The sequence below is a fragment of the Aquabacterium parvum genome, assembly GCF_001447195.1.
GTDB classification, from domain to species: Bacteria; Pseudomonadota; Gammaproteobacteria; order Burkholderiales; family Burkholderiaceae_C; genus Aquabacterium; species Aquabacterium parvum.
On sequence record NZ_LFRI01000516.1, the window covers coordinates 173,014 to 213,718 of the forward strand.

General features: G+C 66.1%; 31 protein-coding genes (1 of these 31 cut by a window edge). 22 read left to right on the forward strand and 9 right to left on the reverse strand.

Going from position 1 to position 40,705, the window contains the following annotated elements:
* On the reverse strand, positions 1-1,260 hold the 5' portion of the coding sequence (gene ffh / locus ABG80_RS19260; RefSeq protein ID WP_058089169.1) for a signal recognition particle protein. It extends 120 nt beyond the left edge of the window; the window shows 1,260 of its 1,380 coding nt (coding positions 1-1,260); its start codon is at positions 1,258-1,260; its stop codon lies off the left edge, out of view.
* A 32-nt stretch (positions 1,261-1,292) separates the two neighbouring features.
* Between ffh and ABG80_RS19265 the strand changes: the two genes are divergently transcribed.
* The 17 genes from ABG80_RS19265 to ABG80_RS22180 all read left to right on the forward strand — a co-directional run bounded on the left by ABG80_RS19265 (position 1,293) and on the right by ABG80_RS22180 (position 24,801).
* Positions 1,293-2,141: a cytochrome C assembly family protein gene (locus tag ABG80_RS19265; protein WP_058089170.1), complete on the forward strand. Its 849-nt coding sequence runs from the start codon at positions 1,293-1,295 to the stop codon at positions 2,139-2,141.
* Between the two features lie 9 nt (positions 2,142-2,150).
* On the forward strand, positions 2,151-2,417 hold the full coding sequence (locus tag ABG80_RS19270; protein ID WP_058089171.1) for a PP0621 family protein: 267 nt from the start codon (positions 2,151-2,153) through the stop codon (positions 2,415-2,417).
* Positions 2,418-2,423: 6 nt separating this feature from the next.
* The gene (locus ABG80_RS19275; protein WP_058089172.1) at positions 2,424-4,286 is read left to right on the forward strand and encodes a two-component system sensor histidine kinase NtrB; all 1,863 of its coding nucleotides are present in this window, start codon (positions 2,424-2,426) and stop codon (positions 4,284-4,286) included.
* The gene (locus tag ABG80_RS19280; protein WP_058089173.1) at positions 4,283-5,818 is read left to right on the forward strand and encodes a sigma-54-dependent transcriptional regulator; all 1,536 of its coding nucleotides are present in this window, start codon (positions 4,283-4,285) and stop codon (positions 5,816-5,818) included. Before ABG80_RS19275 ends, ABG80_RS19280 begins: the two co-directional genes overlap by 4 nt.
* Complete coding sequence (gene ampD / locus ABG80_RS19285) at positions 5,808-6,446, forward strand: 1,6-anhydro-N-acetylmuramyl-L-alanine amidase AmpD (RefSeq protein WP_058089174.1); 639 nt, start codon at positions 5,808-5,810, stop codon at positions 6,444-6,446. Before ABG80_RS19280 ends, ampD begins: the two co-directional genes overlap by 11 nt.
* A gap of 218 nt (positions 6,447-6,664) precedes the next feature.
* Positions 6,665-9,577, forward strand: coding sequence for a ribonucleoside-diphosphate reductase subunit alpha (locus ABG80_RS19290; RefSeq protein ID WP_058089216.1), 2,913 nt, complete (start codon positions 6,665-6,667; stop codon positions 9,575-9,577).
* A 216-nt stretch (positions 9,578-9,793) separates the two neighbouring features.
* Positions 9,794-10,957 (forward strand): ribonucleotide-diphosphate reductase subunit beta, encoded by a 1,164-nt coding sequence (locus ABG80_RS19295; protein WP_058089175.1) that lies wholly within the window; start codon positions 9,794-9,796, stop codon positions 10,955-10,957.
* Positions 10,958-11,119: 162 nt separating this feature from the next.
* On the forward strand, positions 11,120-11,602 hold the full coding sequence (locus ABG80_RS19300; protein ID WP_058089176.1) for a hypothetical protein: 483 nt from the start codon (positions 11,120-11,122) through the stop codon (positions 11,600-11,602).
* A 109-nt stretch (positions 11,603-11,711) separates the two neighbouring features.
* The gene (locus tag ABG80_RS19305; protein ID WP_083506288.1) at positions 11,712-12,056 is read left to right on the forward strand and encodes a DUF167 domain-containing protein; all 345 of its coding nucleotides are present in this window, start codon (positions 11,712-11,714) and stop codon (positions 12,054-12,056) included.
* 116 nt (positions 12,057-12,172) lie between these two features.
* On the forward strand, positions 12,173-12,364 hold the full coding sequence (locus tag ABG80_RS19310; protein WP_058089177.1) for a hypothetical protein: 192 nt from the start codon (positions 12,173-12,175) through the stop codon (positions 12,362-12,364).
* Between the two features lie 168 nt (positions 12,365-12,532).
* Positions 12,533-14,197, forward strand: a complete 1,665-nt coding sequence (ettA, locus tag ABG80_RS19315) for an energy-dependent translational throttle protein EttA (protein WP_058089178.1) — start codon at positions 12,533-12,535, stop codon at positions 14,195-14,197.
* A 264-nt stretch (positions 14,198-14,461) separates the two neighbouring features.
* Positions 14,462-15,487: a hypothetical protein gene (locus ABG80_RS19320; RefSeq protein WP_058089179.1), complete on the forward strand. Its 1,026-nt coding sequence runs from the start codon at positions 14,462-14,464 to the stop codon at positions 15,485-15,487.
* A 204-nt stretch (positions 15,488-15,691) separates the two neighbouring features.
* Positions 15,692-16,744: a putative solute-binding protein gene (locus ABG80_RS19325; protein WP_083506290.1), complete on the forward strand. Its 1,053-nt coding sequence runs from the start codon at positions 15,692-15,694 to the stop codon at positions 16,742-16,744.
* A 126-nt stretch (positions 16,745-16,870) separates the two neighbouring features.
* Positions 16,871-19,018 carry a TRAP transporter large permease subunit gene (locus ABG80_RS19330; protein ID WP_083506291.1) on the forward strand — a complete coding sequence of 716 codons (2,148 nt, stop codon included), beginning with the start codon at positions 16,871-16,873 and terminating at the stop codon, positions 19,016-19,018.
* A gap of 109 nt (positions 19,019-19,127) precedes the next feature.
* The gene (locus ABG80_RS19335; protein WP_058089182.1) at positions 19,128-21,872 is read left to right on the forward strand and encodes a zinc-dependent metalloprotease; all 2,745 of its coding nucleotides are present in this window, start codon (positions 19,128-19,130) and stop codon (positions 21,870-21,872) included.
* 158 nt (positions 21,873-22,030) lie between these two features.
* Positions 22,031-24,148: an ATP-dependent DNA helicase gene (locus ABG80_RS19340; protein ID WP_058089183.1), complete on the forward strand. Its 2,118-nt coding sequence runs from the start codon at positions 22,031-22,033 to the stop codon at positions 24,146-24,148.
* The gene (locus ABG80_RS22180) at positions 24,145-24,801 is read left to right on the forward strand and encodes a Crp/Fnr family transcriptional regulator (protein ID WP_152987753.1); all 657 of its coding nucleotides are present in this window, start codon (positions 24,145-24,147) and stop codon (positions 24,799-24,801) included. The genes ABG80_RS19340 and ABG80_RS22180 overlap by 4 nt, the downstream gene beginning before the upstream one ends.
* Here ABG80_RS22180 and ABG80_RS19345 read toward each other — a convergent pair.
* The 3 genes from ABG80_RS19345 to panB form a co-directional block, all read right to left on the reverse strand.
* The gene (locus ABG80_RS19345; RefSeq protein ID WP_058089184.1) at positions 24,707-25,486 is read right to left on the reverse strand and encodes a hypothetical protein; all 780 of its coding nucleotides are present in this window, start codon (positions 25,484-25,486) and stop codon (positions 24,707-24,709) included. The two genes, ABG80_RS22180 and ABG80_RS19345, sit on opposite strands and share 95 nt — an antisense overlap.
* A 137-nt stretch (positions 25,487-25,623) precedes the next feature.
* A complete protein-coding gene (gene panC / locus ABG80_RS19350; protein ID WP_058089185.1) occupies positions 25,624-26,499 on the reverse strand; it encodes a pantoate--beta-alanine ligase in 876 nt (291 codons plus the stop codon).
* A 15-nt stretch (positions 26,500-26,514) separates the two neighbouring features.
* Positions 26,515-27,339 (reverse strand): 3-methyl-2-oxobutanoate hydroxymethyltransferase, encoded by an 825-nt coding sequence (panB, locus tag ABG80_RS19355; RefSeq protein WP_058089186.1) that lies wholly within the window; start codon positions 27,337-27,339, stop codon positions 26,515-26,517.
* A 185-nt stretch (positions 27,340-27,524) separates the two neighbouring features.
* On the opposite strand from panB, the gene ABG80_RS19360 reads away from it, so the two are divergent.
* Complete coding sequence (locus ABG80_RS19360) at positions 27,525-28,724, forward strand: PQQ-dependent sugar dehydrogenase (RefSeq protein ID WP_083506293.1); 1,200 nt, start codon at positions 27,525-27,527, stop codon at positions 28,722-28,724.
* A 21-nt stretch (positions 28,725-28,745) separates the two neighbouring features.
* Here ABG80_RS19360 and ABG80_RS19365 read toward each other — a convergent pair whose 3' ends face one another.
* Both ABG80_RS19365 and ABG80_RS19370 read right to left on the reverse strand, forming a co-directional pair.
* Complete coding sequence (locus tag ABG80_RS19365) at positions 28,746-29,612, reverse strand: segregation and condensation protein A (protein WP_058089187.1); 867 nt, start codon at positions 29,610-29,612, stop codon at positions 28,746-28,748.
* Positions 29,613-29,618: 6 nt separating this feature from the next.
* Positions 29,619-29,819, reverse strand: a complete 201-nt coding sequence (locus tag ABG80_RS19370; RefSeq protein WP_058089219.1) for a DUF3460 family protein — start codon at positions 29,817-29,819, stop codon at positions 29,619-29,621.
* Positions 29,820-29,907: 88 nt separating this feature from the next.
* Here ABG80_RS19370 and ABG80_RS19375 point away from each other — a divergent pair, with 88 nt between their 5' ends.
* Positions 29,908-31,461, forward strand: coding sequence for a CYTH domain-containing protein (locus ABG80_RS19375; protein ID WP_160322609.1), 1,554 nt, complete (start codon positions 29,908-29,910; stop codon positions 31,459-31,461).
* Positions 31,462-31,479: 18 nt separating this feature from the next.
* Here the strand turns inward: ABG80_RS19375 and ABG80_RS19380 are convergent, their stop codons facing one another.
* Together ABG80_RS19380 and metG are read right to left on the reverse strand one after the other, a co-directional pair.
* A complete protein-coding gene (locus tag ABG80_RS19380) occupies positions 31,480-33,288 on the reverse strand; it encodes a SulP family inorganic anion transporter (protein ID WP_083506295.1) in 1,809 nt (602 codons plus the stop codon).
* Between the two features lie 49 nt (positions 33,289-33,337).
* Entirely contained in the window at positions 33,338-35,482 is a 2,145-nt protein-coding gene (gene metG / locus ABG80_RS19385) for a methionine--tRNA ligase (RefSeq protein ID WP_058089189.1), read from the reverse strand.
* 172 nt (positions 35,483-35,654) lie between these two features.
* Between metG and apbC the strand changes: the two genes are divergently transcribed.
* The 3 genes from apbC to ABG80_RS19400 all read left to right on the forward strand — a co-directional run bounded on the left by apbC (position 35,655) and on the right by ABG80_RS19400 (position 40,242).
* Positions 35,655-36,794, forward strand: coding sequence for an iron-sulfur cluster carrier protein ApbC (apbC, locus tag ABG80_RS19390; RefSeq protein ID WP_058089190.1), 1,140 nt, complete (start codon positions 35,655-35,657; stop codon positions 36,792-36,794).
* 75 nt (positions 36,795-36,869) lie between these two features.
* Positions 36,870-39,515 carry a PAS domain-containing sensor histidine kinase gene (locus ABG80_RS19395; RefSeq protein ID WP_083506296.1) on the forward strand — a complete coding sequence of 882 codons (2,646 nt, stop codon included), beginning with the start codon at positions 36,870-36,872 and terminating at the stop codon, positions 39,513-39,515.
* 91 nt (positions 39,516-39,606) lie between these two features.
* Complete coding sequence (locus tag ABG80_RS19400; protein WP_058089221.1) at positions 39,607-40,242, forward strand: response regulator; 636 nt, start codon at positions 39,607-39,609, stop codon at positions 40,240-40,242.
* Positions 40,243-40,245: 3 nt separating this feature from the next.
* Here the strand turns inward: ABG80_RS19400 and ABG80_RS19405 are convergent, their stop codons facing one another.
* Positions 40,246-40,572 (reverse strand): sensor histidine kinase, encoded by a 327-nt coding sequence (locus ABG80_RS19405; protein WP_200964350.1) that lies wholly within the window; start codon positions 40,570-40,572, stop codon positions 40,246-40,248.
* Between the last annotated feature and the right edge of the window lie 133 nt (positions 40,573-40,705).

Sequence of the window (40,705 nt, forward strand, 5' to 3'; positions counted from 1 at the left end):
GTTGACGTCCTGGATCTGCACGCCGGCGCCCGTGGCGATGCGGCGCTTGCGGCTGGCCTTGCTCTTGCCATCCATCAGCAAAGAGGGCTGGGCGCGCTCCTTGGCAGTCATCGCGTTGATGATGCCTTCCATGCGGCGCATGTCGCGCTCGGCCTTGCCCATGTCGGCCTGTCCGGCCTTGGCGGCGATCTCGGTGGGCAGCTTGTCGATCAGGCCGGAGAGACCGCCCATCTTCTTCATCTGGCTGAGCTGCGAGAGGAAGTCATTGAAGTCGAAATCAGCGCCGGACTTGACCTTCTCGGCCAGTTTTTGCGCGGCCTCGATGTCGACGCCCTTTTGCACCTCTTCGACCAGGGCCACGATGTCGCCCATGCCGAGCACGCGACCGGCGTGGCGTTCGGCGTCGAACACCTCCAGGCCGTCGATCTTTTCGGACACACCGGCGAACTTGATCGGCACGCCGGTGACCTGGCGCACAGACAGCGCCGCGCCACCGCGCGAGTCGCCATCGAGCTTGGTGAGCACGACGCCGGTCAACGGCAGGGTGTCCTTGAAAGCCTTGGCGGTGTTGACGGCGTCCTGCCCCTGCATGGCATCGACCACGAACAGGGTTTCGACCGGGTTGAGCTGGGCGTGCAGGGCCTTGATCTCGGCCATGAGCGCTTCGTCGATGGCCAGGCGGCCGGCGGTGTCGACCAGCAGCACGTCGAAGTAATGACGACGGGCATGGTCCACAGCGGCTGCGGCGATGTCGGCTGGCTTCTGGTCGGGCGTGGAGGGGAACCACTCGGCGCCGGCCTGCGCCGTCACGGTCTTGAGCTGCTCGATGGCGGCAGGGCGATAAACGTCGGCAGAGACCGTCAGCACCTTCTTCTTGCGCTTTTCGATCAGGTGCTTGGCGAGCTTGGCTGTGGTGGTCGTCTTGCCAGCGCCCTGCAGGCCGGCCATCAGGATGATGGCGGGCGGCTGGATCGCCAGGTTGATGTCGGCGATGCCCTCGCCCATCGTCGCGGCGAGCTCTTTCTGAACGATGCTGACGAGCACCTGGCCCGGCGTGAGCGAGGCGATGACCTCTTGCCCAAGGGCCTTGTCCTTGACACGGGCGACGAAATCTCGCACCACCGGCAGCGCGACGTCGGCTTCCAGCAGGGCCATGCGAACCTCGCGCAGCATGTCCTGCACGTTGGATTCGGTGATGCGGGCCTGCCCGCGCATGGTTTTGACCAGGCGACTGAGGCGTTCGGTGAGGTTGGAAGCCATGAAGAAGCGCTTTGCTCTCGTAAACTGATCACATGATTTTATCGCCCACCTTCTGGCCCAGCGTGTTGGCCGTCATCGGCTACGCCGTGGCCATCGGCTGGCCGCAGCGCGCCGAACAGACTGGACACCGCGTGCCCACCGTGCTGGCGGCTTTCTGCCTGCTCGCCTGGCTGTCGCAGGCGGTGGCCATCGGGGTGGACGTTCTGGCGCTCGATGCCCCCCAGGCGGGCGCCCGCTTTGGCTTCGCGCCGGCGCTGTCGGTCACATCGTGGCTGGTGCTGGGCGTCTACGCCCTGGAAAGCCGCCGCCTGGGCCTGCCTGCCGTGCGCCAGACCTTGGCCCTGCTGGCCGCCGTGAGCGTGGTGCTGGCCTGGGTCTTCCCCGGACGGACCCATGCGGCCGGCCAGATCGATGCCTGGGCCCCCTTGCACTGGGTCACAGGGTTTGCCTCCTACGGCCTGATCGGCGCTGCACTGCTGCACGCGGTCTTGCTGACGCACGCCGAGCGGCGACTGCGCTCCGGCACAGCGGGATCAGGCCAGATCCCCTCGCCCCACCGGCCCGCTGGACAAGCGCTGGGCATGCCGCTGCTGCGGCTGGAATCCTTGACCCTGAAGTTCGTGGCTGCGGGCTTCGCGATGCTGAGCCTGACCCTGTTGCTGGGTGCCGCCTTCACTTCGCCCTGGAAGTGGGATCACAAAACCATCTTCTCGGTCCTGTCATGGTGCGTCTTTGCCGTCTTGCTCGTTGGCCGCGCCCGTTTCGGCTGGCGCGGCAGGCAGGCCATTCGCTGGCTGATCGCGGGCTCGCTGCTGCTGTTGCTGGCCTACGTTGGGTCGCGCTTCGTGCTCGAGATCCTGCTTCACCGTTCTGCTGCCTGAAGGGCCCTCATGCTGAAGTTCCTCCTGCTGGCTGCCTTGGTGCTGTGGCTGCTGTATTCGCCTGGCGTGCGCAAGCTGCTGCGCGGCGTTCGATCCCGTGAGCCTGCGCAGCCGCCGCGCCAGAACCAGGCCAAGCCCGAACCAGCCCCAACGACTGCGATGGTCCCCTGCGCGCACTGCGGCGTTCACCTGCCGGCCAGCGAGGCCCTCGTCAACGGGCAAGGCCAGCCCTTTTGCAGCGAAGCGCACCTCCAGGCGGCCCGCCGCCCCGGCTGACCCGACATGCCCGTCTCGCCATCAAAAGCCCACGCCGGCGCCGCGCAGGCGAACTCCTGGTTTGGCCCCCCGGACGGCGTCGACAGCACCCTCATCCAGGAAGCGTTTGGTGGCCGTGGATGGAGCGGAATTGGCAGCGGCCCGCCCTCTCAACCCACATCCGAAGCAGCGGGTGCGCCCTACTTTTTCCGGGTCTACCGTGCCTTCCTCAACGCCCGAGCCGTCCTGGCACTCACCCTGCTGGGGCTCATCGGTGTGCTCCATGCCGCCGGCACCGAAACACCCGGCTGGATGAAATGGATGACGCTGGGCTATGCCGGGCTGGCTTGGCTGGTGTGGTGGTGGCCCAGTCAACGGCGACCTGCACCGGCTCAGCAATCGACACTGCGTCCACGTCAGGTGCTGGGCAGCGTTGGCGTGGACCTGGCCTTCTTTTCCGGGTTGCATTACCTGACCGGCTCTTCGGTCAACTCGCAGGCCCTGCTGGTGCTGCCCGTGTTGATGGCGGGCGTGCTGATGTCGCGCATCATGGCCCTGGGCACGGCCGCCGTGGCGACCCTGAACCTGCTGGGATCCGCTGCGCTGCAACTGGTCCAGGGGCAAACCCAGATCACGCAGCTCATGACCCAGGCCGGGCTGACCGGCATCGGCCTGTTCGCCATCGCGATCCTGGCCAACGAGCTGGCCACTCGCCTGGCCCGGGAAGAACGCAGCGCCCGAGGCAGCCTGGAGCTGGCGCGTCAGCAGGCCGAACTCAATCGCCTGGTGCTCGACGAAATGACAGAGGGCGTGATGGTGGTCGACCGGCGAGGTCGCGTGCGCACCGCCAACCCGGCGGCGCGTCGCCTGCTGTCGGCCCACCGCATCGCCTCGAACGCCCCTTTCCAGCTGCGTGGCGTGCCTGCCTGGCACCCCCTGGTCGAGGCCGTCGAACGCGCCATCAACCACCCGCTGCAGGCAGAGGGCGGACAGGAAATCCGCCTGCGCTTTGACGACCAGTCGCAGCGTGAGTTGCGACTGCGGGTGCGCTTCACCCGAAGCCCGGCACCGCCCCAGCAAGACGCTCGCCGAGAAGACATGTGCGTGATGTTGCTGGAGGACCTTCGCACCGTGCGCGCCCGCCAACGCCAGGACAAGCTCGCCTCCATGGGCCGGATGTCGGCCGGCATCGCCCACGAAATCCGCAACCCCCTGGCCGCCATCGCACAGGCCAATGCCCTGCTGGCCGAGGACGCCCTCCATCCCAGCCAGCAAAAGCTCACCCAGATGATCGGCTCCAACGTCGATCGACTCAAACACATCGTTGACGACATCCTCACCGTGGCCCCAGGCGTGCGCCCGCCAGCGCCCGCCATCGACCCTGTCGAAACGGTGATGGCCATTTGCAACGAATGGCGCAGCACCCATCGCATCGACAGCGGCGCTGACAGCCTGTTCGAGATCGATGTCAGTGGGTGCCACCCTGGCCCCAAACAGGTCCCGTTGCGGGTTCGCTTCGAGCCTGAGCACCTGCAGCGTGTGCTGGTCAACCTGCTCGACAACGCCCTGCGCTACAACAGCGGCGAGCCCGGCGCCATCCTGCTGAGCCTGCGCTGGCTGGCCTCGGTCACGCCGGAGGGTTTGCTGATGCTGTCGGTGGGCAACGATGGTGAGCCCATCCAGCCCGACACCGAGCGCGCCCTGTTCGAGCCCTTCTTCTCGACCAGCAGCCGAGGCACTGGACTGGGCCTGTACATTTCCCGAGAATTGTGTGAGAGGCACGGTGCGAGCATCGACTACCGCCAACACCCTCCCTCCATTCGACACCGCAACGAGTTCTTCATCACGATGCCCGTCGACTCCCCGGCTGACAGCCCGTTCACCGCATGAACGCACCCTCCCGCCACCGCCTGCTGGTCGTCGACGACGAGCCTGATCTGCGCACGCTGTACGAACTGACACTGCTGCGCGAGGGCTACCACATTGAAACCGCTGGCTGCGTCGAAGACGCCTGGCAGCTGCTCAGCGAGCAAGCGTTCAGCGCCATCATCACGGACATGCGCCTGCCCGATGGCGAAGGGCTGGACCTGATCCGCCGCCTCGACGCCGCAGGCCGGCCCGAAAAGAGCATCGTCATCACCGCCTACGGATCGGCCGAAAACGCCGTCAGCGCGCTCAAGGCAGGCGCCTACGACTACCTCACCAAGCCGGTGGACCTCAAACAGTTCCGCAGTGTGGTGGCGTCGGCGCTGCAAGCCCGCGAAGACTCGGCCACCGCCGCGCCAACACCGCCTCAGCCCGAACAGCGCACCCGCCCCCGCGCGGGGAGCGAACCACCAGGCTTGGCACGACTGGCAGGTCACAGCCCCGCCATGCAGCAGGTGCGGGTGCTCATCGACAAGGTCGCTCGCAGCATGGCGCCCGTGTTGTTGTGGGGCGAGTCGGGCACCGGCAAGGAGCTGGTGGCCCGGGCCATCCACGACTGCAGCAGCCGTGGCGCAGCCCCGTTCATCGCGGTCAACTGCGGCGCCATCCCGGAGCAACTGCTTGAAGCCGAGTTCTTCGGCTTCCGCAAAGGCGCCTTCACCGGCGCCACCGAAGACCGCGCCGGCTTTTTCCAGGCCGCGCATGGTGGCACGCTCTTCCTCGATGAAATCGGCGACCTGCCACTGGCCATGCAATCGAAGCTGCTGCGAGCCATCCAGGAGCGGGCCGTGCGCCCCGTCGGCGCCACACAGGAAGTGCCCGTGGACGTGCGCCTCATCAGCGCTTCGCACAAAGACCTGGCCCACGAGGTGCAGGCGCAACGCTTTCGGCAAGACCTCTTCTACCGCCTCAATGTCATCCGCATCGCACTGCCCCCCTTGCGCGAGCGGATCGAGGACCTGCCCCTGCTTTGCCAACGCATCCTTGACCGCATCGGCCAGGAGTCAGGCCTCACCTCCCCACCACAACTGAGCACCGACGCGCTGGCAGCGCTGCTGGCCCACCCCTTCCCCGGCAACGTGCGCGAGCTGGAGAACATGCTGCACCGTGCGGTGGCGCTGAGCAACGCCACCACGTTGGAGGCAGACGACCTGGGTCTGCCGTCCGCACCCGCCAACACCTCGCAGTCCCCTCTTGCGTCCCCCGAGCCAGCCGAGGCCGGCTCGATGCCCTCGACCACCCCGCCCATCCACGCTCAGCCCCACGCTGAGACCATGCCCATGCCGCGCGACCTGGTCGCCCACCTGGACCAGGTCGAGCGCGAAATCCTCATCCAGGCCCTGGAAAAGCACCGACTCAATCGCACAGCCGCTGGTGCCAGCCTGGGCCTTTCCCTGCGCCAAATGCGCTATCGCATGGCCCGCCTGGGCGTGCAGGTGAGCGACCAAGGCGTGCTGCTGGGCGAGCGATTCGACCCTGAAACCGATGGCGACTGAGCCCGATCCCGGCACCCTTCTCGCCCAGGCACCGGATGCCTCGTCGAGCGCCTGGCAGGCAGGCTGGCACCTGGGCGCACGCCACGTGCCCTCCCCCAACTTCGGCCCACGCCCCCTTGGCGCGGCCGTAGACCTGGCCATCGTTCACTCGATCAGCCTGCCGCCTGGCGTCTACGGCGGCGACGAAGTCGAGCGACTCTTCACCAACACGCTCGACTGGGACGCGCACCCCTACTTCGACCAGATTCGCGGCGCGGAGGTGTCGTCTCACTTTTTCATCCGGCGGGATGGCGAGCTGGTTCAGTTCGTCAGCGTCAACGAGCGTGCCTGGCACGCGGGCAAATCCTCGTGGCAAGGTCGCGACAATTGCAACGACCACAGCGTGGGAATCGAGCTCGAAGGCCTGGAACATCACCCCTTCGAAGACGCCCAGTACCAGGCCCTCGCCAGCCTGCTCTCGGACCTGAGCCAGACCTGGCCCATCCACCAGACAGTGGGCCATGAACACGTGGCTCCCGGGCGAAAACAAGACCCCGGCAAGGCCTTCGAATGGGCTCGCCTCGCTGAGCTGACAGGCTGGAAAAACGACCGATTGCCCCCCCTCGCCATGCCATCGCTGCAGGCCTGAATCAGCGCTTTCCCGAGTTTTTGCAACAGCCTGATGCACGCCCCAAAAAAGGCGCTATAGTCGCCACCGAACACTACAGGTAGCGTCCAAAAACAAATCGGACACCATATCTAGTGCTCCAGCAGTCGGCGCCCGGCCACCCCGCGGCGCCTCCCATCTTCAGGCCCGAGAGCCCCATCACAAGGGACTTCGGCCCTGTGCCCACCGAAGGGAACCCCATGCAAACGTCCACGCCCAGCACCCAGTCGTCCACCCCGTCTGCCTTCTCCGGCGCCGCCGCCGAAGCCGGCCAGCAGCCCCGTCAGTCGGCCTACGCCGCCTACCAGATCATCCGACGCAATGGTGCGGTCGTCTCGTTTGAACCCAGCAAGATCGCCGTCGCCCTGATGAAGGCCTTCCTGGCCGTTCACGGCACGCAAGGCGCCGCCTCCGCATCGGTGCGCGAGACCGTCGACGGCCTGACCGAAGCCGTGGTGCGCGGCCTGCTGCGCTCGCGTCCGAGCGGCGGCACCTTCCACATCGAAGACATCCAGGACCAGGTCGAGCTCGGCCTGATGCGCGGCGGCCACCACGAGATCGCCCGCGCCTACGTGCTGTATCGCGAGCGCCGCGCACAAGAGCGCGCCAAGCAAGCCACCGAACAGCAAGTCGCTGCCCCCACGCTGCACGTCATCGACCGCGGCCAGCGCGTGCCCCTGGACACCGCCGCCCTCAAGGCCCTGATCGAGACCTCTTGTGCTGGCCTGGGTGAAGACGTCAAGGCCGGCCCCATCTTCGCCGAGACCCAGCGCAACCTGTACGACGGCGTCTCCATCGACGAGGTCTACAAGGCCGCCATCCTGGCCGCGCGCACCCGCATCGAACACGACCCGGCCTACACCCGCGCCACCTCGCGCCTGCTGATGCACACCATCCGCCGCGAGATCCTGGGCGAAGAAGTCACGCACGCCGAAATGGCCACGCGTTACGCCGACTACTTCCCCGGCTTCATCAAGAAGGGCATCGAGGCCGAGCTGCTGGACGAAAAGCTCGGTCAGTTCGACCTGGCCCGCCTGGGCGCCGCGCTGAAGTACGAGCGCGACCTCAACTTCGACTACCTCGGCCTGCAGACCCTGTACGACCGCTACTTCCTGCACACCGAAGGCAAGCGCATCGAGATGCCGCAGGCTTTCTTCATGCGCGTCGCCATGGGCCTGGCCCTCAATGAAATCGACCGCGAAGCCCGCGCCATCGAGTTCTACGAGCTGCTGTCGTCCTTCGACTTCATGTCGTCCACCCCGACGCTGTTCAACGCCGGTACCCGCCGCTCGCAGCTGTCGTCGTGCTACCTGACCACCGTCCCCGACGACCTCGACGGCATCTACGAAGCCATCAAGGAAAACGCCCTGCTCTCCAAGTTCGCGGGCGGCCTGGGCAACGACTGGACCCCGGTGCGCGCCCTGGGCTCGCACATCAAGGGCACCAACGGCAAGTCGCAAGGCGTGGTCCCCTTCCTGAAGGTGGTCAACGACACGGCCGTGGCCGTCAACCAGGGCGGCAAGCGCAAGGGCGCCGTCTGCGCCTACCTGGAATCGTGGCACCTGGACGTCGAGGAGTTCCTGGAGCTGCGTAAGAACACCGGTGACGACCGCCGTCGCACCCACGACATGAACACGGCCAACTGGATCCCCGACCTGTTCATGAAGCGCGTGATGGAAGGTGGCGAGTGGACGCTGTTCTCGCCCTCGTCCTGCCCCGACCTGCACGACAAGTTCGGCCTTGCCTTCGAGGAGGCCTACACCGCCTACGAAGCCCGCGCCGACCGTGGCGAGATCAAGCCCTTCAAGCGCGTGAAAGCCACCGACCTGTGGCGTCGCATGCTGTCGATGCTGTTCGAAACCGGCCACCCCTGGATCACCTTCAAGGACGCCTGCAACGTGCGCTCGCCCCAGCAGCACGTCGGCGTGGTGCACTCGTCCAACCTGTGCACCGAGATCACCCTGAACACCAACGGCGGCGAAATCGCGGTGTGCAACCTGGGCTCGGTCAACCTGGCCCAGCACATCAAGGACGGCGGCATCGACCACGACAAGCTCAAGAAGACCGTGCGCACCGCCATGCGCATGCTCGACAACGTCATCGACATCAACTACTACGCCGTCAAGAAGGCGCGTGACTCGAACCTGCGCCACCGCCCCGTCGGCCTGGGCATCATGGGCTTCCAGGACGCGCTGTACCAACTGCGCACGCCTTACGCCAGCCAGGCTGCGGTCGAGTTCGCCGACCGCTCGATGGAAGCCGTCTGCTACCAGGCTTACTGGGCCTCGACCGAGCTGGCCGAAGAACGTGGCCGCTACAGCAGCTACCGTGGCTCGCTGTGGGACCGCGGCATCCTGCCGATCGACTCGCTCAAGCTGCTGCTGGAGCAACGCGGTGGCTACGTCGACGTCGACAGCACCACCACGCTGGACTGGGACGCGCTGCGCGGCCGCATCGCCCAGCACGGCATGCGCAACTCCAACTGCGTGGCCATCGCCCCGACCGCGACCATCTCCAACATCATCGGCGTGGACGCTTCCATCGAGCCCTGCTTCGGCAACCTCTCGGTGAAGTCCAACCTCTCGGGCGAGTTCACCGTCATCAACGAGTACCTCGTGCGTGACCTGAAAAAGCTGGGCCTGTGGGACGACGTGATGGTCATGGACCTCAAGCACTTCGACGGCTCGCTGCGTCGCATCGACCGCGTGCCCGAAGACCTCAAGGCCCTGTACGCCACGGCCTTCGAAGTCGAGCCCGTGTGGCTGGTCGAGGCCGCTTCGCGTCGCCAGAAGTGGATCGACCAGGCCCAGTCGCTCAACATCTACATGGCAGGCGCATCGGGCAAGAAGCTCGATGAAACCTACAAACTGGCATGGGTGCGCGGCCTCAAGACCACGTACTACCTGCGCACCGTGGGCGCCACCCACGCAGAGAAGTCGACGGTCTCGCGCGGTCAACTCAATGCGGTGTCGAGCAACGCTGGTGGCGGCTTGAATGCAGCACCCGAAGTGGCAGCGCCCGTGCAAGCAAGCGCTGCACAAGACGACATGACGCCTGCCACCGACATCAAGTTCTGCTCGATCGACAACCCCGACTGCGAAGCTTGTCAGTGATGCAGTCATGAAAGAGGCATGGGGCCGCAAAGCCCCATGTCATCGGCCCTTCAAGGCGATGACATGCGGGAAGCCCCTTGCCTCCGACATCGCGCCACGGCCCTCATTCGATGCGATCCCGCAACAAACATGAGGTCACTTGGCTCGTCGATGTCAAGAAGTGCTTGGTGTTTTTCACAACACCCTTCCATAATCCGATCCCATAGGAAGTCAACCATGCTGGTCTGGGAAGACGATTCGTCCAACTCCTCATCCAAGTCTCCTGCTTCCGTGTCGAACGCCTCCGGCGCAACACGGGACACGGCCTCGTCGCCTCTCGCTTCGTCGATGAACAACGCGACCCAGGCCACCAGCGCATCCACCCGTCGCGTCAACGTTGCCGACAAGCGCATCATCAACGGCCAGACCGACGTCAATCAGTTGGTGCCGTTCAAGTACAAGTGGGCTTGGGAAAAGTACCTCGCCACCTGCGCCAACCACTGGATGCCGCAAGAGGTCAACATGTCGCGAGACATCGCGCTGTGGAAAGACCCGAACGGTCTGAGCGAAGACGAGCGCCGCATCATCAAGCGCAACCTCGGCTTCTTCGTCACCGCCGACTCGCTGGCCGCCAACAACATCGTGCTGGGCACCTACCGCCACATCACGGCGCCCGAGTGCCGCCAGTTCCTGCTGCGCCAGGCTTTTGAAGAAGCCATCCACACCCACGCTTACCAATACATCGTTGAAAGCCTGGGCCTGGATGAGTCCGAAATCTTCAACGCCTACAACGAAGTTCAGTCCATCCGCGACAAGGATGAGTTCCTGATCCCCTTCATCGAAGCGATCATGAACCCCGACTTCAAGACGGGCACGACCGAGAACGACCAGACGCTGCTGAAGTCGCTGATCGTCTTCGCCTGCCTGATGGAAGGCCTGTTCTTCTACGTCGGCTTCACGCAGATCCTGGCCCTGGGCCGCCAGAACAAGATGACGGGCGCTGCCGAGCAGTACCAATACATCCTGCGCGACGAGTCGATGCACTGCAACTTCGGCATCGACCTCATCAACCAGCTCAAGCTTGAAAACCCGCACCTCTGGACTGCGCAATTCAAGGCCGAAATCAAGGCGCTGTTCATCAAAGCAGTCGAACTCGAATACCGATACGCTGAAGACACCATGCCCCGTGGTGTGCTGGGACTCAACGCATCGATGTTCAAGGGCTACCTGCGCTACATCGCCAACCGCCGCGCCACCCAGATCGGGCTGGAGGAACTCTTCCCCAATGAAGAGAACCCCTTCCCCTGGATGAGCGAAATGATCGACCTGAAGAAGGAACGCAACTTCTTCGAAACCCGAGTCATCGAATACCAGTCGGGCGGAGCCCTGTCCTGGGACTGATCCGCGATCTGCCGCAAAGAGCAGACGCAAGTCCCGAGGGCGCCGACCTGGCGTACCCCGTTCATCACACCGCGTCCAGATCCTAGGGGGCGTCGGGTGATGGATGCCTGAGCCGCACTCCTGCGGCCCAGTGCTCTTTGCAACTTGATCAAGGAGATACGTATGGCAACTGCGAAAAAAGTGGCAACCAAGAAGGCTGCTGCACCCAAGAAGGCCGCTGTGAAGAAGGCCCCCGCCAAGAAGGCTGCTGTCAAGAAGCCTGCCGCCAAGAAGGTTGCAGTGAAGAAGGCCGCGCCCGCCAAGAAGGTCGCGGTCAAGAAGGCTGCAGTGAAGAAGGCCGCAGTCAAGAAGGCTGCCGTCAAGAAGCCCGCAGCCAAGAAGGTTGCAGTGAAGAAGGCCGCCGCCCCCAAGAAGGCTGCTGCCCCGAAGAAGGCTGCTGCGCCCAAGAAGGCCGCAGTGAAGAAGGCCGCTGCCCCCAAGAAGGCTGCAGCCAAGCCCGCCGCGAAGCCGGCCGCCAAGAAGGCTGCTGCGAAGAAGCCTGCTGCCAAGCCTGCCCCTGCGAAAAAGGCTGCTGCTGCCCCTGCTGCCAAGACCACGCTGAGCCCTCAGGCTGCTTGGCCTTTCCCCACCGGCAACAAGCCCTGATGACGGGTGGCGCCCTGAGCGATCGGGACGCCTTGTCCGATGAGCCCGGCTTCGGCCGGGCTTTTTCTTTGTGCGCACCCTGGGTGTCCGCCCATGCGCCTCCACGAACATGAGCCAGCCCCATCCATGGCCCTGCCTGCGTGTCGAAACATCGGGCAAAGGCAAACAAATCTGCACGCGCGTCATCCTCGACATCAGCGTCTCACCGAATGCCCCGCGCACAGAGGTGACAGGCTGGCACGACGGCGCCCTGCGACTGAGGCTGTCGGCCCCACCTGTGGACGGCGCAGCCAACGATGCCATCCGCAAATGGCTCGCCCAGCAACTCGGCGTCACCCAATCCCAGGTCGAGCTGCTGAGGGGGCAGACTTCGCGTCGAAAGCAATGGGCGATCGACATCGACGAAGCCAGCACCTGCCGCTGGCTGGCATCCATGCCCACATTGCAAAACTGAGCGCCGCATGCCGCAAGCGCCCGGCAGAACCCCTCAATCAGGCGCTACCCCCTCCACGCCAGCCTCTCCAGAATCATGCTGTGGTCGCCCAATGGCCACTTCACAGGAGAAGCACCATGTCGAGCGAACGCCACTTCGAGCCCAGTCCCGCCCAGGTGGCCGAGATGCAAGATGCGCTCTTCAGCCTGCGTGACGGCCTGATGCGCCTGAAGATGTCCCTGCTGGAGCTCGCCGAGATGACAGACGAAGGCGGTCAGCGCGCTGCAGCGGCCGAAACGCAAGCCCTGCTCCAGCGCCTGCGCGCCTGATCAACGCCGAACGCGGCGCCAACCATCTCAGGCTTGCCGCGCCCCGACGCACCGAACTGAGCCCCTCACATGAACGCGCCTCCAGGGGCGCGTTCTGCCTCGTGAAATCCTGCGGATGCCTTAAGCTACGCGGTTTGACGAAAGACACTCGCTTTTCGCGAGCCTGCCATGGCCCAGTACGTTTTCACCATGAACCGCGTCGGGAAGATCGTTCCCCCGAAGCGGCAGATCCTCAAAGACATCACCCTGAGCTTCTTCCCCGGCGCCAAGATCGGCGTCTTGGGCGTGAACGGCTCGGGCAAGTCCACCTTCCTGAAAATCATGGCGGGCGTGGACAAGGACATCGAGGGCGAAGCCGTCCCGATGCCCGGTATCAAGATCGGCTACCTGCCGCAAGAGCCGCAGATGAACCCCGAGCAGACGGTGCGCGAGGCCGTTGAAGAGGGCATCGGCGGCGTGCTGGCCGCCAAGAAGCGCCTCGACGAGGTGTACGCGGCCTATGCCGACGAAAACGCCGACTTCGATGCCCTGGCCGCCGAGCAAGGCGAGCTGGAAGCCATCATCGCCGCCGGCGGCTCCGAGAACACCGACCTGCAACTGGAGCTGGCCGCGGACGCCCTGCGCCTGCCCGCCTGGGACGCCATCATCGGCAACCTCTCCGGCGGTGAAAAGCGCCGCGTGGCCCTGTGCCGCCTGCTGCTGTCCAAGCCCGACATGCTGCTGCTCGACGAGCCCACCAACCACTTGGACGCCGAGTCCGTGGACTGGCTGGAGCAGTTCCTCAGCCGCTTCTCCGGCACCGTGGTGGCCATCACCCACGATCGCTACTTCCTGGACAACGCCGCCGAGTGGATCCTCGAACTCGACCGCGGCGCCGGCCACCCCTACAAGGGCAACTACTCCGACTGGCTCGACGCCAAGGGCAAGCGCCTGGAGCAGGAGCAAAAGACCGAAGACGCCCGCGCCAAGGCCTTGAAGGTCGAGCTGGAATGGGTGCGCAAGAACGCCAAGGGCCGCCAAGCCAAGAGCAAGGCCCGCCTGGCCCGATTCGAAGAGCTGAGCGACGTCGAATACCAAAAGCGCAACGAAACGAACGAAATCTTCATCCCCGTGGCCGAGCGCCTGGGCAACGAAGTCATCGAGTTCAAGAACGTCACCAAGTCCTTTGGTGACCGCATGCTGATCGACAACCTGAGCTTCAAGGTGCCGGCTGGCGCCATCGTCGGCATCATCGGCCCCAACGGCGCCGGCAAATCGACGCTGTTCCGCATGATCCAGGGTGTCGAGACCCCGGACAGCGGCGAAGTGGTCATCGGCAAGACCGCTCAACTGGCCTTCGTCGACCAGAGCCGCGAAGGCCTGGATGGCAGCAAGACCGTGTGGGAAGACGTCTCGGGTGGCCTGGACAACATCGTCGTGGGCAAGTTCGTGATGCCCTCGCGCGCCTACATCGGCCGCTTTAACTTCAAGGGCAACGACCAGCAAAAGCTGGTGGGCAACCTCTCGGGCGGTGAGCGCGGTCGCCTGCACCTGGCCAAGACCCTGGCCCAGGGCGGCAACGTGCTGATGCTCGACGAACCGTCGAACGACCTGGACGTTGAAACCCTGCGCGCCCTGGAAGACGCCCTGCTGGAGTTCGCCGGCAGCGCCATGATCATCTCCCACGACCGCTGGTTCCTCGACCGCATCTGCACGCACATCCTGGCGTGCGAAGGCGACTCGCAGTGGTTCTTCTTCGACGGCAACTACCAGGAATACGAAGCCGACAAGAAGAAGCGCCTGGGCGAAGAAGGCGCGCGCCCCAAGCGCGTGCGCTTCAAACCCATCCGCTGACATGCCACGCGCCAACCACAGCCCCGCACAAGCCCGCGCTCGACGCGGGCTTTTTTGTGCCTGAGTGAAACGGAGATGGGGCACACCATGAGGGGGATCGGGGGCTTTCCCTGATGCGACAAAGCCGGCCGCACAGAGATGCACAGATAGAATTTCCAGGACTTATTTGGCACCTGCCGCCAACCCGCGAGATCACGGAAATGCGCCCGCGCACCACCCTCGAACGCGGGCAGCCAACACGACGAATCTTGCTGGAGACCCTTGATGACCGCACGGATCACACGCCTGCTGACCACCACCGCCTTGGCCATCTCGGCCCTCACCATGGGCGGTTGTGCCCTGATCGAATCGAATGTCAGCAGCACCACGCTGTCCATCATCGAAGACGGCTTCACGCCGCCGACGCTGAAGATGGGCGACGTTGAAATGGCCTGCAACTTCTCGGTGGTCAACACCCCGCTGGTGGGTGCCGCACGCAATTTCTACGGCGACCCCTCCCTGATCGAAACGGTGATGCTGTCTTCGGCCGGCGTGTGCTCCGAGAACCAGGCCATGACCGACGAGATGCGCTACCTGCGCGCCTCGCGTGACAAGCGCGCCGACGAGGCCCTGGACGCCCGCATCGCCCAGAAGCGTCACCTGACGACCGCTGCCCATCGCCAGTACGCTGCCTTCACACGCATGCGCGACAAGCTGGAGCAAAAGTACTTCTTCAAGTACGGCAGCAACTGCCCTGCTTTCAAGCGCGACTTCGATGAGCTGGTGTACCTGCTGGGCTCGGTCGCCGGCCTGCAAGCCATGCAGAACGACATCGCCGCGCAGCAAGCCGTTGGCGTGCCCACCGACACCGCGCCCATCGTCGAGCGCGCCCTGGGCTGCCTGGACAACAACAAGTGGTGGGGTGCCCCTCAAGCCGCCCGCGCCACGGTCTGGAGCATCATCCCCGGCGGTGGCGAAGGCAAGGACATCAAGGGCACTTTCGAAGCCAGCATGAAGCTGGGCGAAGCCAAGGGTGTGCGCCTGGCTCACGTGATGGCCGCCGTCGCCGCCCAATCGACCGATGACAACGCCCGCCTGCGTGAACTCATCAAGCGCTTCTCGTCGGCTCCGGGCTTCACCCCGAACAAGGACTACCGCCTGATCGACGCCATCGCCGAATCCCAGATCCAGAACATCTCGGACCGCATGTGGACGCAAAACGCCGGCACCCGCACGCCCATCGCATCGCTGGGCAAGTTCTGGGACGACAAGGCCGGCGGCGACATCGACGCCGACAGCTTCCTGAAGTGATCTGACAGGCTGACGCCTCAGATGCGGGTAATCCCTTCCCTCGCTCAGGCGGGGAAGGGTTTACCTCGGGAAACGATCTGCCCGATATAGTTACAAAACAAGATGTCAGATCGCGACAGCGGTCATGACACCGCCTGATGCGCAGGCACACAGCCGAGGGCCCTCAGAGATGAGGCCCTCTGTTTTTTGCACCGAGGAGACTTCATGAAATTGGTCAATACGACGAGCAAGATGGGCATGGCTGCGCTGATGGCGTGCGCCATGGCTGCCCCGGCCCAGGCGGGTCAGAAAATTTGTGTTTACGACCTGCTGGGCACCTCTGGCGACCTGTTCAACATGGCCAAGGATTACGCCGTGGCCATGCAAAAGCACGGCGCGGCCCTCGAGCTCAAGGGCTACACCGACGAGCGCGTGGCCTCCGAGGACTACCGCACCGGTCAGTGCGATGCTTTCATCGCCACAGCCTTCCGCACACGCCAGTTCAACGCCGTGGCCGGCGCGGTTGACACCCTGGGCGCCACCACCATCGTTCGCGACGGCAAGATCAACATCGCCGACAGCTACGAAGTCGTGCGCAAGGTCATCCAGACTTACAGCGCGCCGCAAGCCAGCAAGCTGATGGTTGACGGCATCCACGAAGTCGGCGGCATCCTGCCCCTGGGCGCGGCCTACCCGGTGGTCAACGACCGCAAGATCAACACCGTCGAAGCCCTGGCTGGCAAGCGCATCGCCTCGTTCGACTACGACAAGGCCCAGGCCGTGATGATCCAGCGCATCGGCGCGCAGCCGGTGTCGGCCGACATCACCAACTTCTCGACCAAGTTCAACAATGGCTCGGTGGACATGATTGCCGCACCGACGCTGGCTTACAAGCCGCTGGAGCTGCACAAGGGCATCGGCAAGAACGGCGCCATCGCCCGCTTCCCGATCCTGATCCTCACCTACCAGGTCATCCTCAACAAGACCAAGTTCCCCGAAGGCTTTGGCCTGCATTCGCGTCAGTACTGGCTGGGCCAGTTCGACCGCGCGCTGCAACTCATCAAGCAGGCCGATGCCGGCATCCCGCCCGGCACCTGGATGGACCTCACCCCAGAGAACTCCTACAAGTACACGCTGATGCTGCGTGAGTCCCGCATCGACATCGCCGAAAAGGGCCTGTACGACAAGCGGGGCCTGAAGGTGATCAAGAAGATCCGCTGCAACGTGAACCCGGGAGACCCGGAGTGCGCCACCAAGTCCGAAGAAGACTGGAAGTGAGCAATTGACCCACAGGGGCCCCGTGCTTTGACACCGGGCCCCTGACGCCATCCTGCACCCTGACCGAGGGCGCCAAGCCTGACGCCCTCACCGCTGCGCGACCTTCGCAGCCTGCCCCAGCTCCCCATGAACACTCCTGCATCTCGTTCTCTCCTGGGCCGCAGCCCCATGGAGTGGCTCTCCAGCCTGCCCGTCTTCATCCTGCTGCTCCTGACCCTGATCATCGGCACCGGTGAAATGGTGCACGGCCAGCTGCTGCGCCTGGGCGAATCCATGTTTGGCGACCCCTCGGCCCAGGTCCAGTACTTCATGCTGCGCGCCGAGCCGACCAAGCCCGAGTGCGACGCCAACGTCGACATCGACGCCGAGCTGGCTCGCCAGTCCGCAGCCCCGTCGGGTGGCGGTGACGACATCGACGACCTGTTCGGTGACAAGCCCGCGGCCGACCCGGCCATGATGCGCAAGTCCATCGAGCAGGCGCGCGAGATCTGCCGCCTCAAGCACGAGCTCTACACCAAAGTCGCCGAGCGTCAGACGCCGCAGGTCAAGATCTATCGCACGATCGAAACCAGCTTCTTCGGTCTGTTCCAGATCGGCACCGAGAACCGCCCGCTGATCCTGCTGCTGATGGTGGCCATCTCGGCCATCACCACCACGCTGGGCTTTCACCACATCGGCATCCGCACCGGTCACTACACGCGGGACTACATCGCCCAGACCTGGTCCCAGGTCGCCGCCTGCGGTCTGCTGCTGCTGTCTTGCGTTCGCTACTACCAGATCCTGCAAGCCAGCGGGGGCGCCATCGAGGGCGAGATCCTGCACTTCGTCTGGATCGGGCTGTTCAGCGTCCTGCTGCTGATCAACCTGTGGCGCGTGGTGCGCATGCCCAAGTCGCCCAATGGCGAGGGTGACTGGGGCACGGCCCTGCTGTCGGTGCCGCTGTACGCCAACATGGCCATCATCGCTGGCGTGTACTTCCTGATCGAAGGTCACGAAGCCGGTCTGGCGATCTACATCAGCCAGATGATGGCCCTGCCCAGCATCTTCATGAACCTGGCGCTGTTCATCTGGGCGGGCATGCTGCTCAAGCAAAGCCGCATCGTCGACCTGGTGCTGGACGTCATCCGTCCCTGGAACCTGTCGCCACAGCTGCTGACCTACCTCATCCTGATCGGCGCCTCGTACGGCACGGCCTACACCGGTGCTTCGGGCATCTTCGTGATCGCAGCCGGCGGCGTGATCTACCACGAGATCCGTGCATCCGGCGGCACCAAACAGTTCGCCCTGGCGGCCACCGCCATGTCGGGCTCGCTGGGCGTGGTGCTGCGCCCTTGCCTGCTCATCGTGCTGATCGCGGCGCTCAACAAGCAGGTGACCACCAACGGCCTTTACCACTGGGGCTTCTACGTCTTCCTGTCCACCTCGACGCTGTTCTTCATCGTCTCGCAACTGCTGCGCACCGAGCGCGCCGCCATCGAGTCGCCACGCGTGGCCATCCCGGCCATGTTCGCCAAGATGGTGCCCGTGCTGCCCTACGCAGCCGTGGCCGTGGTCATCGTGTTCATCTACGAGTTCGGTCTGGACACCAAGCTCAACGAGATCACGGCCCCGACCATCGTGCCGGTGATGCTGATGCTGATCCTCGTCTTCGACAAGGTGCTCAACAAGGGCAAGAGCGAGCTCACGCCCGACTATGCCAGCCACCGCCAGGAAGGTGTCGAGAAGTCGGTGCGCTACGCCACCACCGAGACCATCAGCCACGTGGGTGCACTGCTCAGCTTGATGATGCTGTCGCTGGCCATCGGTGGTGTCATCGAGCGTTCGGACGTCATGCACCTGTTCCCACAGGTCTTCGACAGCCACTGGACGGCGATGGTGTTCCTGGTGCTGGTGATGGTGTTCCTGGGCATGGTGATGGACCCCTTCGGCGCGGCCGTGCTGGTGTCCGGCACGCTGGCGCCGGTGGCCTACGCCAACGGCATCGACCCGCTGCACTTCTGGATGATGGTGCTGGTGGCTTTCGAGCTGGGTTACCTGACACCGCCCGTGGCGCTGAACCAGCTCCTGACCCGCCAGGTCATCGGCGAAGACGAGGTCTCGAGCGCCGATGCCGAGGTGCGTCACCTGGGCTTCTTCCGTCGCTACGAGCGCTGGATCCTGCCGCTCATCGTGATGAGCGTCGGCCTGAGCCTGGTCGCCTTCGGCCCGTTGGCGGTGCAAGACTTCCCGGTCCTGGCTCCGCTGGTGGATTGGCTGCCTCACCCGCCCCAATGAGCTCGGCCGTGATGGCCTGAGTCCCCCTGAAAGGCCGGCGCTGTCCAACGACACGCCGGCCTTTCTGTTGGCGCCAATCCACTTACCCGCCCGGTGTTATGGTTTGAAGATGAGCCATCGCAGCCCCGACATCGCGCCCTTGAACCCACGTCGCGCCCAGCCCTGGTGGCTGCCCAGCCTGATTGCGCTGCTGGCCCTGAGCGCCTGCGCCACATCGCCTCAGCCTTCGGGCAACGCGACACCAGCCCCAACCCCAACCCCAGCTGCAGCGGCCGCCACGCCCCCGTCGCCGTCGGGTGCGCCTGCGAGCTTCGAATCCCTGACCCGAGGTGCCACGCGCAGCCCTGGCCTGCTGCCCATCTGGCGCAAGCAGGACAAGGTGTGGGTCGAGATCCCGGCCAAGCTGATCGGTCAGCCCTTGTTCCTGTCGCCCAAAATCGCCAGCGGCATTGGCGAGGGTGGCGTGCTCGGCGGCCTGATGCAAAGCCGCTGGGCCCAGGTCGGTCGGCCGCAGTGGGTGACGTTTCGGCGCGTGCAGCAGCAAGTGCAATTGCTTGCCGTGAACGCCAGCTACACCGCCGCGGCCGGCACGCCACAGGCCCGTGCGGTGGAGGCCGCCTTCTCTCCCAGCCTCATCGTCGCAGCGCCCCTGGCCAGCGCCGCCGACCCGGCCACCGGTGCCGTGCTCGTTGATGCGTCGGCCCTGTGGCTCAACGACTGGCTGGGCATCGGCGCGCACCTGCAGCGCCAGTACCGACAGGGTCACGCTTTCGACGCGCGCCAGTCTCAGGTCGTCCAGGCCCGGCAGGTGGACGGCACAACGGTGTTCGAGGTGCAACAGCATTTCGCCACCGCGTCCATCAACACCTCGCCCGGCTCCGCAGCACCCGGCATGCCGGCGCCCGCCCTGCCCCGCACCCTGCCTGACCCGCGCAGCCTGTTCGTGCAGGTTCACCACAGCCTGAGCGCCCTGCCCGAGCAGCCCATGCGCAAGCGCCCCGCCGACGCACGCGTGGGCTACTTCTCGACCACCGTGGTGGACTTCACGGACGACCTTTCGCGCACACCGCGCAAGCAGTACATCAGCCGCTGGCGCCTTCAAAAGCAGGACCCAGCCGCCGCACGCTCCAAGCCCGTCCAGCCCATTGTGTTCTGGCTCGACGCCAGCATCCCCGAGGCTTACCGCGCCACCATTCGCGAGGGTGTGCTGGCCTGGAACCTGGCGTTTGACGCCATTGGCTACCAGGACGCCATCGAAGTGCGCCAGGCCACGCCCGAGCAATCGGCCGACAACCTGGCCACCGGCCGCGCCTCCATCCGCTGGATGACCAACGCGCAAGCGCAGTTCGGCGCGATCGGCCCCAGCCACGTCGACCCACGCAGCGGCGAGATCCTCGACGCCGACATCGCCATCGAAAGCCTGACCGTGCGTGGCATGCGGCAACTGCGCAGTCAGTTCATGGCCGACGATGGCGATGACGCCTCGGCCTCGCCAGCCAGCGCGCAACACCATGCAGGCGACGCCTGCGAACACGGCTTGCACGCCGCCGAGCAGCTGGGCACCTGGCTGAGCCTGGCCGAGGCCGACCGCCCAGTCGACCCCGACAGCCCCGAGGTGCAGGCATTCGTGCACGCTTATCTCAAGGATGTCGTCATGCACGAGGTGGGACACGCCTTGGGCCTGCGGCACAACTTCCGGGCCTCGCGCTGGCGCAGCACCGCCCAACTGCTGGACAAGGCACTGACCACGCGCGAAGGCAACAGCGCCTCGGTGATGGACTACGCCGCCGTCAACCTGCCGCCGCCTGGCCAAAGTGGTGGCGCACCTTTTCAGACGACACTCGGCCCCTACGATTTCTGGGCCATCGAATACGGCTACGGCGAGCTGCCCGAGTCCAACGCAGAAGCCGAACGCCAGCTGCGCGACATCGCGCGGCGCAGCGCCGACCCTCGATGGAGCAGGGCTTTGGCCTACGGCAGCGACGAGGACGAGGCCCTGGGCATCGACCCACAGGCCCTGACCTTCGACCTCGGCGACGACCCCCTCGCCTTCGCGCGCAACCGGTTCGCGCTGGCGCAGGACCTCATCGACCGCACCGAACGACGCACTGCCACGCCCCTGGACGACGTGGACCGGCCACGCCGGGCCCTGGCGCACGCGTTGCGGGAATCGGCGCGGGGTGCGCAAGTTCTGATCCGGCAAGTGGGCGGGGTGGTGATCCGCCGCCAAGGGCCTGAGGCCAAGGCCGATGCCATCGACCCACTGCCTGCCGCGCAGCAACGCGAGGCGCTTGCCTTGTTGCTGCAGAGTTGGCTGCGTCCGCAGCCTTTGCGCGTCCCCTCTGCGTTGATGCGCCGCCTGGGCCCGGACACGCTCGACTGGGGCCCCAGCGACTTCGGCTCGATCGGCAAACCCGATGTGTCCATCGCCGATCAGCAGCTGCAGGTTCAACGCTCGGTGCTGAACCAGTTGATGGCCGATGGCCTGGCCGAGAGGCTGCTGGACAACCGAGATCGCACGCAGGACCGCGAGACGCGGCCGCTGCTGCCGCAAGAGCTGCTGCAACGCCTGCAAGACAGCGTCTGGTCGTCTGCCTCATCCCTTGAGGCCAGCGCAGCGAGCTGGCAACGCAACCTCCAGCGCGAGCACACCCTGCGCCTGGCCGCCTCGGTGTTGCGCCCGGCCAGCGCACGCGCCGACGTGCGCGCAGCCCAACGCACCGCCGCCCAAAGCCTGCTGAACCTGTTGCAACAAGCGCCAGGCCGCAGCGCAGAAGACCGTGCCCACCGGCAGGGCTGCATGGAGACGCTGCGCGCTGCGCTCTCGGCGCCTTTGGTGCAGCAAGGGCTGTGAAGGCGAAGCGAAGAGGCGCCCAGGGCACCATGTCCCGCTCCAGCTGCGCAGCATCCAGCCCCAGACACCCGCTCAGGGGCCCACTACCAGGGGAAATGCGCGTGGCGACCTTGGGAGTCGCCGCGTTGACATGACAATGTCAGGCTGAGCGCGCGACCATGGACCCCAACGAACTCCCCCACCTTTTCTCTGCCACCGGCCCCCTGGCCCGGGCGTTCGACGGCTACTGCGAACGCCGCGAACAAATCGAGATGGCTCAGGCTGTGCAAGCCGCCATCCGCGACGCCAGCACCGTCGTGCTCGAAGCGGGCACCGGCGTCGGCAAGACGGCGGCCTACCTCGTGCCAGCCCTGGTCGAAGGCGGCAAGGTCATCGTCTCGACCGGCACCAAGGCCCTGCAGGACCAGCTCTTTCACCGCGACCTGCCCGCTGTGCGCGACGCCTTGGGGCTCCCCGTCAAGGTGGCCCTGCTCAAGGGTCGCAGCAACTACCTGTGCTGGCACCACCTTGACCGCAGCAACCAGGACGCCACCCTGCTGAGCAGCAAGCAGGAAGTGCGAGACCTATCGGCCATCAACCGCTTCGCGCCGCTGAGCAGCACGGGCGACAAGGCCGAGTGCACCAGCGTGCCCGAGCACGCCCCGATCTGGGCACGGGTCACGTCCACGCGCGAGAACTGTCTGGGCAGCGACTGCCCCCGCTACGCCGACTGCTTCGTCGTCAAGGCGCGCCGCGAAGCGCAGGACGCCGACGTCGTCGTGGTCAACCACCACCTCTTCTTTGCCGACCTGATGCTGCGCGAAGAAGGCGTGCCCGAGCTGCTGCCCAACGCCCAGACCATCGTCTTCGACGAAGCCCACCAGTTGCCCGACACGGCCACGCTGTTCTTTGGCGAGACGGTGTCCACCGCGCAGGTGCTCGACCTGGTGCGCGACACGCTCGCCATCGGCCAGGCGCAGGCCCGCGACGCGGCCAAGTGGAACGACATCCTGGCGCCGGTCGAGCGCGCCGCACGCGACCTGCGCCTGTGCTTCGGCCCGCAGTTGCAACGCTTGTCACTGCCGCAACTCAGCCCGGACAACCTGCTCATGCCCACGCTGGCCGAGCTGCAGGACAAGCTGCTGGCCCTGCGCGAGGTGCTCGAGGAAGCGGCCCAGCGCGGCCCGGACCTCGCCAACCTGCACCGCCGCTGCAACGACCTGATTCAGCGCCTCAAGGCATGGGGTGCGCCTGAGCGCGCCCACGAGCCTGAGCTGTGCTGGATCGACGTGGCCAGCCATGGCGTGCAGCTTCACCGCACGCCCATCTCGGTGGCCGATGTGTTCCGCCGCCAGCGCCTCGGACTCGATGCCTCATCGCCCAACGACGAGGCCGAATTCGTCGACGCGTTCGCCAAGGCCGAGACGACGGCATCAGCGGACGAAGTCAGCGAGGACGACGATGAAGAACACGACCTGCAAGCGCTGATGTCTGGTCGAGCCGATGCCCCAGACACCGAGCAGGAAAAGCCACAAGCGCCCCCCCGCCGCGCCTGGGTTTTCACGTCGGCCACGCTCGCCGTCAAGAACGACTTCCGCCACTTCACCGAAGCGCTGGGCCTGGAAGACGCCGCCTGCGCCTCGTGGGCCAGCCCCTACGACTACCCCTCGCAGGCCATGCTGTACGTGCCCGCCGGCCTGCCACTGCCCAACGACCCCACGCACACGGATGCCGTGGTGGACGCCGCCCTGCCACTCATCCGGGCCAACCGGGGTCGTGCGTTCGTGTTGTGCACCAGCCTGCGCGCCGTGGCCCGCGCAGCCGAGCGCCTCAAGCAGGCCTTCCTGGCCGCAGGCGATCCGTTCCCAGTGCTGCAGCAAGGCGAAGCGCCCCGCCCTACCCTGCTCGACGACTTCCGACGCACCGGCAACGCGGTGCTCGTGGGCAGCCACAGCTTCTGGGAAGGCATCGACGTCAAGGGCGATGCGCTCACGCTGGTGGTCATCGACAAGCTTCCCTTTGCACCGCCCGACGACCCGGTGCTGGCCAAACGCCTGGAGATGCTCACCCAGGCCGGCGGCAACGCCTTCATGTCGCACCAGGTGCCCCAGGCCATCATCGCGCTCAAGCAAGGTGCTGGCCGCCTCATCCGCTCGGAGACCGACCGTGGCGTGCTCATGATCTGCGACACGCGCCTGATCGACAAGCCCTACGGCCGCCGAATCTGGCAAAGCCTGCCGCCCATGAAGCGAACCCGCGCCGAAGCCGATGTCGTTGCCTTCCTGGAGACGCTGTGAGCGCCGCTCCTGCCCACATCCCCGCAGCCGAGTGGCAGGCCTTCGTCACCGGCATGAACGCGCTGTCGCCCTTGAACGATGAAGACCTTGCCGACGCCGCCGCGCTTTGTCAGCGCTTGAGCCTGGACAAGGGCCAGGCCCTGTTGCGCGCAGGCGAGCAGGCCAGCCTGGTGGGCTTCGTGGTGTCAGGTGGCCTGCGTGAACACTACGTGCTGGCCGACGGGGGGGAGCGCACCAAGGGCTTCAGCCTGCCCGGCTGGTTCGCCGGCTCGCTCTCGGACCTCATCAGTGGCGATGTCTCCAAGGTGTGGATCGAGGCAGCAGCGCCCACGGTGCTGCTCACCCTGCCCTGGACCGACGTTCGCCGCTGGCAGGAGAGCCGTCCGGCCTGGACGCGCTTTGGCTGGCGCGTGGCCGAGCGGCTCTACATGATGAAGGTCGAGCGCGAATACGAACTGCTGGCAATGGACGCCGCCGCTCGCTTGCACGCCACGCTGGCGCGCTGGCCCACGCTGGAGCAGGTGTTCTCGCAGCGTGACATCGCTTCTTATGTGGGCGTCACGCCCGTGCACCTGAGTCGACTGAGGACGTCGAAATCGACGGGGCAGGCCAAGGCAGGGTTGCCAGCGCCAGGAAGCCCCCCATCACGTTGATCAGCTTGAGCCAGCCCAGCGCCTCGCCCACACCCGGTGTCGCCGCCAGGGCCAGCGCTGCGGCCCCCACCGGCAACTGCCAGGCGATCAAACTGATGCGAAACAGCCGCCAGGGCAAGGCGTCGAACCACAGCGCCACGCCCAAGAGGCAAAAGGCCACGTGGCCCACCAACCACTTCACCGAACTCAGCCATTCACGCGACACCATGGTGTCGTGGCCGATGGCCTGGCCTTGCTCGACCGCGTGCAGCAGGCTGAGCACGTGGTGGTTCTCGATGGCGTCCAGCAGGCCAACGGCCACAGCCATGCCGACGACCCATGGCCCGAGCGCGTGGATGCGCGCTGCGGCCGGCGCGCGGGCTCGCAAGCGCTGCACCAGCAGCAGCGTGGTCGCCACGTAACACGCGATGAACACGTCGTCGAACACGGTCAGCCACCGCAGGTGCTGGGCATGGGCCAGGAAAGACTCGGCCCAGAAAGACGGCGACGAAACGCGCTCGAAGTGCTGCACGTTCAGGCCCGTGGCCCACGACAAGCTCAGCATGGCCAGCAGGCAAAGGGCGCTGGCTGCGGCGAAGGCTCGCATCAGTGTGAGCGAGGGCGCGGTGGCCAAGGCATCGACCCCGGTTGAAGCCGGGGGCCTGGCACCTTCAAGGGGTGGTTGGTTGATGGCAAGGGAAGGCATGCGTGACTCCTGTTCAAAATGGGAGTCCGCAGTCTGGCCGGCTGGGCCCGCCGGCGCATTAACCCATGTTCACGCTGGCAGCGTCGTCACCACCAACGCATCGAGTGCAGCGATCACGGCGCCGACCACGGCGCCAATCACACTTCCAGGTTGTCGATCAAGCGGGTGGTACCCAGCTTGGCCGCCACCAGCGTGACCAATGGTGCGGCCACCAGCCCTTGCGCCAACTCTTGCGCCGTGGCGGGGTGCAGGTCCTTCTGGCGGCGCACCATCACGTAATCAGGTGCCCAGCCACGCGAGCGCAAGCTGTCCATGGCGGACTGTTCCCACTGCGCGAGCAACTCGGGCGTGAGCGAGGCCGCGCCTCGGGCCTGCGACTGGATGCCGCGCAGCAGGCCGATCAGCGCCAAGGCCTCGGCGCGCTCGGCGTCGCTCAGGTAGCCGTTGCGCGACGACAGCGCCAGCCCTTCGGCTGAACGCAAGGTCTCACCGCCCACGATCTCGATGGGCAGCCCCATCTGCGCCACCATGCGGCGGATCACCATCAGCTGCTGGTAGTCCTTCTTGCCGAAGACGGCCAGGCGCGGCTGCACGATGTTGAACAGCTTGTGCACCACGGTGCAAACGCCTGTGAAAAAGCCTGGCCGGAACGCGCCTTCGAGGATGTTGGCCAGCTCGTCGGGCGGCAGCACCTTGTAACCCTGGGGCTCAGGGTAGAGCTCGTCTTCCGCAGGCGCAAACAAGATGTCACAGCCCGCACCGGCCAGCAACTCCGCATCGCGAGCCAGGGTGCGCGGGTAACGGTCGAAGTCTTCGTTGGGGCCGAACTGCAGGCGGTTGACGAAGATGCTGGCCACCACGGGGCTGCCGCTGCCGGCCACGCGCTCGCGGGCCTGGCGAATCAGCGCCAGGTGTCCGTCGTGCAAATTGCCCATGGTGGGCACGAAGGCAGGGCGCGACGGGGCGCGGTCCAGCTCGGCACGCAAATCGGCGATGGTGTGAATGGTTTTCATCGGTGACTCAGGAGATCAGTAGCTGTGCACGGCTTCATCGGGGAAGCTGCCATCCTTGACGGCGGCCACGTAGCGGCGCACGGCGTCATCGGCCGTGCCACCTTCGGCGGCGAAGTTGCGCACGAAGCGCGGCAGCTTGCCACGCGTGAAATGCAGCATGTCGTGCAGCACCAGCACCTGGCCGGCCGTGGCGCTGCCCGCGCCGATGCCGATCGTCATCAAACCCGGGTTGTCGGCCTGCACCTGGGCGGCCACGGCAGAAGGCATGAGCTCGAGCACCATCATGGCGGCGCCGGCTTCAGTCAGTTCCTTGGCGTGGCGACGCATCGTGTCCGCGCCGGCCTGGTCGCGGCCCTGGATGCGGTAGCCGCCCAGCGCGTGCACGCTTTGCGGAGTCAGGCCCAGGTGGGCACACACGGGTATGCCGCGCTCGGTCAGGAAGTGCACGGTCTCGGCCGTCCAGCCACCGCCTTCGAGCTTGACCATGTGTGCGCCGGCCTGCATCAAGGCCACGCTGCTGCGCAAGGCCTGTTCGCGACTCTCTTGGTAACTGCCAAAGGGCAGGTCGCCGATGACCCATGCCGTGCGGTTGCCCCGCACCACGCAGCGCGTGTGATAGGCCATCTCGTCGATGCTCACGGGCACGGTGCTGCTGTGCCCCTGCACGAGCATGCCCAGCGAGTCGCCCACCAGGATGCAATCGACACCGGCCTCATCGACCAGGCGCGCGAAGGTGGCGTCATAAGCCGTGAGCATGGTGATCTTCTCGCCCTTGGTGTGCATCTCGCGCAGGCGGTGCAGCGTCACGGGTTTGCGGGCGGACTCGACGGCGGTGTTCATCTCATGTCTCCTCGGCGGGTGCGGCTTCGCGGGTGCGAAGGTGGGCGCCATGGTGGCTGACCTCTGCCGCAAGTGGCGCCGATTCTAAGGTGGTGAACGTCACCACGCTGACGCCAGCGTCATGTGTCCGATCCGCCTATGATTCGGACATCCCTGGCGCCACAGCTGTCCTGCATCCCTCCGCCATGATTCGACGCTTTTTCACCATCCCCATCGTTGTCACCACGGCCCTGCTCGCTGCGGCCATGGGGTGTGCACTCACCGGCAGTTGCGGCAGCGTCTCTGAGGTGCAAGCCCGTCTCCTGGATGGCCTCAAGGTGGTCACCGTTGCACGCGACCTCGACCACCCCTGGGGCCTGACCTTCCTGCCCGATGGCAAAGCGCTGATCACGGAAAAAGGCGGCCGCATGCGCCTGGTCGCGCTGACGGGGCAACAAGCGCCCCAAGTGATCGAAGGTTTGCCACCTGTTCGCGACGAAGGCCAAGGTGGCCTGCTCGACGTCGCGCTGGACCCCGATTACACGAATCAGCCCTGGGTCTACTGGAGCTACAGCGAAGCAGGCACAGGCCCGGAGGCGCGGCTCAGCGGCACGGCCGTCGCGCGCGGTCAGATCAAGGACGGCCGCATGGCTCAGGTCGAGGTGATCTACCGCCAAAGGCCCAAGGTCGAAGGCAGCGGGCACTTCGGCTCGCGCCTGGTGTTCGCACGGGACAAGACGCTGTTCATCACCCTGGGTGAGCGCCAGAAGGACCAGCCTTCGAAACCGGGGCGCGATCACGCACAGAACGTGGCCTCGGCACTTGGCAAGGTCGTGCGCATCCAGCGCGATAGCGGCATCCCCAACGACAACCCCCGCTTTGCCGGCGCTGGCGCCTTGCCGGAGCTTTGGAGCATCGGCCATCGCAACCCGCAGGGGGCCGCGCTTCACCCTGCCACGGGCGAGCTCTGGATCACGGAACATGGGCCCCAAGGTGGTGACGAGGTCAACCGCGTGCTGCCTGGTCGCAACCACGGCTGGCCGCTGGCGAGCGATGGCTGCCCCTATGGCAGCCTGCCAACGGAGTCATGCCGCGTCAACGGTGGGCGCCACGCACCCGACTTCGAGCCCCCTCTGACGACCTGGGTGCCTTGGTCGATCGCACCCAGCGGCCTGGCCTTCAACACAGGCAAGCGCTACCCAGGGTGGGAAGGTCAGCTGTTCAGTGGCTCGCTCAAGGGTGAAGCCGTCTGGCGCATGACACTGGACGGCAACCGCATCGTCGATCGGGAGCCCTTGCTCAAGGGCCGCATCGGCCGCATCCGCGATGTGCGCATGGGACCGGACGGCTGGCTTTACCTGCTGACCGATGGCGATGGCGGCAGGCTGATCCGACTGGAGCGCTGAGGCACGCGCCCACCGCTTGTTTCAAGCGGCGGCAGGCTCGTAGGCCAGGCGCACGTACACCGGCGCAAAGGCCTCGGCCTGCGTGATCTCGATGAGGCGCTCACGCGCCAGCTCGAGCATCGCAATGAAGGTCACCACCATGACAGGCGCACCGCGCGTGACGTCGAAGAGGTTTTCGAACTCGACAAAGCGCTTGCCCTGCAGTCCACGCAACACGATGCTCATGTGCTCGCGCACCGACAGCTCTTCGCGCGTGATGGTGTGGTGGGTGTGCAGCTTGGCGCGCTTGAGGATGTCCAGCCAGGCTTCGCGAAGGTCCACCAGCGTGACGTCGGGATGCCGCACGACGATGGACGGGTCGGAGTGCACCTGCACGCGCAGGAAATCCCGGCCCAGCAGGGGCAGCTGATCCAGGCGGGCGCCTGCCAGCTTCATCTGCTCGTACTCGATCAGGCGACGCACCAGCTCGGCACGCGGGTCTTCCGGCTCATCGCTGCCCTCGACCTTCTTGGGCGGCAGCAGCATGCGCGACTTGATCTCAATCAGCATCGCCGCCATCAAGAGGTACTCCGAGGCCAGCTCGAGGTTGCTCTTGCGGATCTGCTCGACGTAGGCCAGGTACTGGCGCGTGAGGTCGGCCAGCGGGATGTCGAGGATGTTGAAGTTCTGCTTGCGGATCAGGTAGAGCAGCAAGTCCAGCGGACCCTGGAAGGCTTCCAGGAAGACCTCGAGCGCATCCGGAGGGATGTAGAGGTCCGTGGGCAGGTCGAACAGGGGCTCGCCGTACAGGCGCGCCACGGCCACGTGGTCGACGACCTGGGGCTGGCCGTGCTCGTCGAGGACGGCCGAGGGCTCGGCATCGGCCTCGTCAAGCCCGGTGACCTGCATGGGGCGTCAGCCCTTGGTGTGGTAGACGTAAGCCTGCTGGGCCACGCGGGACTCGTTGAAGTCCTGCTGGGCCTGGCGGTCTTGCGGGCGGTCCCACAGCAGGTTGCGGCCTTGGCGCTGACGCTCTTCGAGCTGCGGGTCGCGCTGCTTGAGGCTGTCGATGAACTGGGTCGCGTCGGACTTGTAGGGCTTCCAGAAGAGCGGCATGGTGGGCGTCACATCGAAGGGGGAACAACCCGCCATTTTAAGGGAGGCTGACACATCCCGGCCCCAATGCGGCTCGACAATGCGCGCCATGCACGAAATCGAGCTCAAATTCCAGATCCCGGCCGAGCGCCTGGCCGCCGTGCGCGCCGAACTCGGCCGCCTGGGCGCCGACCTGGCCGCCCCGCTGATCCTGCAGGCCGCCTACTTCGACACCACCGACCGCAAGCTGGCCCAGGCCCGATCTGCCCTGCGCGTGCGCCGCGAAGGCGACGAGTGGGTGCAGACGCTCAAGGCCGCCGGCAGCCACACCATGGTGCGGGTGGAAGACAACCAGCCCGCGCAAGCCCCAGCCGATGGCCAGGCGCTGCGCCCCGACCTGGGTCGCCACAGCGAAGTCGCCCGCCAGGCCCTGGTCCACAGCCTGGGCTGGCAACCCGATGCCGACCCGCGCGGCGAGCGCTGCGCCCTCGTCGAGCTCTACCGCACCGACATGCGTCGCACCCGCGCCCGCTTGAAGGTTGCCGAAGGCACGCCCCACGCAGGCGTGGTCGAGCTGGCGCTGGACGAGGGCGCCATCCTGGCTGGGCCCCTGCAAGAGCCCGTGAGAGAGCTTGAAATCGAGCTGCTCAGCGGCCACCCGCAGGCCGTCATCCTGGCCGGTCAGGACTGGGTGCACCGCTTCGGCCTGTGGCTGGACACGCAGACCAAGGCCCACCGGGGCGACCGCCTGGCGCGACTGGCAGCGACCGTGCCTGCAGGCGAGCGTCAAGGTGCCCACGCCCCCCCGCAGGTGACGTCACCTCAAGCCGCCAAGGTGCGAGAGGGCGCCAGCCTCGATCAGGCCTGGCGCGCCGGCCTCGAGGCCTGCCTGGCCCACCTGAGCGCCAACATGAGCGAACTCGCCACCCTTCCCTCGGGCGAAGGCAGCGAGATCGCCTACGAGTGGCGGCGCGGCCTGCGGCGCCTGAAGGCTTTTGCCCAACTGATGAGCCACACCTCCCAGGCCTGGCCCGTCGAGGTCATCTCGCGCGCCAACTTGCTGGTCCGCCAACTCGGTCACTGGCGCGACGACGAAGCCCTGAGCTGGATCTCTTCACAGCTGCAGGAAGCCGGCGGCCCCAGCGTGCCGATCCCGCCAGCGCCGCGCCCGATCGACCTGCCCGCATCGGCCGCCGACCTGGCCCGCGGCCCTCAAGCCACCGAGCTGTGCCTGTGCCTGCTGACCGCCCTGGTGCGATCCGGCGAAGACGACGGCGAGGCCCGCCTGCCGTTCGAGCCCTGGCTGCACACCCACCTGCACCGCCAGCACCGGGTGATGCGCCGCCACGTCCGCGAGCACCAGCGCCTGAGCGACGAAGACGCCCACCGCTTGCGCCGCCGATTGCGCAACCTGCGCGACATCATCCACCTGTTCACGGCGGCACGGGTGCCTTCGTCCTTCGAGCGGGCGCAAACCGAAGCCATCGCCGCTTTAGGCCGGCTGCAGGATGAAACGGTGGCACGGGCGCGCTACCAGGCCGCCTCGGCCCTGGATCCGCGCGCCTTGTTCGCCGCAGGATGGCTGCTGGGCCGGCGCCTGCGCACCCGCACCCAGGCCCGCCGGGCGCTGCGCCAATGGGCCCGCTGCACCGCCCCCTGGTGAACCCTTGGACTTGAGGCTTCAGCGCTGAATGGTCACCGTGGGTGACGTGGTAGCGCCACCAACGGCCTGCTGTGCCAAGGCCGCCTGCACCGCAGCCAGGTCGGGAAGCACGTTTTCCGCGCCAAAGGTGTCTGCGTCGCGGCCGCTGCGGTGCGTCAGGCTCAGCGGCTGCTCGTTGAGCCCGCACAACATCAGCCTGATCTGCTTGCGCGCCAGCGTGCGCTGCAATTGCACCAGGGCGTCCAGGCCCGAGGTGTCCATCGAGATCAGCCGCGACGTCTCCAGCACCACCACCCTCGTGGCCGGCGGCAGCTGCTCAGGCAGGTCTTCCACCTTGCCCACCGCACCAAAGAACAGCGAACCATACAAGCGGCACAGCCGAACCTGCCCAGGCACCTCACCCGACGCCAAGCCCGGCGCGAGGCCCGGCAACTCGCTGACTTCGACGCGAAACAGCGTGCTCATGCGGTAGATGAAGAACAGGCAGGCCAGCACCAGCCCCACCTCCACCGCCACCGTCAGGTCGAAAATCACCGTCAGCAAGAAGGTGCCCACCAGGATGGTGCGGTAGGTGTAGTGGTACTGCTTGAGGTGAGCAAAGGCCTGCCACTCGCCCATGTTCCAGGCCACCGACAGCAGGATGCCCGCCAGCACCGGCAGCGGCACGTGCACCGCCAGCGGGGCGGCCACCAGCACGATCAACAGCAGCACCAGCGCGTGCACCATGCCCGCCACCGGCGAGGTCGCGCCCGAGCGCACGTTGGTGACCGTGCGGGCGATGGTGCCCGTGGCCGGGATGCCGCCGAAAAATGGCGTGACCACGTTGGCCACGCCTTGTGCCATCAGCTCCTGGTTGGGGTCGTGGCGCGGCAGTTCGGTCAGGTTGTCGGCCACGCGCGCACAAAGCAGCGACTCGATGGCGCCCAACAAGGCGATGGTCACCGTGGGGATGAACAGCTGGCGCATGCCCTCCCAACTGAACTCCGGCCAGACAAAATCGGGAAGCCCATGAGGGATGCCGCCAAATCGGCTGCCAATGGTGGCCACCGGCAGCGACAGCCAGGCCGTGGCAGCGCCAAACAGGATGATGGCGACAATGGGCCCTGGCAAGCGAGCCACCACGCGAAAGGCCCTGGACGACTGCCAGGCCGGCGGCGCCAAGCCGTCTTTGGCAAAAGCGCGCGGCCAGAGGGTCACCAGCGCCAGCGCCGCCAGCCCCATGCCCACCGACAAGGGGTTGACCTGATCGGCATGTGCCCACAACGTGCGCAACTGCCCCACGAAATCAGCCGGCATGTGGGAAGGGTCGAGCCCCAGCAGGTCCTTGAGTTGCGACAGGGCGATCAAGACCGCGATGCCATTGGTGAAGCCAATGACGATGCTCACCGGGATGTAGCGCACCAGTGCGCCCAGCCTGAACCAGCCCATGAGGAACAGCAGCCCACCCGCCAGCACGGTCGAGATCAGCAGGTTGGCCAGACCGTAACGCTCGACGATGCCGTAGACGATGACGATGAAGGCCCCGGCTGGCCCGCCGATCTGAACGTGCGAGCCGCCCAGGGCCGAGATCAGGAAGCCGGCAATGATGGCCGTGAACAAGCCCGACTCCGGTTTCACGCCCGAGGCGATGGCAAAGGCCATGGCCAGCGGCAGGGCCACGATGCCCACCGTCAGGCCCGCGCTGCAGTCGGTCAGCAGGCGATGGCGGTCGTATCCTTGCAGCGCGTCGAGCAGGCGCGGCCGAAACGGCGCCAGTGGCAATTGGGCCAGCCAGGCGCGCAGGTTCGTGCCGGCGCTTCTCAGTTGTTGTGGGTCAGGGCGTTCCATCAGCCCCGATTGCACAGCAAGGGTCGTGCGGGGTCAACGGCACCTGCCCTCAGCGGATGCGCATGCCCGGCTCGGCGCCTGGGAAGGGCTCGAGCACGTACACGCCCGGGTTGGCCTTCTCGTCGGTGTGCGAGGCGGCCAGCACCATGCCCTCGCTGACGCCGAACTTCATCTTGCGCGGCGCCAGGTTGGCCACCAGCACAGTGAGCTTGCCGATCAGCTGCTCAGGCTGGTAGGCCTCCTTGATGCCACTGAACACATTGCGGTGGCGTCCCTCGCCCACGTCCAGCGTCAGGCGCAGCAGCTTGGTGCTGCCGTCGACGTGCTCGGCGTTGACGATTTTCGCGATGCGCAGGTCCACCTTGACGAAGTCGTCGATGGTGATGGTTTCAGCGATGTCTTCGCCACCGGGCTTGGGCGCCTCGGCCACCGGGGCCGGCGGTGCTTCGAAGAGGGCATCGAGCATCTTCACATCGACGCGCTGCATCAGGTGCTGGTAGGCGCCAATGGTGTGTTCGCCCAGCAGTCGGCCGACGTCGGAGAAGGTCAGCGGCTCGACTCTCAAGAAGGCCTCGACGTGAGCGGCCACGGCCGGCAGCACCGGCTTGAGGTAGATGCTCAGCAGGCGGAAGGCCTCGATGCACACGGTGCAGACCTCTTGCAGGCGCGCGTCAGCGCCTTCCTGCTTGGCCAACTCCCAGGGCTTGTTGGCGTCCACGTACTCGTTCACCAGATCTGCCATCAGCATGATGGAACGCAGCGCTTTACCAAACTCCCGTGCCTCGAACAGTCCAAGAACTTCGCCTCGCCGAGCGGCAAGATCGAATCCCAAACGCGCCTCGTCAGAGCCAACGCCGCCGGCACCAACCGGCTCGTCCGGCTTCGCGACTGAACCAGCGTTGTAACCTCGCTCGAACTCCGCGCAAGGCGCCAACTTGCCTTCAAAGCGCTTGGCCAGGAAACCCGCCGCGCGGCTGGCGATGTTGACGAACTTGCCCACCAGGTCGGAGTTGACCCGGGCCACGAAGTCGTCCTTGTTGAAATCGATGTCCTCGACGTTGGCGTTGAGCTTGGCGGCGATGTAGTAACGCAGCCACTCGGGGTTCATGCCCAGGCTGAGGTACTTGAGCGGATCGAGGCCCGTGCCGCGGCTCTTGGACATCTTCTCGCCGTTGTTGACGGTCATGAAGCCATGCACGTTCACCTGGTTCGGCAGCTTGCGGCCGCTGAACTTGAGCATGGCCGGCCAGAACAGGGTGTGGAAGTAGGTGATGTCCTTGCCGATGAAGTGCACCTGCTCCACGGCGGGGTCGGCCATGAACTCATCGAAGCTGCGGGCCTCGCCGTACCTGGCCTTGGGGCCGCCGGCCGCGAAGTAGCTCTTGAGCGAGGCCAGGTAGCCGATGGGCGCATCCAGCCACACGTAGAAGTATTTACCCGGGGCGTCGGGGATCTCGATGCCGAAATAAGGCGCGTCGCGGCTGATGTCCCAGTCGCCCAGGCCGCCCTCACCGTTTTCGTCTTTGGTGAACCACTCCTTGATCTTCTTGCTGACGGCGGGCTGCAGCTTGCCGTCCTGCGTCCACTGCTCCAGGAAGCCCAGGCAGCGCTGATCGGACAGCTTGAAGAAGTAGTGGTCGGAGGTCTTGAGCACGGGCGTGGCACCCGAGAGCGACGAATACGGGTTCTTGAGCTCGGTGGGCGCGTAGACGGCGCCGCACACCTCGCACGAGTCGCCATATTGGTCCTTGGCCGCGCACTTGGGGCACTCGCCCTTGATGAATCGGTCGGCCAGGAACATGCCCTTTTCGGGGTCGAAGAATTGCTCGACCGGGCGCACGTCGATCAGGCCCTGGGCCTTGAGCTCGCGGTAAATGCTTTGGGCCAGCTCGTGGTTCTCGGGGCTGTCGGTGCTCGACCAGTGATCGAAGCTGATGTGAAAGCCGTCGAGGTAAGGCTTGCGGCCTGCAGCGATGTCGGCCACGAACTGCTGCGGCGTCTTGTTCACCTTCTGGGCGGCGATCATGATCGGCGCGCCATGGGCGTCGTCGGCTCCCACGAAGTGCACCTGATGGCCCTGCATGCGCTGGAACCGCACCCAGATGTCGGCCTGGATGTACTCCATGATGTGGCCGATGTGGAAGTGACCGTTGGCGTAAGGCAGCGCGGTGGTGACGAAGAGCTGGCGGGGCATGGTGTGAGGAGATGGCGATCGCAAGGAGGGGATTTTAGGCTGCCGGGGCCGCCCCACTCACCCGCATGGAGGAAGGCCCTGACCGAAGGCCTTCTCCTGGGGCGATCCGGGCTAGACTGAACGCCCCGATCGAGCCCCGAGCTCCCACCGCCTGTTTGCCCGCTTCCATCGCATGACCGCTGTTTCCTCGCCCCTCGAATCCGCTGCCCTCGACGCTTTGCGTCAATTGCCCGATCCGCTGACAGGCCAGGACTGGGTGTCGAGCCGTCGCGTGCGCAGGCTCAGCGTGTCCAACGGGCGAGCGGAACTCGACATCGCCCTGGGGTACCCCGCGCGTTCGCAATGGCCCGCCTACACCAGCCTGATCGAGGCCGCGCTCCGTCAGGTCGAAGGCATCCGCGAGGTCGCGGTCAACTGGTCCACCGACATCGTCGCCCACCAGGCCATGCGCGGTCAGGCCCTGCTGGCTGGCGTGAAAAACCTGGTCGCCGTGGCCTCTGGCAAGGGTGGCGTGGGCAAGAGCACCACCGCCGTCAACCTGGCCCTGGCCCTGGCGGCCGAAGGCGCTCGCGTGGGCATGCTCGACGCCGACATCTATGGCCCCAGCCAGCCCCTGATGCTGGGCCTGTCCGGCAAACCCGACAGCCCCGATGGCAAGACCATCACCCCCCCCATCAACCACGGCCTGCAGACCATGTCCATCGGCCTGCTGATCGAGGGTCAGGCACCGGCCATCTGGCGCGGCCCCATGGCCACCCAGGCCTTCGACCAGATGCTGCGACTGAGCAACTGGGGCGCCCCCGGTGAGCCGCTCGATTACCTCATCGTCGACATGCCCCCGGGCACCGGCGACATCCACCTGAGCCTGAGCCAGCGCGCGCCCATCACGGCGGCCATCATCGTCACCACGCCGCAAGACATCGCACTGCTCGATGCCAAGAAGGGCTTGCAGATGTTCGAAAAGGTGTCGGTGCCGGTGCTGGGCATCGTCGAAAACATGGCCACCTACTGCTGTCCGAACTGCGGCCACGAGGCACACATCTTCGGCCAGGACGGCGGCAAGCGCCTGGCCGAAACCTGCAGCGTTCCCCTGCTGGGCTCGATGCCGCTGGACCTGGGCATCCGCGAACAGGCCGACAGCGGCCGTCCCACCCTGGTGGCCGAGCCAGAGGGCAAAGTCTCGGGCCTGTACAAGGCCATGGCTCGCCAGATGGCCGCTGGCCTGTCCAGGCTGCCCAAGGACTACAGCGGCAAGCTGCCTGGGGTCAGCGTCGCACCCAGCGAAGGCCCGAGCGCTGGCCAGCCCGGCTGAGGCCCACCACCTCGCCAGCGCCGCTTGCGCCCCACCCCCTCGCCCAACTGCACACCGACCACAGGAAAGACAGCCATGGCACCAATGCTGTCCGCCGACGACGCCTGGTTCGACCTCGTGCCCCTGGCCCTGATCGAATTCAACGAACACGGCCGCGTGCTGCGCGCCAACTCGGCGCTCAGCGCCCTGCTGGGCTACGCCACCCTGCCTGGCAGCAACCTGGCAGAAGGCGCTTCAGCCTTGCAACGCCTTTGCGGCTGGGACTCTCCGCTGACCCTGCTGGCCCTGGGTCCCGAAGACGCGCCCCTGCAATCTCGGGTGCACCAGTCACGCGGCCAGGCCGACCTGGTGAGCCTGCACAGTCAGGTCTGGACGGTCGCCAACCCATCGCCGGAGCAGCCCCGCCAGTACCTGTGTGCCATCCGCGAAGCCCCAGGCAACGAGCCCCTTGACTCGCCTGGCATCCGCATCGCCTCCGACGCGGACGCCGACCCGCTGCCCGACCAGGCCGTGCTCTTGCACGAACTCAGCACCATCCTGGAAAGCACGCCAGCCGGCATCGCCTACCTCCGGGACGACGTGCTGGTGCGCTGCAACCGGCGCTTCGAACGCATGCTGGGGCTGCCTCCGGGCTCTCTGCCCGGCCAAAGCCTGTCCGTGCTGCTGGGCGCCGACCCGCGCATCGAGCGAGCGGTCACCCAGGCTGCCCGGCAGGTGCAAGAGCACAGCCAGCACGAGACCGACATCGAGATCGTCCTGCCAGGGCATAACACACGCTGGTACGCCCTGTCCGTCAGGCGCATCGGTGAGTCGGCCGAGCCGCTGGAGCTCATCGTGGTGCTCTCGGACATCACCCGCGCTCGGCAGCAGCAGGCCCAGCTCGAATCGCTCGGTCGTGACCGCGACCTCATGTTCTCGCTCTCGGGCGTGGGCATCGCCTTCGTGCGCGACGGCCACATCCAGCGCGCCAACCCGGCCCTGTCCGACCTCATCGGCGAGCCCGATGCCGACCTCACCGGTCGCGCCCTGCAGACCCTGTACGCCCCCGAACTCGACCTCAACACCGAGGCCGACGTGACCAGCGTGCTGCGCAGCCTGGGCCATTGGCAGGGCGAGCGCGCATTGCGCGTGCACGCAACAGCAGGACAAAACGCAGGGCAAGGCAGCCTGCAAGGCCTGTGGGCCGAGGTCGCCATGCGCCTGGTCAACCCAGCGCGCCCGGAAGAAGGCTTCATTGCCTCCTTTGTCAACGTCGATGCCCGCCACCGCGCGGAGTGGAACCTGACCCTGCAGGCCGACCGCACCCGCGCCATCCTCGACTCGGTGTTCGTGGGCATCGTCACCATCGACACCCACGGCATCGCCTGGATGAACCGCTCCGCACGTCGCATGTTCGCAGGTGACCTCGCCGACTTCGTGGGCCAGCCCCTGAGCACCGTGGCCACCACCGACCTCGACCACCCCTTCCGGCTGACCGACTACCTCGATGGCCTGGAGGACGGCCAATCGCACACCTTCGAGTGCCAGGTGATGGGGCGAGACGGACGGGTGTTCTGGGTGGTGGGCAACGCCGTGGTCACGCTCGACGAGCTCGGCCAGCGCCAGGCCACCTACGCCCTGCTCGACATCGACCGCCGTCGCCAGGCCGAAGCCGAGACCGCCGAGGCGCAAGCCACCCTGCAGCGCATCATCGCCATGGCGCCCATGGCCATCCAGCTGATCGACGCGCACCACCTGACCCTGCTGCAGGCCAACCAGGCCAGCGCGCTGTTCATGGGGCAAGACCCATCCAAGGTCATTGGCCAGCCCTTGGAGGCTGCCTTCCCGGCCGAACGCGGACGCCAGCTGTGCACCGAGTTGCAAGCCGCGCTCGACAGCGGCAAGTCCCGCCACAAGGAACACGTGGTTGCCGCCCGCAACGGCAACCAGATCTGGGACGTCAACTACCTGCCGCTGAACGCCGATGGCGAAGCGGCCGATCAGATCCTGCTGGTGGCCTCGGACATCACCGAGCAACGGGCAGCCGAGCAGGCGCGCCTGGAAGCCGCCATCGCTCAGCGCGAGATGCTGGTCAAGGAAGTGCACCATCGCATCAAAAACAACCTGCAGGGCGTGGCGGGCTTGCTCCAGCAGATCGCTGCGCGCAAGCCCGAGGTCGCCTCGGCCATCTCCGAGGTGGTCGGACAGGTTCAGGCCATCGCCCAGGTGTACGGGCTGCAGGTCGGCACGGGCGGTCCGCTGCGACTCAAATCCGTGGTCGAAGCCATTGCGCAATCGGTGCAACGCACCTTCGGGCGCCCCATCCAGCTCGAGCTCGAAGGCCCCAGCGCTGGCGACTGGCAATTGCCCGAGGCCGAGTCCATCCCGATTGCGCTGAGCCTCAACGAGTTGCTGACCAACGCCCACAAGCACGGCCCTGGCCAGCAAGCCATCCGATGCCTGCTGCAGTCGAGCGAGGCGGGCGTGCGCATCGACATCCGCAGCCCGGGCCAGTTGCCCGAGGGCTTCAACATCGATCGCGTGCCAGGTGGCGTGTCCGGCCTGGGCCTGGTGCGGGCGCTGCTGCCACGCCGCAGCGCCAAGCTGGCGTTGACACAAGACCAGGGCGAAGTGCTGACCCGGTTGGACCTCACGCCGCCAGGCATCCTCCTCGTCGTGCAGCCACCCCCTTTGATCGCGGGAGAGCCCGCTGGCCACCAGATCGCGCTGTGGCCACAATGAGGGCGCGTCCGCCGCGCGGTAGACTTGCTCCATGTTCCAGGGAGGCGGACCCCCTGGTGATCAGATCGCTGGTGCGCTCGAGAGGCTGCGCGTGAATCAAAAAGGCAAGATCCTGGTGGTGGACGATGACCGGCTGGTGCTGGCCACGCTCACCCATGGCCTCTCCCAGGCGGGCTACGAAGTCATCGACGCGGACAACGGCGATGACGCCATCCTGCTGGCGCGTCAGCACAAGCCCGAGTTGGCCCTGCTCGACATCCGCATGGAAGGCAAATCCGGCTTCGACGTCGCCGCCTACCTGCGCGAGTACTGCCAGATCCCCTTCATGTTCCTGTCGGCTTTCGCCGACGAGGCGACCATCAAGCAAGTCAAGGCGCTTGGCGCCCTGACCTACCTGGTCAAGCCGCTGGACATCCAGCAGATCGTGCCCGCGGTCGAAGCCGCCTTCGCCAACCGTCCGAACCAGCAGCCGCCCCAAGCGGTGGCCACTGCGGCCCAGCCTGCCTCGGCGCCCGCCGCAGCGCCGGCAGCGCCCGCAGCCGTTGACCCGCTCACCGACACCATCGCGCTGGCCGTTGGCATTGTGATGCACCGGTATTCGCTCACCCGCCGCCAGGCACTTGAGCGTTTGCAGCAACAGGCCCGACAAGAGGGCTGCACCACCGCCGCGCTGGGCGAGCGGCTGATCAACGCGCAGGAAGTGCTCGCCGGCCTGGGCTCGATCTGAGCGTCAGCCCGGCAGGGCTGTGCTGTCGAGCCGATCGGTCAGCGTGAAATAGAAGCAGGCCCCCTGCCCCAATTGAGCCTCGGCCCAAATCCGCCCACCGTGGCGGCGGATGATGTGGCGCACGCCCGCCAGACCGACCCCGGTGCCTTCGAAATCCTTGGCGCTGTGAAGGCGCTGGAACATGCCGAACAATTTGTCGGCATGCTGCATGTCAAACCCGGCGCCGTTGTCCCGCACGAAATACACCGGGGGATTCGTGGCGGGCATGCAACCAAATTCGATGCGAGGTGATGCCACCTTGGCGCTGTATTTCAACGCATTGCTGAGCACCCGAGTTCGACACCAAAATGCCGATTTCGCATTTTTGGTGAAGCCGTTTCCATGTGAATCAACGACTTATGCACATTTTTGCGGAAGTTTTGTAGTGGCAACTGCATGAATGCTTTGTAGTGGCGCAATTGGG

Coding starts and splice junctions, on each gene's coding strand:
- ABG80_RS19265 (WP_058089170.1), top strand. CDS start 1,293: ATGATTTTATCGCCCACCTTCTGGCCCAGCGTGTTGGCCGTCATCGGC.
- ABG80_RS19270 (WP_058089171.1), top strand. CDS start 2,151: ATGCTGAAGTTCCTCCTGCTGGCTGCCTTGGTGCTGTGGCTGCTGTAT.
- ABG80_RS19275 (WP_058089172.1), top strand. CDS start 2,424: ATGCCCGTCTCGCCATCAAAAGCCCACGCCGGCGCCGCGCAGGCGAAC.
- ABG80_RS19280 (WP_058089173.1), top strand. CDS start 4,283: ATGAACGCACCCTCCCGCCACCGCCTGCTGGTCGTCGACGACGAGCCT.
- ampD (WP_058089174.1), top strand. CDS start 5,808: ATGGCGACTGAGCCCGATCCCGGCACCCTTCTCGCCCAGGCACCGGAT.
- ABG80_RS19290 (WP_058089216.1), top strand. CDS start 6,665: ATGCAAACGTCCACGCCCAGCACCCAGTCGTCCACCCCGTCTGCCTTC.
- ABG80_RS19295 (WP_058089175.1), top strand. CDS start 9,794: ATGCTGGTCTGGGAAGACGATTCGTCCAACTCCTCATCCAAGTCTCCT.
- ABG80_RS19300 (WP_058089176.1), top strand. CDS start 11,120: ATGGCAACTGCGAAAAAAGTGGCAACCAAGAAGGCTGCTGCACCCAAG.
- ABG80_RS19305 (WP_083506288.1), top strand. CDS start 11,712: ATGAGCCAGCCCCATCCATGGCCCTGCCTGCGTGTCGAAACATCGGGC.
- ABG80_RS19310 (WP_058089177.1), top strand. CDS start 12,173: ATGTCGAGCGAACGCCACTTCGAGCCCAGTCCCGCCCAGGTGGCCGAG.
- ettA (WP_058089178.1), top strand. CDS start 12,533: ATGGCCCAGTACGTTTTCACCATGAACCGCGTCGGGAAGATCGTTCCC.
- ABG80_RS19320 (WP_058089179.1), top strand. CDS start 14,462: ATGACCGCACGGATCACACGCCTGCTGACCACCACCGCCTTGGCCATC.
- ABG80_RS19325 (WP_083506290.1), top strand. CDS start 15,692: ATGAAATTGGTCAATACGACGAGCAAGATGGGCATGGCTGCGCTGATG.
- ABG80_RS19330 (WP_083506291.1), top strand. CDS start 16,871: ATGAACACTCCTGCATCTCGTTCTCTCCTGGGCCGCAGCCCCATGGAG.
- ABG80_RS19335 (WP_058089182.1), top strand. CDS start 19,128: ATGAGCCATCGCAGCCCCGACATCGCGCCCTTGAACCCACGTCGCGCC.
- ABG80_RS19340 (WP_058089183.1), top strand. CDS start 22,031: ATGGACCCCAACGAACTCCCCCACCTTTTCTCTGCCACCGGCCCCCTG.
- ABG80_RS19345 (WP_058089184.1), bottom strand. CDS start 25,486: ATGCCTTCCCTTGCCATCAACCAACCACCCCTTGAAGGTGCCAGGCCC.
- panC (WP_058089185.1), bottom strand. CDS start 26,499: ATGAAAACCATTCACACCATCGCCGATTTGCGTGCCGAGCTGGACCGC.
- panB (WP_058089186.1), bottom strand. CDS start 27,339: ATGAACACCGCCGTCGAGTCCGCCCGCAAACCCGTGACGCTGCACCGC.
- ABG80_RS19360 (WP_083506293.1), top strand. CDS start 27,525: ATGATTCGACGCTTTTTCACCATCCCCATCGTTGTCACCACGGCCCTG.
- ABG80_RS19365 (WP_058089187.1), bottom strand. CDS start 29,612: ATGCAGGTCACCGGGCTTGACGAGGCCGATGCCGAGCCCTCGGCCGTC.
- ABG80_RS19370 (WP_058089219.1), bottom strand. CDS start 29,819: ATGCCGCTCTTCTGGAAGCCCTACAAGTCCGACGCGACCCAGTTCATC.
- ABG80_RS19375 (WP_160322609.1), top strand. CDS start 29,908: ATGCACGAAATCGAGCTCAAATTCCAGATCCCGGCCGAGCGCCTGGCC.
- ABG80_RS19380 (WP_083506295.1), bottom strand. CDS start 33,288: ATGGAACGCCCTGACCCACAACAACTGAGAAGCGCCGGCACGAACCTG.
- metG (WP_058089189.1), bottom strand. CDS start 35,482: ATGCCCCGCCAGCTCTTCGTCACCACCGCGCTGCCTTACGCCAACGGT.
- apbC (WP_058089190.1), top strand. CDS start 35,655: ATGACCGCTGTTTCCTCGCCCCTCGAATCCGCTGCCCTCGACGCTTTG.
- ABG80_RS19395 (WP_083506296.1), top strand. CDS start 36,870: ATGGCACCAATGCTGTCCGCCGACGACGCCTGGTTCGACCTCGTGCCC.